Here is a 57,671-nt window from a genome sequence, read left to right as displayed (position 1 = left end):
GACGAATGATTTTGCGCGTGCGCTCGGTATCCCCAAGAACTTGGAGTATGCCTGCGACCTCATCATTCAGCAGTATTCAACCTCGATCGATGTAGGCAAAATCAACAACCGCTACTTCATCAATATCGCTGGGGGCGGCTCGATGACCGAGCTGACGTATGAAGTCCCGAGCAAGCTCAAAACCATGATCGGCCAGTTGGCCTATTATATGAAGGGACTCGAGAAGCTGCCTAGGCTGAAGCCAATTGAGCTCTATATCAAAGCCGGCGATCGCGAGATGCATGAAGAAGTCATGCTCTTCCTCGTGGGCAACACCAACTCCGTTGGGGGCTTCGAGAAGTTAGCACCGGAAGCCAACATTAATGATGGCATGTTCGACGTCATTATTTTGAAGAAATGCAACCTGGCAGAATTCATCCGTATCGTATCCTTGGCGCTGCGCGGCGAGCATTTGAGTGATCCGAATTTGATTTATTTTCAGACGAATCATATTGAAATTAATTCCCCGGACTACGTTCAGTTGAATCTCGATGGAGAGTTCGGCGGGACATTGCCTTGCGTGATGACGAATTTGCAGAGCCATTTGCAGGTGATCGTGGATGAGTCGGGTCAGTCGATTTATAAAAAGAAATTTCTTGAGGCTTTGACCACGCCGTTTCATTTGAAGGGGCATGGAAATGGGCATGATGAGGGTGAGTAGGGAAAAAGGCGAGTGCAAAGTGCCCAACCCTCCCACTTGGAAGGTTAAAAGATGAAGTGAGGTTATTATGAAAACAAAAGGTACATCTGGCTCCGCGCCAGGTAAACATAGAGGTAGTGGCAGGTCGGAAGGAAACAGAGKGAATAGTAACAGCAAAGGGAAGACAGAAGTGCCAGCTTGGATGGCAGGCTTGCCTGTGCAAATCGGGCAGCAATACGAGGCTGAGATCATCGGGATCAGCCATGATGGCGAAGGGGTGGGCCGTGTGAACGGCTTTACCCTTTTTGTCGCGGGGGCGCTGCCGGGTGAGCGGGCGCTTGTGCGTGTGGAACATTTGAAGAAACAGTATGGGTATGCTGGTTTAGTCGAACTGTTGGCAGTGAGTCCAGATCGCGTGGTTCCCGACTGTGTGATTTATGATGAGTGCGGCGGCTGTCAGCTGCAGCATTTGAGTTATGAGGCGCAGCTGCGCGTGAAGCGGCAGCAGGTAGTTGATAATTTGGTGCGGATTGGGAAGTTGGCGGTGGCGGGTGAGCCTGGTGATAATCAAGGTCAAGGAATCATCGTTCATCCTACGTTGGGGATGGGCGATCCGTGGAGATATCGGAACAAGGCTCAGGTTCCTTTTGGGGAAGAGCGGGGCGGCCTCATCGGCGGATTCTATGCACAGGGCAGTCATCGCATCATTGATATGGAAGAGTGCTTGATTCAACATGAGGCGAACGACGAGGTCGTTGCACGTGTGAAAGAGATCGGTTCGCGCTTAGGAATTCGCGCTTATAGTGAAGAGACGGGATCTGGGCTGCTGCGCCATGTCGTCGTCAAAGTCGGCTTCCGCACGGGCGAGGTCATGGTTGTTCTGGTCACCAATGGCTCTGAAATTCCGCGTGCGGATGAGTGGATTGCTGGCATTCGCGAGGCTCTGCCTGCGGTGAAGAGCATTTGTCATAACATTAATGTGAGACAGACCAATGTTATTTTTGGGGATGAAACTCGCGTCCTGTGGGGCAGCGAGGTCATCTATGACTATATCGGCGAAGTGAAATTTGCCATTTCCGCACGATCCTTCTTTCAAGTGAACCCCGTCCAGACGGAAGTCTTGTACGGGAAGGCACTGGAGTACGCCGCTTTGACAGGCGGCGAAACGGTTGTCGATGCCTATTGCGGCATCGGCACGATCTCCCTGTTCCTGGCGCAGCGCGCGGGACAGGTGTACGGCGTCGAGATCGTCGAAGAGGCGATCTCGGATGCACGTAAGAATGCCGAGTTAAACGGCATGACGAACGTGCACTTCGAGGCAGGACCCGCCGAGGTCGTCCTGCCGGAGTGGACACGTCAGGGCGTTCGGCCTGACGTGATCGTGGTCGACCCGCCGCGCAAGGGCTGCGACCCAGCGCTGCTGGCGACCATCCTCGAGCTGCGGCCGCAGCGCGTGGTGTACGTGTCGTGCAGCGCATCGACACTCGCGCGCGACCTGCGCGTGCTGGTCGATGGCGGGTACGGCGTCGCGGAGGTGACGCCGGTGGATATGTTCCCGCATACGGTGCATGTGGAGGCGGTAGTGTCAATACATCGTGTTGACAAATAATCGGGAACGCCTAAACCAAATGTTTTAAATTTCTATATGGAAAGATTACGTAAGCTTTATTTGTCTCGACACTTGTGAAGAATTCATTAATAGTGGACTAAAGGGAGTTCAAATCTCCTCGCCTCTACTAGGAAAACCCCGATCTGACACGGTCGGGGTTTGTTTCGTCTGTAAATTGCAGACATCTAGTAGTCATCGGAATATAAGTGGTATAATTACTAGTATTTCTTGATGAGATGTCTATCGACAACAATGTTGCGAGACTTAGTAATGATTGATTGTTTAATATTGAGATTTCTAGTTGAGAGATGTATCAAGAGCACTCTTTTTTAATTTTAACCCAAGCAGGGAACGAATATGATTCGTTAAGCTAGAAGTGGTAAGCATCAAAATAGAACGCAAAAGGTCTTAATTTTGATTTAACAGGGAAAAAGTCGAGGATGTCGAATTATAATATATATTCTGTATGACATGAAATTAGTCATGAAAGGAACTACTTATGAATCGCTCCCACTATTTTAATTTTATAGAAGAAAAATTAAATGTTCTCGCATATAGAATTACTGCTAAAGGAAAATTAAACTTACTAGACTTGCATGTACACTCAGAAGATTTTTATCTAAGTCTACTAAATTTATTATTTGGATGGCAGCTTGAGAACTTAAATGCATTTAAACAAAATGTAGAAGGAATAGACTTAATAGATAATTTGAACAAGGTAATAGTTCAAGTTTCCGCGACTTCAACCAAACAGAAGATTGAAGGCTCTTTGAGTAAAAAGATTTTTGGGAAGTATTCTACATATACTTTTAAATTCATATCTATTGCAAAAGATGCTTCCGACTTAAGAGTTAAAATATTTAAGAATCCTTATGGGATTCAGTTTACTCCTAATGATGATATTTTGGACATAAATGTAATTTTGAGGAGAGTATCATCATTAGTGATAGATGATCAAAAGAAATTATATGAATTCATTAAAAAAGAATTAGGTAGAGAATTAGATATAGTTAAATTAGATTCCAATTTGGCTAGTATAATAAATATATTATCTAAAGAGAATCTTGTTAATATTGATAATGATAATCAAGCAAACAGCTTTGAAATTGAAAATAAGATAATATTTAATGAGCTTAATGCTTCGAGAATGGTTATTGAGGATTATAAAATTCATTATGGTAAGCTAGATAAAAAGTATAGCGAATTTGATAAATTAGGTGCGAATAAAAGTTATGCTGTTTTACAAGCTATTCGTAAACAATATATAAAAATATGTAGTGAACCGACTGTTGGTAGCTCGGACAGAATTTTTTTTATGATTATTGAAGAGGTTAAAGACTTGATCAATAACAGTAAGAATTATGTTGAAATACCAATTGAAGAATTAGATGTTTGCGTAAATATTATTGTTGTGGATGCATTTATTCGTTGTAAAATATTTAAAAATCCGGAGGGCTATGAATATGCTATTACCAGATAATATACATCCAGAGCATAGTATATTTTATAATGGCTCATTAGTTTTAATAGAATTACAAAAGAAGCCTGTGCAAGTGATAATGGATTTATTTCAAAATGTAAAGGCAGAGCATAGCATGTCATTTTCAATTTTCATTTTGTGTCTAGACTGGCTTTATTTAATTGATGTAGCAGAGTTAAATGACGTAGGGGAGGTTAAATTATGTTCTTAAAATCCTTGAAGATAAGTAGTGGGGACGAAATCATTCGAGAAATTATTTTTCGAAAAGGAATTAATTTAATTGTTGATGAAACCCCTACTGCGGATGACCAAAGTACAGGGAATAATGTTGGTAAAACGACAGTGTTAAAATTAATAGATTTTTGTTTAGGAGGCACGCCTTCAAATATTTATTCTGATACTGAGTCGAAACGTGAAATATATACTTTGGTTAAAAATTTTTTAGTTAGTAATGAAGTGCTAGTTACACTGGTGCTTAAACGCAATTTAGATGATGAAAGTTCTCCCGAAATAACGATCGAAAGAAATTTTTTAAGTAGAAAAAAGATAATTCGTAGAATTAATGGAACGAGTTTTACTGAGGAAGAGTTTGAGCCTAAACTATGGGAATTAATCCTTCCAGATTATTCTTTAGGGAAACCTTCATTTAGACAAGTTATTTCACACAATATGCGTTATAAAGACCAAAATATAAACAATACATTAAAAACTTTAGATAGATTTACAACTGATGCAGAATATGAAACACTTTATTTATTTTTGCTTGGTTGCTCTTTTAAAGAGGGCGAAACCAAACAAGAAATACTTTCTAAACTTAAACAAGAGAATTCTTATAGGACAAGGTTAGAAAAAAATCAAACTAAAACAGCGTATGAAGTTGCACTATCGTTGATAGAGGACGAAATAGACGAACTCAATAAGCGCAAATCCAACTTCAATATAAATGAAAATTTCGAGAGAGATTTAGATAGACTTAATGATATAAAATATCAAATAAATAAATCAAGTTCAGTTGTAAGTAACTTAAGTCTTCGTAAGGATTTAATTATTGAAACAGAAGAAGATCTCAACTCAAATTTTTCAACTATTGATTTACCTCAGCTTAGATTAATTTATTCACAGGCAACTAAACATATAAGTGGAATTCAAAAATCTTTTGAAGATCTTGTTGAATATCACAATAAAATGATTACCGAAAAGAAACGGTTTATCTCCAGTGAGCTACCAACTTTGAAAGCAAAGATTTCAAGTGAGAGTGATAAATTAAGGAAATTATTAGATGACGAGAAGACTATATCGGAGATCGTTTCTAAAAGTGATTCATTCGCAGACTTAGAAATATTAATCCTAGAACTTAACGAGAAATTCAGAAAAAAAGGGGAATATGAAAATATCATTTCTCAATTGAATGAAGTTGAGTCTAATATAGATTTTTATGATACTCAATTAAAGGAAATTGATGATGTGCTGTTTTCAGATGAATTTGAGCAAACAGTAAAAAATCAGATGTTCAAGTTTAATAAGTACTTTGCAGCGGTATCCAATAAACTGTATGGTGAGAGTTATGTTTTAAAATATGACAAGGTAATAAATAAGAATAAACAACTCTTATATAAATTTAGTTCATTTAATGCAAACTTAAGTTCTGGAAAAAAACAGGGAGAAATACTATGTTTTGATATTGCCTATACACTTTTTGCTGATGCAGAAAATATTCCATGCCTACATTTTCTTCTAAATGATAAAAAAGAGCTAATGCATGATAATCAACTTGTAAGATTAGCAGAGTTTTTAAGTGATAAGAATGTTCAGTTCGTAGCTTCAATACTAAAAGATAAACTTCCAGATGAATTAAAAAACGAAGATTATTATGTCATCAAACTCTCACAAGAGGAAAAACTCTTTAAAATTGAAGGTAACCATTCTAGATGATATTGCGAGAATTTACATTCTCTAGGATACGTAAATGTTTGTTGTCATTACATATTCGTCACACGTTGAGTGCTGTGTGTCGGTAGTGAGAATGCATTGATTTAACGCCACATTTACCTAATACGAGAGGTTCAAGCAGACAGCGTGCTTGGACTTTTCTTTTGTCCATTAGAATTTATTTTATGGTAGATATTTGAAACGATTGGTGCGATAGTATCGTAATATCATTAAAGGGGGAGGTTTAATGTTTGACTGGATTCAAAAATTTGTTAGTAGGCTTATGTTCTTTGGTTTTACTTTTTTCTTGCTGTATATACTTAGTTTTTGGATAGGAATGAAGTTAGTAGAGCCCTTTTTTAGTGGGAACTTGCAGCATCCTATCAGAAATTTATTTTATGGTTGTATAGTCGGTTCATGTTTGTCGTTTGTGATAACGGCGGTAATACATCTAGTTTATAAAAAACTCTTTAAAAGTGTAGATTTTAGTAGTTGGTTCAGAGGGATTAACTTAATTTTCTTATACCTATCAGGTTTGGCTACTGCTATTGTATCGATGAAAGCACTACTTATGAATCAGAGTCTTGTAACGGGGCAAGAGGTTATTTTCAACGATCAGTTTAGTTTATTAGGTATGGTCTTCTTTATTGCATTGTTCAATTATAATATGTATAACTCATTTGTGCTTTCTAAAGAGATAAGCACTATAGATTGGATTCGCAATCGCTTCAGGGGCATTAGAGATATGTAAGACTTAAAGAAATATATTCTTTTTTAGAAATATACTGAGTACGGTAGGTGAAACTAATATGTCAAAGACGCTAGCACTAGTTGTAGGGGTTAGTAATTATTATGACTCACAAACACCCAATCTTCCTTTTTGTATGAATGATGTTGTTGAAGTAAGGGAATCATTGGTCAATGGTTTGAATATAGCAAATGAAGACATTATCTCGCTTGGTGAATCAGCTGATGTAACGACTATGGACTTTATAGAAGCCTTAAAAAAAATGTCGAACTTAACAAGTAAAGAGGACAATCTAATTTTCTATTTTTCTGGGCATGGTGGCGGAAAAAGTGGCAATCAACATTGTCTCGCATTTACTGATGGAGCAATAAGTACACAGGCAATTATTCAGTTCCTCGAGAATGTTTCAGCTAAGGGAAAGGCGATTTTTTTAGACTGTTGCTTTTCAGGAAACTACTCTGTGGATGGTGCGTCATCTCATAATATTAATAATACTATAGATGATTTTGCAGGCAAGGGGTATGCGGTTCTCTCTTCTAGTAACTCAATTCAATCATCCTACAAACATCCTGATAAATCTACAAGCGTTTTTACGAGTTTTCTTTGTGATGCGTTTCGAGATAAACTGATAGTTAAGCAAGGGACGGTTTCATTGAACGACATACAGAAACTAGTTTGCCTATATTCACAAGTCTGGAGCTATAGAAATCCAGTTAAACAACAGCAACCTATTTTTAGAGCAAATATGGGTGGGACAATACGTTTTAAAGTACATGACTATGTGCCGTATCAACCAAACAAAATTTATGAAGAATGTGACGATTATATTATCTATGATGTCAAGCCTAGTCATAGTGGAGTTACAAAGCGATATTCAGTTGAAGTTATCTTGAAATCTCCTATATCCCTTGATGAGATAAGTAAAGTGTCGTTAGAAGTAACCAAAAAAATCAGAAGAGCAGAAGTCTATAATAATGCCGATACGCAACTATTATTATCAGAAAAAATGGCTAATATTATCTGGATTTATTTTGGACGCGATGATAGTGACATGATTAGAAAGACATATCTATGTATTACAACATGGGTTGATGATACTCAAAATAAGGATTGGTGGTATAGGGTAAATAGCGAGGATACCTTTATTATTAAAAACGTCCATTTTAAACTACTCCCATATTACGAGTCTCTAAGGAGCTTAAACCAAGAAAATATGGGTAGCCGAGAAAGAGTAATACTCGAGACAAGGGAAATGTTGGCGATTCTAATAACTCTCGCTGAGAGAATAATCTATCAGTTCAATGAGTATAAGAATGAGATTCTGTCAGAACAAGAACTAGTAGACGCTTTAGAGAGCTTTATATCAGAAGTAGATCGATATTATTTCAAAAGCACAGATTTCGCTATCCCACCAGAAGATATTAAAAATTGGAGTGAAGCTTGTTCATTATTATTTGGAACAATACACGACCTATCCTTATATTATAATAAGAAATATTTATCCCAGAGAACCACTGCTAATAGAAAAGCATGCATGGAAATGACTATTAGTCAATACTTTTCTGATGTAGAAAGTGTTCGTAAACTAGAAATAGATTTATAATGAGAAATCGTGAAAACTAATGTAATATGCTCCAAACTTGTTTCTTGGGAGTTTTATTATATGACCGTTGTTCCTCACATCTCTAATGGGAACGCGAATCTTATCGCAATTCGCTGGTCGCTCTTGAGTGGACGATACGCAATTGGTGATGCTTCCGTTCATCTCCAGACAGCATTGCGATCTTGCTCTCGAATATAGCAGTGCGGCAACGTCAACTGAGTGGCAGCAGGAATTCATCGAAGAAATTCAGAACTTACGGTCGGTAAGGCATGTTCTTATCGAATAATTGAGAGCATCGCAAAATTTTGAGCTTGTATCATGAGAATGTAACTGCACCGAAAACAGCTATTGAATAAGCTTTCCTTCTACGGTAAGATCAACGAACTTTACCTTGGGAGGGGATATTATTGAGACAACTTCAACTGCCTGTATGGGCTAAGCCATCGTTTGATGAACGTTTCAATGAGTTAGCTAAAATGGCTGGTAGATTGCCAGCAGTCGAACCATTGCGACAGAAGCAGGTTGAACTAGAGGGACAGTTAAAGCAGGAATTGGCTCCACGACTTTACCAGCATCTTCTTAACTGGGAGGAAACGTTGAATTATCGTAATGCCCTTGAAAAAGAATGGATGTATTTAGCAGGAATAAAAGATGGAATGAAATGTCTTAAGGGGATTCAGGATTTTACATCAGATTGAAAATAAATAAAGAGCGGAGATTAAGCATGGTGCTTAATCTCCGCTCTCTATTTATTTTCAGGATCTAAGTTTATCATATTCGATTTCAATTAATTGAAAGAAAGAAGATGGCTTAATATTTAGCCCATCACATAGTTCAAATATCTTGCTGACAGAAGGCTCGTTTCTGCCGACTTCAATCATGGATATGTAGGAGCGATCTACCTCGCATTTTCCAGCTAAGTCCTCTTGACTTAAGCCCTGTTTTATTCGTATAGCTTTTAAGGTTTTACCGATAACTTGTTTGATAGTTTGCTCATTATGGTTCAAAGGAAAAGACTCCTTTTAATAACCATTATGCGTATGTTATAATAACAACCAACAGATAAAGTATTCAACAAAAAGGCAATAATTAACATTATCTGTTTTATTTTTTTGATGAGTTCACTCTATTTTAGAGGGATTCAAACTGCTATTGAAAATGGCAGTTTGTCACAAACTTATTGTCTACTGTTATATGTGGTGGTGAAATTATACAAAGAAATAATTGAAAAAAAAGATCATGTGTTCCTGTAATCTAAAAGCTTATTAGGGTATTGAGATTAGTTTTATATCTCGTCTACTAGATTTTATTTTTAAGACCTTAAATCCCACCTTAGATTAGGTTTAAGAGGGAGAACTAAAAAGCCCTGAAATAATAGGAACGAGAATCATGTTGAACAAAAAGCTAACTTTTGCCAGTGCAGTCACCTAGATAAATTCACCTCCAAGCAGAAGGAAGCTCAATTTAATCATACATATGGAGGTTTACGTTCATGAAGGCAATCAGAATGCGTGTATTAGCCCTAGCAGGCGCAGTAGTATTAAGTAATTCTTTGTTATCAGGTGGGGTAGTCGAGGCGAAGTCGAGCGATGTGAGTATTCTGGCAGCCAATTCAGCCAAAGCCGCGTACCAGAAGGTCAAAGTAACTATTAATGGGGTAGACATGATTTTCAAGCAACAAGATGCCTTACTAATCAACGGAGCCACAATGGTTCCCATGCGAGAAATCTTTGAGAAACTCGGAGCTGAAATAGGTTGGAATCCGCAGACTCAAACAGTTACCGCAACCAAGGATTCGACTGTAATCGTCTTGCAGATTGGTGCTAAGACAGCAACAGTCAACGGTAAGACGGTTCAACTAGCCAAGGAAGCCACAGTCATTAATAACGCAACTCTCGTCCCTCTCCGCTTCGTCTCCGAAGCTCTTGGAGCAACAATTAAATGGGATGCTGCAACAGGAACCGCTCTTATCGAGAGTCGATCTCAAGCTGCACTACTTCAAATACTCAAAGATCGAAATGAGTATTTTAAAGGAAAGTATTCTAAACTAAGTATTGACGACCATACAATGAAAGTTGATTACTATGGGGTATTTGGTGATGGTTATTATGGACTTTATGTTCAATTGACTGAAGCTCAAGACCTCGGTGCTTTAATGGAATTACTAAAATCAGATGATTCAACTGTGCATCGCTTAACTAAACAAATTGCATATGATATTCATGATAAATTTGGAGAAGACTTATTTCTCATTTTTATACAAACAAAAGTAAACGTTGTTCCTCAACTTGCTGGAAGTCCTGTAGCTCCATTCAACCCCCAAGATTACGATATTGTGAGGGTGTTGCCGGATGGCTCATCTGATTTGATAAATAATCTTTTTGTAAATCGTTATGATTTTATTAATCGAAGGGTTGATAGTATCTTGGTGCATGCCCCTGATGGTGCTGATCCGGGTATTTTTTTTCGTGAGTCATTAGACGAAGATATCAATATGAGAAAATAATAGAATAAATAAAAAGCTATAAGTATATCCACTTCTTCGGCGAGCATTGCCAATATGATTATGGTGTAGCTTCCAGACAGATATATGAACCAAAATCTGGAAGCTACACCATGGTATTCGTCAATTGTAAAGAGGTATCATTTGAAGCCTACAAGATTAATTGTAATAACTTCTTTAAGCTTCGTGACATTGCGTCGGTTGTGAATGGAACGAGAAACAGTTTTAAGTGAAGTGTGCAATTGGGGGTACAGTTCTTTGGGATCAAGCTTCTTCAACGGTAACTATCGTAGCCGAGTTCAATAAATAACATCAACTGAACGGATAGAGCTAGAGATATATATTCTTCTAGCTCTATTTTTTTCTCTATCCGCTTCTATCGTCCATTGCTTTTAAACACTCACCTAGGGGGCTATCGACTACGCAGATATGAATAAGTGTCGCAAAGTGTTGAGTTGATTATGATGTGGTGGTAATCTTATACAAGATAATAATAACTATTTAGTAAGAACGTATGTTCCCATTGGGGGATTTTTTTTTGAAATTATCGAGTTTGGGCTTATATATCATCTGTTAGATTTAATCTTCAAGACATAAAATGACAACTACTATTGATTTCTTAATCAGGATGGTATTTCGATCAGAAGACGCATATGGAGTCTTGTGATTATTATTTTGGACAATCTAGTAAGCTAGTAGTACAACATGAAATTAACAAAAGGGGATGTTGAACTTGAAAAGCAAACTATTAAAAGTCACAACGGCTATCGCTTTATCTCTAACCCTTCTGTCTTCAGGGGTAGTACCTTCTCTAGTCAGTAAAGTATCCGCAGCATCGGTCAAGATTGATGGTTACACCTATCAGCAAGAAGCGGTAGATATTATGAATGAGCTTAACACTATCAGGAAGGCTTCTGGATTAACAGCCGATATCAAGCTAGATCCAGTTTTAACTCAAGCGGCTCAAGGACATGCTACTTATTTAAGTTCTAATAACTTAAATTCGCATGTTCAGGATAAAACAAAACCCAACTTCACTGGTGTAGAGATGGAAGATAGGCTCGATGCTATAGGAGGTAAGAACTTCATTAATACTTTTGGAGCTAATTACTATGCCGAAGGTGTCACAAGTCAAGGGGCAAATTTAGCAGCAGAAAGTCTTCTAAGCGCACCATATCATAGATTTCCAATGGTAGATCCTAACCTATACACAGTTGGAGTAGGGGTATCAGGTAAGAAAGTAGTTTTTATGTATGCCCTTAAACGTGGTGTTAACCCTGTATCGGAGGGTAAAGATATTTTATATCCTTTCGATGGTCAAAAGGATATAAATATCTCCATGTTAGCGGAAGAGAGTCCAGATCCTCTAAAGKGTACTGGTTTGACCTTTCTAACTGCAGGTTATCTAGTAACAGCAACATTAGCAAATACATCGAGTCTTTCAACAGTTCCTGCAAGTATGACCGATAGTAAGGGTAACAAAGTAGATGTAATTGTGAAGAAAGAGCTTGATGAGGGAACTGAACTGAGAACAGGGTATTCTTCTTGGATTATTATCCCTAAGAAACCTTTAGCTTACAACACAAATTATAATATGAATGTCAACGGTGTAAAATGGTCTTTCACAACAAAAGCTAGTGCTACTGATACTGGTAATACAGGTGGAGGCACTAACAATGGCGGAAGCACTGGTGGTGGAACAACTACCACCCCACCAACTTCAGATGGTACTGACAAAATCTATATCAGCAAGACCACTCAAGCCAGTAAGAGTGAGTTACTTGCTAAGCCACTTGATCCTTCGAAGAAGTTCACTACTTCTAGTGTAGGTATCCGAATTAACGGTGATTATGTAACACTGAACCCTACAGCTAAGGTAATCGACGGATCAACTTACATCCCTCTCAGAGGGGTATTCGAGAAGTTAGGCTCAAAGGTTGGTTGGTTCCAACCACTTCAAGAAATTACAATCGAGCATAATGGTAAAGTTGTAGAGTTACGTGTAGGTTCGACAACTGCTTATGTCGATCATGTTAAGATTACATTAGCTAAAGCTCCATTTATCGAGAACGGTTCAACCTTCATCCCATTGCGTTTCGTGAGCGAGGCTATTGGGGGTACAGTTCTTTGGGATCAAGCTTCCTCAACAGTAACTATCGTAGCCGAGTTTAACAAATAATAATATTAACTGTGGTTTACAATATTGAGAGCTAGGGGATAATCTCCTAGCACTTGTATTTTTTAAGACCTACATAACGCTGTGCCTATATTCTGGTCTTGTACATGACAAGTATATAAATATATAGTTCGGTATATCAGGAGTTCGGCTCCCGAGCTGGGCTAAGACCATATGAGACGCTTATCCTAATACGGATAGGCGTCTTTTTACTGTTGCAAGGGTATTGATAGGACGCTCTCCGTTTATCTTCGTTGTTACAGAACAGTAGAGTTCAGTAACAATCTCCGCTGCAGTAATTATTTATCGAGAATTTTACAGAGCTAATAGATAAGGAAGTGCAGAGAAGAAAATGTCAATGCAGCAGATGAAGGCACATGGAGTTGTAGGAGCCCAGAGTATTCACATCCAAAGAAGACTTGACCTTAAAATTCATCCAGTTGGACTGCGATTCTTTCCACATCGGTAGGAATTTATGATATCCAACAACTTTATTGGTGAGTTAGTTGCCGCCCACAGACATAAGTTTTATACTCCTGTTATTCCTTCCGCTAGGCGCTAATAACGCACTGTTGTATACGAGTGGATGGTATGCATGAGGGGTTTAATGGTTAGTATAAACTAAATTTAGAGAGGTTGATTAACGTGGAGAATTACACTCAAAGCGAGAAATTGGCTATAGACATGTTGAGTGCTATAGGCGTTGGCGGTGCTAGTATTGCGACACTTTGGAATGGACCATTATTTAAAACCGAAGCTTCTTCTCAACAACATTATTTTGTCGATCTAGATTTCGACGATCAAGATGTTGTTGATGTTTTATTTCAACAGGGGATGCTTGTTTATTATGTACTCCCATATGTATCAACTTTGGATGGGTCAGAGACAACTAGTTTCCTTGTTGTACCGAAAGACATTGGACAGGCAATTATAGGGAATGATACTAGTTTTACTCCTCGACAGCGTGCTAAGGCAGTTAGGGACTATTACAAATATCAGTGCAGACTTGCTGGTGAGGGTATCCTCTATGCGTATGTTGTTAATCATACGAGGGATTTTAGTGAATACGGTACAATCGCAGTAAGGTCTAAAGGTGATGGTCTCATTCGAGTAGGTTAATTGTCGATATTCGTGAACAAGCATCGTTTGTCCGGCTAAAGCCAGATGCTTGTCCACGGTATGGCTATAATAAGCATATTTTCAACACCTTATTTTCCTTGCGCCAATAATTCGTGTTCTGCCTATACATTGAGCAGGAAATTCGCATTTGTTTAGGGTATACGGGATTTTCGGCTTATCACCATCTGCTGTAGTCGATTTCTGAAACCTGATCTAGCAGTGTTGTAGGAATAACAAAGTTGATCCAGAGGTATTCGTCCTGAAACCGTCCGATAGCGGCGGATGAAACATGCACACGTTTTAGATAAATCTTTGTCCATCCCTTATCAACGAGCCTGCTGTAAACATCATTATCGTATCCGCTGAGAGCGATTGTCCCTTGATGGGTAAGAAGGACATTCACAAGTCGTTCGTGATCATCCCTTGTCCAGTTGACGTTGTAATGATCATCAAGATGCATTTGGTCAGGCACGTAAGGAGGATCGAGATAGATGAAACTCTTGCTCCAGTCTCGTCGCTCCTGAAGCCAGCTAAAGACGTCCCTATTAGTAACCTCTACTCCTAGCATCGTCGTTAAGAACTTGTCTAGCTCTCGGACTCTTCTAAAGTAGGATCGCATTCGGTTAGGGGTGAGGCTTGAACGATCATAGCTTCCCTGTGTCGCCGCTCTACTCTGTTGATTGATAACGTAGGCGCAAGCAGCCGCCGTAATCACATCATACCCTTCATCCCCAATACGACTGCTTTCACGTAGTTGCTTCACCCACTGATATCGTTCCTCACTCACTCCCCATTCGTCGAGTGTCGTCATGAGATTGTAGAGCAGCGTCGGTTGGGTTAGACAGGTAAACAGTGCGGCAAGTCCCTCGTCGATATCGTTGTAAACTCGTTTTTGAAGATTTGAATGGGGTAGATTGATCAGCATACGAGCTCCGCCACCGCAGAGCTCGTAATACGCATTGAGGTGGTAGCCGTGAATGGCGTAATCAATAATAGGAACGATATTATCTACTAGCTGTGCCTTACCGCCTATATATGATATAATGCTCCGTCTATGCCMACTGTTGGGGTATACATTATGCTTCTTTGAACGAGAACTAGACTGCATCGCTCATTTGCACCTCTAGGCCGTCCACTTTCAAGAGGTAGAACCTTTTTACTTCTTTGGAATTGATATTTGGACGGATCGCTTCTTGTAGGCGGTTCTGACTGCTTTTCTTTATGAGTTTCCCCATCTTAGCCCAAGTACGCACGATCTCTTGGAGACGCTTTGCGTTCTGATGGTTGTTTTCAAGACCTAGTATTTCGTATAACGTTTCAGTGGTAACGCCTGCAACGTATGCGCCATATTTATTTCGGTAAGAGTCAGTATCGAGAATGATCCCTGGACTGCTGTTTTTATATTCATCACTTGTCACTGTGGGGTACGATTCAATTTCATTTAGGATACTTTCTGCTACAAGCTCAAAGAGTTCGAGGCTCTCAGAGCTGTCGGCTCCCTCACCGTTAATGGCTTGCAGGAGATCTGGAACCTCACGGAATATCCCCTTTATCTTCAACATTTTGATGTAATCCACGACCTTCATAAAGTCTGCTCTCTCCATAACGCCAAAAACGTTAAGATCATGTAGGAACTCTTCAAAACGATCCCTGAGTTCGATAACGAGAAAACAGCATGAAGCACCGCCTGCAAGCCTAGTTGTGAAGCTGGCGGCATAAGTAGCGTGAGAATACGCTGGGTGCTTACCATATAGCAACTCGATATTCCAAAGTTCAGCGACAGGATTCTTTGGTGCTTCAGGACTTTCTATTACCTCAAGGTATGACTTCTTCATTGGTAGGGTCATTATCATAGGCTTAGACATTTTTGTATTCCCCGCTTTCAATAATCTTGTAGGTGCATCTGTTCCTTGCTGGGACAGAGCTTATGTACTGATTGTAACAGATACTATTTGCCTTGAACAGCCTTTAGTGTCGAGAAGGGGTACTACTGGTTAGAGGTGGTTATAAAATGCTGGATATGCCTGTGGACTGGCGTCGATAACCTCTGAAACCAGTGAGAACCAGTAAATACCCCTGAGTTTTATAGTTCCCGACCACAGCTTAAAATAGTGCTTTCAAACCTTCTCCACTGGTCTTAGCTGATTCCCCCAGCGTGGGGAAAAATCTGTTGGGTAGCATCCAGCACCAGCTAACTATTATGATTTCTCGCTGAGATGACTCGTTTTGGTTAGTTGTTCTTAAAATACTTTTAAATTCTTCTCTTTCTATCTCGACATGCTCTCCACTTTACCATTCAAATCTTGATACTCCTAATACCAGTAGCGTTACATTCTTATAACTGGAGGGGTATCAATGTATGATATCGAGAAGGAGTTAAAAATCTTCCCTTGGCTTGTGCCAACAGAGAAAATGTCAGTATTGCAGGAACTGCTCGGTAAGGCGATAACAGTTGATGAGTGGACGAAAGTAACGGAGGTTAGAGGCAGGCGTTACATTTTTCTTGCTTGCAATTCCACTACGATTGTCTCTTTTCCATCGGACTATCCTTATGAAATTGGTTCGGGGTACGTGAAGGTGCGAAAGGCTCAGGACGATGAGTGGATCTCGGTTTATGAGGATCAATATTTTTATCTGTTGACTGTCCCTGAGGGTGTTGATATCCGTACGGAGGATCGCCGTTATAAAAGCGGTTATGGATATATTCGTCTTAAAGGAGATCGTCTTAACGACATCAAGCCCATCGTTCTAACACACAGGCTAATTATGCTATGTTTATTTGTAGAAGGTGCGAACGTATTGCTAACACTGGGCAAGGGTCGCAAGCATTTCATTCGCAGTTTGCAAGGGAATAAACGTTGTAGTTCTCCCAATTGTCTCAGTATTAAAGCTCAACGCAACTTTGAAAATTGGTATATTAGGCGGTATTGCAATAACAGTCGTAAGAATGGGCAACTGGATGTGTTTAACGTTATGTTGGAATCTAATCGATTACTGAATTGGGAAGAGGCGTTGGACTTTTGCATGGATTGTCAGTGACTATAACCTCTTTGTGATTGGGGTTTTTGAATAATCGTCTTTAGCAGGAATGCGCCTTTCCCACCGTTGGAGTGGGGGCGCATTTTCTATTTAATCGTAAGGGGATTGTTCGATATGCGGGTAAAAGTCTAACTTACCATTTCGATCCTTGTAAGTAGGCCGATTGTTTGGAATATTATCCGCTTTTTCCGGTCTTATTCAAAGGGGTACTACTCGGCTGTATGAGACGTTGTCGTCGTTATCAGACATTTCAAGGTTGGTACTGTCCGATTATGCAGCTTACTGTGCCAGATGAACATCAGTTTGTTTAAGGCTAGACGTAGTCAGTTATTGCCGACTCTCTCTGTTCAACGAAGCTTTGCTTCTTGTGTGATTGGGTAGTATTTTTTGCTCGACAATTTGAAGCCTCTTATGGTTGATTATGCATCAAAGTACTGCTGAGTTGCTTATGTAGTGATGATAGTTCGTTACGGTTCCTCGGAGCAGTCTCCGCTCAGGTCACTCATATTCTAGCTTATTAAACGGGACTACGCGCCGTTTATCCTGAGAATAGGGTTATTTATATGTATTGTGCGGCTGTAACGCGCTGGGCTCCCGTTGTGGGTGTTTCCAGTTGGTTAGGTGGATTATCTCTGATTAAGTAGAAATCCTATGGAGCCTAGTGAAGGGTTTGATTGGAGAACACAGTCTCGTCTTGAATCATCATCTTAAGACGATGATTGCATTTTCTTTTGTCGACAAGTACGGAAGTTGATGAGTTCCTGATCGTGATGCGTGAGATGAAACTAGTATCAGTATGAATAACTCCGGCAATGTCCTCTGCGAAAAACCGGTAATTATTTGTTTTCAGTTAGCCTGGACGATCAAATCGCTTGTGGCTCTAGGGTTACGACAAAAACTAAAAGATCTTAATAGAAGTGGAGGGTGATTTCTTTAAGTATTGGGTCAGTATTTCTTTAAGTGGTTCGCTTTAGTGGCTTCAGTTTGTTTCCAGCCGGTTATTCGGATGTTATGGCGGACTTGTCGCTTTAGTTGTTGAGGGGGGGGATGACTATGCTCTTGTTTAAAGATTTAGAGTTGGAGGTTCAGGTTGTGAAAGATCGACTAGGTACGCTAGGTGAGGCTGGTGATCGGCAGCTCGATAAGCAAAGGCTTGATCTGCTTCTTCTGGTCGTAACCTTCGTGAACGGTATGACGTGGCTTTCGCATGAAAAGACGATTGTGAAGGTGCAGTTCTTTCTCAAAAATGGTTATGACTATCGGCTTGCTGCTAGACATTTTGGCGTAACGGTAAAGTCACTTCATGTCACGATCAGTTACGCCGCTACTCGGCTAAGGGGTTATATAGGTGCGAACACGCTTGAATGGATTAGGGACGGTCGAATTGAAGAGGCAGGGAGGGCATTCTCGATAGCTTCTGGTCAGGTTCAACTTAGCGATCTTCTCGTCCAGAGTGTTGTTGAAAGGATCAAGCCTAAGCAGGATGCGAGTGTTGATCTCTCCCATTGTGAATTCGAGCTAAAGTTTCTTCTCCAGTATAGCTCTCGTCTGCTGGAGCGGCGTTTAGAGGTAGCTGATCTGTCTTGTCTACAACATCTGATGTACATTTTGCTCTCAAATGACTCCAGCTTTGATTTTGAGAGGGGTATTCTACAGCGATTGCTAATGGGTGAGCTTAATCCTGAAGGAGCAATACGAGCAATAAAACGCGACTCTATATACTCGGGATAGATTTCTGGCTGCATCTGTATTAATGGCTTTCGTTTTTCGGGGCTATTTTGCGATCTAACAATGATTGTGTTGGTATTGAAAGATTTTGCTCGACTAAAAATTTTCATAGATTCACAGAGGAGGATTCTTCGATGGGTATAGAATCGTATATACGAAGCGAGATTTATAGGGTACAAGAGGAGTTGGCGAAGTACTCAGATGATGGCGTGCCTGAAAAGCTTCTAAGGCGATTGAACTTGTTGGTCGAAATCAGTTCGTTTATTCATGGGTTGGACTGGCTCACTCCAACATATCTGCGTCAGAGATACGCCACTCTTATAAACGGTATGGAGCTGGGAGATGTAGCTAGACTCCATGGGGTATCAGTTGATAGTCTTGCATCTTCTGTTAGTCTGTTAGAACACAGACTACAGTTGCTTCTCGGCGGTGTTGTGGGGTTCCTGATGTCGGGAGAGATTGAACGAGCTGGGGATGAGTTTGAACTCCGCACAGGTCGAGGTAGCCATCCGATATTTCCATCGTTTGTTCATTCGATGATCAGACCTGTGGAGCATCGTGGGGTAGATGTGGAATCTTGTGAGCTTGAAATCGAGCTCTTATCGTCTCTTGTGTTGTCCCAAGTGGAGGTGAGGATACTTTCATTGGATCGCCAGAAGCTTGAGCATCTGTTGTACATCGTAAACAACGATATACAGTATCGTACCATTCATAGTTTGCTCATGCGTTGTCTTGAAGGTGGGATCGAACCTGCTGAGACTACTGCGTTAATTGCGTATTACAACGATTCATTGCGACCTACTTTTGGGTCGAAATTCGACTAGGGGGAATATAGATGACAGATTTCAGATCTATTCTATCGGCTCTAGATTATCGGGATAAACGGGTGAATCTTGATGTACTGTGTCATGAGAATGGCTGTCATGACCTTCTTCATTGCAAAGGGTTGCAGAACAATCCGGCACTGAACTTGATCACATTTAACAATCCAAGACCAACGGTAGGCAAGATGGATGCAGGCGGTATATCTATTGACGGGTATCCGCTGGATATATTAATAGCGAAGGCACAGGCGGCATTATTGGGTAAACGTGGAGTTTTTATACCTGAAGGGTCTATTAATAAGTATCGTGAGCCGCTAATCAGTTCTTATTTGCTCGACAGCAGTGTTAGCGTAGCGTCTACAGTTACCCGTCAGGGTACGGCTTATATTTTGGTGACAAAGAGTTCTGATATTATATCGGCTGTGCATGATCGGTTGTCTACTGCGGATAAAAAGCGGGGTATGGAGCATTTTAGCACACAGTTCGCAACGACAAATGCGGAACTGCAGGCTGGCGCATTCAATGTTACTAAATTGTTTGTAGAGCAAGATGGCATTCATCTAAGCAAGCAGAAGCTTGCTGCTCGTAGTGCGAGGTATCTAATCCCTTATTATTCAGTACAAAATTATGCGAGTCGGCTTATTTCTATATTGAGCCGTTGCAAAGTATCGCTTGTTTATCGGGATGATGAGGGCGTTCACACGATTGATACTTCCCTTATTAACGAGGTAGTTGCGGCTTGGCGTGGTACTACGCCTCTTGGCGCTGAGGTTGCAAAGTGGGAAGACTGGTGTCAGCCTGCGAGCTTCGGATATCTGTCATTGCCGCGGCTCTCTAACCGTGGTGAGTTCGCATCTGTTCCTGTGGTTGGTATTGAAAAGATCATAGTTCTTAAATAATTGATAATCGGCACCCCTTTATGGTTAGTCTCCTAAAGGGGTTTTCCTTTGTTTTGGCTGTCCCTATACCTATAGGTATTGGTTGAGGGCGTATCGTCATCACTTTTCGCTATTTATAGGGGTATATCACTGCCAGAACTTATGTCAAAAAGAAATGCCCACAAACGAGGTTAAAGACAAACCTCCTAATCGATTTTATAAAGGGGTAGGTGGTTCATATGGCTTCAAAAACTTTTGGATATGCTAGGGTATCAACAGTTGAGCAAAATCTAGACAGACAATGTGACTTACTAAGGGACTATGGGGTAGCTGAGGAAGATATTTATTTGGACAAGATCTCAGGATCACAATTATCCAGACCGTCATTTAATGCTCTACAAGCGGTGCTTAGGTCTGAAGATGTTGTTATTGTAGAGAGTTTCTCAAGAATTTCGTGAAGCACTAAAGACCTTCTTGGTATTTTGTACTCTTGGAGGGATCAAGGAGTTATCTTGAGATCGATTAAGGAAGATTTTGACCTATCGAGCCCGATCGGAGAAATGGTAATAACAATTATGGCTGGGCTCTCACAATTGGAGCGAAGTATGATCCAGCTGAGAGTGAAGGAGGGCGTGGCAGCAGCACGGGCAAGAGGAAGAGTGGGTGGTCGTCCACGCACAGACCAGAAGAAACTCGACTCTGCGCTTAAGTTGTATGATGCACAGACTCACAGCATAAGTGAGATATGTTCCTTGACTTCTGTCTCATCTTCAGTGCTTTACAGGGCAATACGAGCCCGAAAAAAGGATCAGCAGTAAGCATCGTGACTTGAGTTGAGTGCCAGCTCAGAAATTAGATAATTTCGTCTTAATTGGGATCTCCGCTAAAAATAGCGAAGATCCCTTTTATATAGGCTGATTCCTGCTCGTGTTGTCAGATCTGCTTTTCTCTGATGAAGCAATAAGTGGCATAACATTGGTAGTTGGCACATGGAGTTGTGGGAATATGGCTGTTTTAGGTCTGAAAATGAAGAATTAAGGTTTTGGGTCAGGACTTCTTTATCGCTTCCGATTAGGAAGAATTGATTTTTTGTGGCTCTAAGAGCGACATTCTTGTAATCCCTTCATGGTATACCCTTCTGCTGGGGTATACAAATGCCTTTCGTCCATACTATGGTTTTTCAACAGAGATGCATTGCTTCTCTTGTCAGATAGCGTTTCAACTGCACAAAAGTCGTTTATTTGTTATGACTTAAAAAATTTAGTGAGTTGCGGAAAGACCTGCTTTATATAGGTAGCTTCTAAATTTAATTGATTGGTGGTGATACATAAGTCGGTTGGTTGTAACTTGGCTGCAGTATACAAGCACGGTGATTTCAAGTTTGGTAACGAGGTGCTTTGCCATCTTGGAGCTGATGTTAATTTGTTTCTATACCCGATTTTCTTGTGCGTTCGTTGCACTATTTCGTTTTACAACTAATATTTATGGAGGTAATAACATGCTAACAACAAATAACTTTCAATTTGATAATGTAGCTTTATATGCTCGAGCTAATAATGAGGGGGCTTTGTCCCGACAAGTGAGTCATTTAGAGGAACTTGCCGCTAGCTACGGCATGAAAGTATCGGCTGTTTACACAGATGTTGCGAGTGGCAAGATTCGTAATCGTCCTGGTCTGAGACGGTTGCTGGATAATGCTCGGAATGGTCAGCTTGATGCGATTCTAACTTTGGATATCTCTCGTTTGTTCAGGGGAAAAGAGTTTCTGCCTGATATCTACGACAAGCTCATGTCTGGCAAAATTGGGATGGTTACAGCGTCAGGTTACTTAAATCCTCCTAAGGACACTAGTTATTTAGCGTTATCGGTCATGTTTTATGAGCTCTATGTAACTGACCATGCTCGCCGAATAGCATTTAACAAAAGCCATATGATGAATCGGGGTAAGTAAGGAGTGCTGATAGCGTCAGGGAGGTCAACATCCCCCTTGGCGCTATTTTTTTCTTAGCCTGACATTTTCTTAATTATCTTGACCTAATGCTCTTTTTAGGACTGTGTCATCGTCCTTTTCCCATGTACTCAGGTGAGCGGTTAGCTCTCCAATACAATATTGGAGTGAGTATATATGGAAAATAATGTAAAAAATGTTGTTAATGGAACATACGTTTGTATTTGTGGAGGTGAACTCTATGTGGGGAAATCAGTTGAAGAGGTGACAGTCGAAGGATTGTTTGAGGGTGAATTAACTCTACAAGCGATTCTCGGCACTTGGCTAAAAAACCACTTCAAAGGAGATCAAAAATGAGCTATAATGCGACAGTCAACGATGGTTTAGGTATTCCCTCCATTGGGGGAAATGAAGTGAAAGTAGCCACTTATGTTCGTGTATCAACAGTATTTGAAGAGCAGGATTCCTCTGTTATTAATCAGGCGGAAGGTTTACTGGACTACATTCATAAAATGAATGGTTGGGTATTATATGAGCCCTATAGCGAGAGACAGTCTAGCTTCAAAAAGAGGAAAGAGTTTAAACGTTTAATCGATGATGCAATGGCAAAAAAGTTTGATGTTATCTTAGTCAAATCTTTAAGTAGGTTCGGGCGGAGTGTAGGTGAGCTCAATACGGTTGTACCCCAACTGGTTGAGAAAGGTGTTCGCTTTATTGCTCTATCTGAAGCGATTGATACGGATAATCGCGATTGGCAAAGTAAGGTAGCCATGTATTCTATGGTTTATCAAATGCAAAGCCAAACGACTTCGGAGTGGATTAGCCTAGCGGAGAAGGCTAGAGCGAATCGTGGAGAGTTTACGGGTTCATTTGCACCATATGGTTATCAGAAGGATGAAAAAAAACTTGCTATTGCTGACAATAATACGCCTGATATCGTACAACGTATCTTTGATCTATATCAGGAAGGGATACTCGGTATGCAAGCGATTGCCAATCTCCTTAATGATGAAGTGATACCTACTCCTGGTCAAATCCAGCTGCGTAAGAATGGCAGCCAATATTGGTGTCAAAGCACGGTTGAATATATTTTGACTAATGCTGTTTATGTTGGTGATCTGGTGGCACAAAAGGAGCAAACAGCTGCTTTAGGTAGCACTAAGCGGAAGAAAAAAGTTGAACAAGAGCAAGTTATCAAAGTGAATAATCACCCTCCAATTATTTCAAGAGAGCAGTATCGAGTGGTACAAGAACTGATTCATCGAAGAGGGCGCACTAAGTCCTGCGGTATGCCGAATCTCTTTACACAAGTGCTATACTGTGCAGATTGTGGTGGTGGGATGCATTGCGTTAAACGTGCTTATGGTAAAACACATTACATGTGTGGTAATTACAAATTAAGAGGGAAAGCTTTCTGTTCACGCCATTCTGTATATGAGCAAGGTCTTATCGATCTCATCTTTTGTAACCTAAGGAAGTTGATGAACGATCATGTAGATAATGATTCGTTAATCAAAGACTTGCAGAAGGAATCTGAAGGTGAAAAGAAAGCTACTTTAAGGGAAATTGGATTATTAAAGAGAGATGTTGAAAAATTTGAGAAGCGAAAGCAAGCGGCTGAAGACAAATGGCTTGATGGTGAGAGCACTAAGGAAAACTATCATCAAATGCTTGAACGTATCAGTGGCGAATTGTCTAATGCTCAACAGAAGTTAGCTGATCTGCTCAAAGAACAGGAGAGCCATAAGTCGACTTTACCTGATATCGCTAAACTTACCTCATTTGATAAGATAGATCGTGAGTTGCTTCTCATGTTGGTTAAGCGCATTGAAGTAAAGGAAGACGGAAATATTAAAATCATGTATAATTTCAAGGTCTAGCCTACCATATCGTAACGGGTGAGCGATGGTGATGAGTTTCCCATCGTTCCCCATTTTTTTTATATGTTGACTCTACTTACTCAACTCATGTGGAGTGCTGTGTGTCGCTTATCGAGAAATAGGCTATTGGAGCCACATTTACCTATCAGACGAAGCTCAGGCGTAGTTAGCGCTTGAGTTTTTTGCACACTTTATGCGTCATTACCTGCTCTACAATTAAAGGATATGAATAGTTCACAGGGGGAATTAGCACAGCTAAGAGAGCGCATCGCTAACGGAGATGAAGTCAGGCCGGAATATTCACCATTTCTTACCAAAAAAGCAGAGATACAGGTTTCTTAATACAGTTAATATTTATATGTGGTGTACTGATGTCGTTGTAAGGGAGCAGATTTGCTAGGCCACATTTATCTGTTTATTAAAACCCGATGGTTTTGAGTGTTCGGAAAACCAGCCTAGACTAGAGTGAATTTATCGGTAATGAAAATCCCCCAATTCTCAGCGGGATAACCAAGGTTACTGTAAAACTGCTGCAAAATTTGTGATGAGAAACTCAACATATAGAACAGGCAGCAATTGTTAAAGTTGTAATTCTATGCGATATAAGGTGACTGTATCAGATGCCACAAAAAAGGGGGCTTTTTTATGAAGAAACTACTTGAGATTTTTTTTGATAGTCAATTTATATTTCCATACATGCATTTGGAAGATGTTCGTGAACAGCATTCACACTACAGAAATTCAAACATTTATATGGTTATGTTAGCAAGAAAGTATCAAATATCAGATGCGCAGTGTATCAATCAACAATTAGTTGTCAACTATAAATGCTTAGAGATAAACGAGAGTTATAGAATATCGAATATTATACTATTGCCTTTCGATGTTCCAAATGGTTCCATTGAGATTAATATTAGTGATTATGGAACTGCAATTGAAATAGGGCTTACTAATTATGGGATCGAATTTATAAAGGAAAATCATGTTGATTTCTTTAACGGGTCGAACATAAATGCCAAAAAGAAGATATCAATATATGATCTAATAAGTTTGTCGAATCAAAATGAGGAAACAAGTGAGGAGTACGAAATTTTGTATATTGGGCAATCTCTCGATACTGGTGAGGGTAGAAATATCTTTGATAGATTGAGCAGTCACGAGAAGATTTTAAAGATATATAGAGATTATAATATGAAGTACAGAGATAAAGAATTGGTAATTTTTTTGCTTCATGCAAAGTCTAAGTTACATACAATTATGACCCCAGATTCAATGACCACCATTTCTTTGGGAAACTCCTACTGGCAAACTACTGATGAATTGGGAGAGAAAATAACAGATGCTACTGTTGTTAATGTGATTGAAGCCATGTTAATTTATTATTTTAAACCCCAATATAATATTAAATTAAAAAATTCTATACCTAATCTTGATTTAAAAACATACTCCGAATTAAAAAATGCAGGTGTTCATCAGATAGACGTGGGATTGAATCTTTATTTCGAAAGATCAAAAACATGTATACATTTACTTACTGATATAATTAGCGTGTATTCCAAATTAAGAATTCTACATTGCTATCTTGAAAATTTATATGATAAAAAAGATGCATCCGAGATTGAAGTGGAGGATATTGATGATGAATTATATCGGATAATTAATTTGTAATTGAATGGAGGCTAATTATATTCAAGGATAATATGAATGTTAAATCAGGCACAGGAATGCTCTTATAATTTCTATTTACTTTAAGCAAATGTCATTCCTAAGTTTTGCTCTACTCCCTGTCACCTCGTCACATGTGGAGTATAAATCTGTTAAAATGTCACAAAGTTCACTATGTAACACTTAAAACTTACAACCAAGCCGAGCGAATTTCAGGTATTTGAGCTGATATTCGCTCGGCTTTTTCTTTTTACCAAGTATGCCCCACTCAGAATCAACAGTCAGTGAACTCCTTGCCACATCTATACTTTTTTCTACTACTCTATCTAATTTTTCTTTTCGCAAATCACTTTATTTCATTATTCTTTCTGGATCTCCTACAGCGTGTCCTCTTGTTGTAGTTCAAACTTTAAGTACATTTATGATCTTGCTTTAAGAGGCGGTTTCCAGTGATCTCGATATCTGCACGTTAAACTTCTAGAGGCCACGAAGAGTTTGGCAAAGCCTAACAGAGCATATTCTAGGGGAGAAAGGGGGAATTGGAGTCACAGTTTATTTTCTATAGGGACACATATGATGAAAATGTATGGCTGTGAGAAATCCAGATTAAGATCGGGAATTGTATGAAGAGATTATTTTGTGAAATATTCCAAACTTACTAACCCCTTGAATGCAAGTTTTCTTTTTCCTTGCTAGAAATCATAAATACAAATTTTGGAAGGTGCTTTATTGGGAATGTCGAATAGTGTAGATATAAATTGTCGGATTTATTCAATGAGGGTAATTGGAGCGTGAATGGTTAGGTTGAAAGGAGATGGAAATACTGCGGCATGTAGATTATTTAGGTGATGATAGATTGCGACATAAAGTTGTCTACGATAAAGAATCGTATTCTGAATGCATTTACTGCGGTAAACAAGCGAAAACCAGAGAACATATACCGTCAAAGGTACTTCTCTCAAAATCATATCCAGACAACCTTGGAATTGTGCCATCCTGCAAAGAGTGCAACAAATCATTTTCTGGCGACGAACTCTGTTTATCACTATTGATCGAGATAAAAAAAAGAAAACATTACGGAGCAAAGTACATTTTTTCAGAGGAAGTCGAAAGTAGAATAAGATATAACAAAACGCTAGTAAAAGATATTGAAGAGGTAATCGAGAATGGAAACTTAAAAAAATTTGATGAGAAGATTTCAGCGATCGTATTTAAACTAGCTGTAGGGCACTCTGTCTATGAGCTTTCTGAAGGATATTGTATTAATAAGGGATCAATAAATTATTCTTTTGCAGACAGTTTGTCTATTGAAGAAATAGAGGAATTCTCTCTTCCGTTCGATATTAGTGGAGAGCTATTTCCAGAGATAGGCAGTAGGGTATATGACAGGGTAATAGTTCTGGATCTCGACTTGGTAGCCGTTAATAATGAAGAGCAAAAATTAAGTACCCACTTAGTATTATTAGATTGGGTTAATGTTCAAGATTCTATGTATTCCTATACAAGCTATAGATTCGGTGATGAGATCATAATTAAGATGATAATTAGTGATTTTTTTTATACCATGGTTACTTTTACGGTTTAGTAACTTGTTACTGGGAGTCTGCCATTCCTGAGCTAGTTTAGATGAGTAAAGGGAAAATGGAGAGGTGGGAATTATGAGTATAATGGCTTTTGGGGCTGATTCTCCTGCGGAGGATTGCATACTGACTCTAGATAGATTGTTTGTGTTACTAGAAGATATTGATATTAAAGTAAGCCCTTCATGCCGCTTTGCAGTTTTTCGTAGAAATTTCGAAAAATATTACAATCATGTTATGGTTGCTGGTAAGAATCCGTATGATTTTAACTTGACTGAGTTGTTGGAGGGTTTCAGAGACTATAGTGAGTTAAAGATGATATGCTCATCCGATAAATTATTAACTGAAGCAAGAATGGATATTCGATTAATACTTTCTGGCAATATACTTGATTCAATGGATAAGAATAGAACTGCAAGAGATGTTCAGTTCCAACTTTCTTTCGCGGCACATCTTGAATTAGCCGGATATAACATTAGTGTACGAGAGCCTGATTTTTTAGTGGAAAAGGATGGATTGACTTACTCGGCAGCAGCCAAACGACTTTCGGGTAAAGGGTCGATCTACAGTAATATTATTAAAGCAGAAAAACAAATAAAGCAATTTCTATACCCAGGATTGATAGTTCTCTCGATTGAAAGACTAATGGATGAAAAGGATTTTGTGTTGTATATAGAAGATAATGATTTGTCTGCAGAGATATGGGGTGTATCTCTCCTAACTATGAGCCAGGGTATTCATCTGCTTTCACATATTTTCCAATAAAAGAGTTGAGTAGCGATTCTGGGCAAGAAGTAGTAACATTTTTTAATAATTATAGTATCAAGAGCCCTAACTTTTTTTCAATTTCACAATAATTAATCATTACTTTAAGTGAGACACACTAGGAACTAAGTCGTATCTTAATTGAGCAACTACAACAAGGAGACTTCTGATAGAGATCAGGCAGTCAAAAAAGGAGATGGAAATATGTGGCCTCTAGGAGAATATGATAGATTAGTTCATGAGGTTAAAAGAAGAGAAGATGCTGATATACCAATAACATTTGGCTTACTTATTGCTGATTACCGGCAACAATTAAGTAGGGAGTATATTCTCAATTACATCGATAGGTTTAACTATAAATCTGACAGATATATCAATTTTTATTTACCAGGATACTTTGAAGAAAATTTGTATGGCTCAGCACAAGTTATTAAAATATCAGGTAAGCAGTACTATTTTAACGATGAGAAGTATATGGAGTTTTTGCTAAAACTAGAAATGGATTTTGAAATAGAATACATATATAACCCAACGTTAATATTGATGGAATATGATCGCGGAAGATTCAATAAGGCCAAAATAATCTTAATTGAATTAGATCATAACGGAGCGGATATTAAAAAAACAGGAGAATTATTCGAAAATATTTTCAAGTTAGCCAAGCAGCATGTAGACATTAATGAGCTCTCAAACGAAATGATGAGAAAAGAATTCAAGCGAGGGCTTTTTGATAGAGTCTTGAGAGTGTTGGACAATAAGCTTGTTACAGAAATTTATGATGCTTGCGGTAGAGTGAAAAATTTTAAATTATCTTAGATATATAAACATTGCTTTCAATACGGGGATTTGGTTCTTTGACTAGACAAGATGTTGTAGTTTACTGGCTTCCAGAAAGGGGAATTTGAATAGAGTACTAGATCCCCTATTTTCTGAATCAGAAAGGGAATTGCTGTCGTAGATTTGTCGAGAGGCTTAAGAATGTTTGAAAGCAGGAACATCTTGCGATTTCATACAGCACGTTTTTTCGCAGATGCAAAAGCATTTTCGTCTATTTTTCTAAGAGAGAAGTGGCTCGTCCGTGAAAAATTGGCATCGGTGAGAGATTAAATTTCGATCGCTTAGTAGGGAAACAGCTGAAGTGATATAAGAACAGGCTGACGAGGGCTTTTATGCTCTCGTTTTTATTTTGCCTAATTGCTCAGCTTCGTCGGTCGCATCATCCTGAATTGAATACGACTGTGCCACAATTGGTGGAGTAGGGGCTGTGTTTTATTGCGCTATCGTAAAGCATCAACACGGACAACAAGCCAGATTGGCACTGCAAGCTTGAGATGTATTTGATGGTGTATCAAATGTCGAGCAAAACGACGTTCGACTGGGTTCGGATGGCCGAATGCGAAAGAGCGAAGCACAGCGAATACACTGGTTCTTACGCACCATACGGGTACAAAGAGGTGAACAAGTAGTTACCCCGCCGAAGACAATACGGCGAACGTGGTCAAGCGGATCTTCAGCCTGTACCTCGAAAGGAAAATGGACCTGCAAGCGATCGTCAATGCGCTGACGGATGATGGCATCCCGCCATTGCTCAAACGCAGGAAAGGAAGAACTCCTCCCCCCACCAGCGTAGGACTTCCGCGAAGATTATTCTCACCAAATTTATTAGCTACATGATAAATGCAATATTACTTAAATTTGGAAGGATGGGTTCTTTATTTGTCGAATATCTTAATAGGCTCTAAGAACTACTTCATTAATAAAAGGGACTAATTCACAATAGGCAATTCACTTCTCACATTTAACTTAGTATTAACAAGAATATATGAATCGATTATTTAATATATTGGTAGGTAGTGAAGTTCATAGTATTGATTTTTTACTTATSGGAGTGGAAGTAGATGGGTTTAAATATAACAGAAGCAATAATGCAAGCTTACACACAATCTATATTCAAATTAATTGAAAAACCGTTAGGGAAGTTCGATTTATATAATAAAAATACTAGAATAATCTTAGATATATTAAATGGAGCAAACAATGGTAGGGGAATCATTCTCCATCAAGGTACTAATACAGCGTTATATTTAGCAATTGCACTATCGACATATAATGTGTTCCTAAAAGACGTAAATGATAGCTATTCATTTTTGAATGAGCTTAAAAAAAATGATTTGGTCATTTATGGTGATCGGAGATCGAAGTTTATTGAAATAGATACTGAAGGAAGAGTAGTAATTGAAACAATTGATAGGGGGAATTCCTGCACTACTCGTATTCCCCAGACGTTAGTCTATAAGCTGAAACGATACCACGGAAATGCGAAAACCTTAGATGGGAGAGGCATGAAAAGAGGTTCTTTATTTAGGTATAATTTTTTGGCAAGTTTGTTTAGTCTTTCACTTGATGAGTTGAAAAATACATATAAAAAATCTATTCTCGTAGTTTGTGAAAAATCTGATGCAGACAATTTTATGGAAAATTTCAAAATTAGCATTGAAAATCAGAAAACATTTAACTTCGGTGATCTATTTCCGACTGCCTATTATCCATCTTCAGGGGAACCAATATATTACTCTGGTAATTCTTCAAAACAAGATCCTGTAGTTAAATTTGTTGGTAAATTATCAACAGCCAGAGAATTAATTATAGATGATAAGAATATAACAACACTATTAGTTAACGGATTAAAATACTTTGGGAATGATTCATCAGAGTTAAGTAGCATATATAACAGAAAATCACTTCAAAACATATTAATGATGGGGGACTTATCGAAAGGAATAAACTCAATAAACTATGAAAGATATGAAAATGTTGGTGTTTACGGCTGGACAAAGAACGCAATCCTTGAAGAAATATCGGATATTAATGAGTCCGTGAGGGACTATTTCTCAGACGATAGCAAACGATTATATGCATTTGCAAACAATTTTGTTAACAACAACTTAGAAGTTTCAGAAATTGAAGATAATTTGGAAGACGGAATCTTCTTAGAATGTAAAAAGGCTTTATTTAGAATATCTAAATCTAATGCTATTAATGAAATTGAAAACTTTATTGCTAAGGGGTTTTCTTTGTTGAATCTGTTCCAAAGATCCATTTTCTCAATAGAGATTATGAACAGCCTTATTACAAAAGGGAAAATTAATGCCTTATCGCCCACTGTAATACTATCTGAACTTCATGAGGAAATACTCAAACAAGCTAATTCTCAGGTCGCTAATGATATGTCTTATGTTGTAGCTAGCCTATCGAATATGATGAATGCATTCTATTTAACTAATCCCAAGTTGGACTTCTTAAAACAAGTGTTGTCAAAGAATTCAGATTATCAGAAGCCAGTAGCAATAGTAGTCCCTAAAAATTATTACGCCCAAGTGTTTCGTGAATCATTACCTGAGTCATTGAAGGTGCTTTTTGGAAAAGTAGATTTTCTTACACCACATAAATACAATTCCGAAAAGCTTTATGATCAAGTTTATTTTGTGGGTGTCTTTGATTGGAAGACATTAGAGCCTTCTGCATTAAGTAATGCTCGAATTGTCACCATGATTATTTATAAGAATGAGATTAATCTATTCAGACAATTTAAGGCACTAAGCGAAAGTAATTTGAAAAAATTAGAAGCTATCAGTTTAATCACCCCTAAGAGTAATAATATTACGTCATTAACTAATGGGCCTATCATTTATGAAAATGATGAGTTAAATGTAGGAATTGAACTTGAAGCTTTAATGAGGAATAGCGTGGGTTCTATATCAACACTGAGGACAATTGAATCAAGTGGAAATCAAACAGCTGAAATCGTCAGAGTAGCCGCGCTTGAATCAGGCGAACGTGTCTATTTTACTAGACATTATACACCTTATGTTTTTGAGAGCGAAAAACAGATTGTTATTGAATCAGATGTCTCATCACTAAATCCTGGAGATATGATTATTTTCACTCATTACGATTCAGGTACACGAGATATTGTGGAACGGATTATCGAGAAGATGATAGAAGAAAATAAATGTGACGAGAAATTTAAAGAATGCTATCGAAGGTCTATTTACTGGAAACAGATTCTTGGGGATTATATGCATGTTCATGGACTATCCTTTAAAGATCTATCAAATAAAATGCATGAACTTGGAACTGCAAAACATGAAGTGACTCTGCGGACATGGTTAGATAAGGATAGTCCTATAGTTGGCCCGCGCGATAATGAGTCATATTATGCAGTAGCTCGCCTCACTGGTGATCAAATAATGTTGGAAGATCCAGATTCATATCATAATGCTTCTAAGGAAGTTCGATCAATGCGAATTAGAATTCTCAGATTAATAGCAGCTAGCATCATTAGGTCATATGGGAGAAATGATGCGTTATCCGATGAACTTTTTTTAAGTTTATCAGAGGATATTTCAAAGATGTCCATTCTCGTGCAAATAGAGAATATTTTAGACACAACTGATATGTCAGTCCCATCCCATTTTGCAAACAGACCCATTAATATCTAAACATGATTGGAGTATGTCAAATGGAAAATAAATCTCAACTTTTGAATGTCCGTACGGAATTAATTGAAGAATTAAAAAAAGAACTATTAGGTCCAGGGTCGGAGTATTCTATCCCGGATATGGAACATGAAATTATTACTGATTTACCTGAAATCCGATACAGTACAGGAGTGCTTTTTCCTCAAAAAAATCTTATTAATTCAGATAACAACGAACTACCCACAAAAATGAATAGATCCTCTGAGGACTTAGAAGACGAAGAGATACTTATTGATAAAGAAATTAAGAACGAAAGTTTAGAGAAAAAGAGATACTCAGGTAATGTAACCGAGGATACCGATGTAGGGACTTTAGACGAGGATATTGGTCTATCCATGCAAAACATGCCATCATCAATGGGGTTCACTTTTTTTGTAAAAGGAAATGTTGATAAATTACGTTTTAATGTTTCATTCGGAACATATAGAAACGCTAAACTTGAAGATTGTATGTTGCCTTTTAATCCTGAAGATCCTGATAATTATACAATCCCGTACAAAGTTGCGGAAATAATTAAATATTCCAAGGATAAGGGTCTATTGACTCTTAAGAGTAGGCTGACACGCAAAGACGTCAGTCAAATCAGTAAAGATGAAGGAATGGAGGATCCTTATCTTATTGACTGTTTATATCGATTAAGCAATCAATTTGAAAAAGGTTTTGTTCGAGAACCACATAATTTAATAGTCAATTTAGATCTTAATGATAAAGATGTTTATGAAAAGAGTGGTATCAATGATAAAGAAATTAAGCTGGTTATACTTAGAAAAAAACAAGTAGGCGAAATACAATCTATTACAGCCTTGTTGGTAAATACACATCAAGGAGGATATAACGGCAGAAACTCAATCATGCAGCCAATAATAGAAATATCTACCTTTGAAAACCCAGAAATGCATTTTGAAGTATATTCAAATCGAGAATATGCCAGTAATAATGATTCTGAGGAAAAGTCTCTCGAATTATTGTATAGGGATAAAAAGATCTTTGCCACGGGGCACGGTGTCTCTGTAAATTGGAATATAGACAATTTGGGACATGGAAGTATTACGACAGAGTATATGCCGACTTATGATGTCCCTCAAATGGATTTTGATATTAGTCGCAAGAAAGTTGATAGTAAAGCCTTTTCAATGAAATTTTTATCTGATTTGGACAAGTCTAATAAGAAGGACAAAATAAAGAGCATGCGCACATTAGTAGATGCGTATTCCTCATGGATATCTGATATTCAGGAAGAAAGTAAGAGACTTGACGACCGATACAAGGGTACCGCAGAGGGTCATGTTTTAGATTGTTTAGATTCCTGTAGTAGGATGTACTTTGGTTTAGACCTTCTTGAAAAGAATGAGGATGCTTATGCTTCATTCCAACTGGCTAATCGAGCTATGTTTATGCAACGAATTCATGCGACGATACAAAAAACTGACTACTACCCTGACGATATAGAATTGCAGAATACTATATCATCAATTAATTATTATGACTTTGACGATAAAGATCGGCAGTGGAGGCCATTTCAGTTAGCATTTTTGCTTATGAGTCTTCGGTCTATTGTGGAGCCAGAGTGTCCTGAGAGAGACTTGGTCGATTTAATTTGGTTTCCCACTGGTGGAGGTAAAACTGAAGCTTATCTAGGTTTGACAGCATTCACAATATTTTATCGTCGACTTACTGATCTTGAAAACGCAGGCGGAACGACAGTTATTATGCGATATACGTTAAGATTATTGGCGTCACAGCAATTTTTAAGAGCAGGCACACTAATATGTGCCTGTGAATCCATCCGTAAAGATTGTGAAAAGAGAAGAAAGTATCCATCGTACCAGTTAGGAAAGGAAAAGATAACAATTGGTTTATGGATTGGTGGCACTCATACTCCTAATAAAAATGACGATGCTAAAGTCAATTTAAATAAATTACAAGCAGCTTCTAGAAATGATTTGAGAGAATTAAAAGATAGACATAATAAATTTCAAATTTTAAAGTGTCCATGGTGCGGCACTAAACTTGTTAAAGACATAGATCCTACCACCAATAATTTAATTGGCAAGTGGGGGTACTTAATGCATAACGATAAGCGCTTTCGGATGTTCTGCTGTCAAGAGGGTTGTGAATTCGAATCTATATTACCAATTCAAGTTGTTGATGAAGAACTTTATGATACTCCACCTACATTATTGTTCGGAACGGTTGATAAATTTGCCATGTTACCGTGGAAGAACGACTCAGGAAGTTTTTTTGCGACTTCATCACTTAATAGAACACCCGAGCTGATTATCCAAGATGAACTTCATCTTATATCAGGCCCTTTAGGAACAATGATAGGCTTATACGAAACTGCCATTGATGCTCTCTGTAGTTCAAAGGGATTAAAGCCTAAAATAATAGCTTCAACTGCGACAATTAGAAGGGCAAAGGATCAAGTTTCAAGTCTCTATAATAGGGAGGTCAAGCAATTCCCTTCCCCTGGTATTGATGCGAAGGATTCGTTTTTCGCATATGAAGCAGATAAAAAGGAAAAGCCAGGCAGAATGTATGTTGGAATTATGCCTTCAGGAAAAACCAAAGCAATGATGGAAGTTCGTACTATTGCAGCGATATTGCAACGAGTACACATGATGGATCTACCGTTTGAGGTTAAGGATAAGTTCTGGACTTTATCCGTATATTTCAACAGTTTACGTGATTTAAGTAAGTGTATGACGCTGGTTGATGATGACGTGAAAGATTTCATTAGAAGGACAGCACAAAGATTCGGTAGGCGAAATACGGCGAGACCAATTGGTTCTGCAGATGAGCTTACCAGTAGAATATCAACAACCCAGCTGAATGAGACATTGGAAAAGTTAGAGCAACTTCAATATAGTAAATCTAATCAAGAAGAGAAGAAATATCCGATTAATGTCTTGCTAGCAACAAATATGATATCTGTTGGTGTAGATGTGGCTCGTCTTAATGTTATGTTGCTTGTTGGTCAACCTAAGTTGACTAGCGAATATATTCAAGCATCAAGTAGGATTGGAAGAACATATCCTGGTGTCGCATTTACATTATATGATGGAGCAAAAAGTCGTGATCGATCACACTATGAACAATTTATGGCCTATCATGAATCTTTTTATAAATATGTAGAGCCGACTGGTGTAACACCATTTTCCAAGCCAGCAAGAGATAGAGCCCTACATGCAATTATGGTGTCCTTGATGCGACATAAGTACGGATTCTCGAAAGATACTGATGCAGCTATGTTCGTAAAGGAAATGGATGGTATTAAAGAGATCGAGAATTATATATTAGATAGAATAAGAGAAATTAGCGATAGATCAGAATTTAATCTTACGAATGAAACTGACGAGATATGGAAAGAAATGAATGAGTTTTGGGATGAATGGCAACTAAAGGTTGAAGTTACCGAGGGCAAGAATTTTTACTATGGCGATAGGTATATTGTAACTGAACCGCCATCCGACTCTAAGAGATTAATGAAGGTCTTTGGACAAGAGACTTCGGATGCTGCCAAAGAAACATTGACCTCAATGAGGAATGTTGACAGAAGTGTGAGGGCAGGATTAATAATATGGGAGTGATTTAATTGGCAGATATAAAACTACAACGTGATATACTAAATTTAAACAAGATTACTCATAGTGTTCGTAGTGCCCAAGCAATTTTACAGTATGGTGTAGGGGCAATGGTTGATTTTCCAGATCAAACGCTTATGACAGCTGCACCAGAATATTGGGGTGCTAGGGTTATTCAAATTCATGATGAACGACTTGAAAAGGGACTGAAAGTGGATTACTTCGGTTTGCCAGGAGGTGATGAGTACAATTGGGGGATTGCGTATACCAGATTTCCCCAATGGTATTTTTGCCCTAAGTGCCGGAGATTTGAACCATTAAAACACTGGGTGAAAGAATATAGAAGTAAAGCTTCACAAAAACAGAAAGAAAAAGATCCATATATGAAAAGGCCAAGATGCTTGGAATGCAAGCAAAGTCTTGTGCCTACACGTATTGTGGTCGCCTGTGAAAAGGGTCATATAGATGACTTTCCATGGGTTAACTGGGCTCATCACAATAGTCTGGGTGGAGCCAAGCCTATATGTTCAAATCCCAGCATGATGTTTAAAACAGGGGCAACGGCTTCAGCTGGTCTAGAGGGTCTCGTAATTGAATGTAGTAACTGTAAAGCTAAAGCAACACTTTCAAATGCATTTAATAAAGATGCGATGGAAAAGATGGAGAAGAATCATAAGGGTTGCTACGAATGTACAGGAAATATGCCGTGGAAGAACAAACAAGTAGATTGTGCGACCTTCCCTAGGGCAATGCAGAGAGGCGCTTCATCTATTTATTTTCCTAAAGTAGTTAGTTCACTTGTCATCCCGCCTTATTCAGATAAAATTAATGTACGAGTCGAACAATCTAAGGTGTATAAAGATTGTCTGTTTTTTATTGCTCAATTCGAGGGAGAGAATATTGATCATATTATTGTAGCTCGACTGGACAAATGGACTAAAGATATGGCAATAGAAATTTCTGCTGAAGTCAATGTTGTCAGACATATTCTTAATAGACGGTTATTAAATAGGGAGAATGAAGAAACCAACATTGAGCCAAACAGTATGGAATATAGGATTGAAGAATATGAGGCATTAACTGGTAGAATTACAAATAACGATCTTGACGGCAATGATTTTTTGAGAGAAGAAACGGATATCCATAAATATGATATTCCATATCTTAAAAGTGTTTCTCTAATTCACAAGATTCGAGAGGTCCGGGCGCTTACTGGTTTTACACGAATTAACCCTCCAGATTCCCAACAATCTGGAGAGCTTATACCTGGATTTATTGCTATTAAAGAGCAGGAAACAAGATGGTATCCTGCCTATGAGGTAAGAGGAGAAGGGATATTTTTTGAATTTGAAAACGAACAAATTAGTAAATGGATCAATGACTTTCCCAAAGTTAATCATAGGGCCGACATACTAAATCACAATTTTATGCGGTCATACCAAGGAAGTGTTACCACTCGGAATATAACTCCGAAGTATATATTACTTCATACTATTGCTCATTTATTAATAAGGCAACTAAGTTTTGAATGTGGTTATACGGCCGCGTCTCTACGTGAACGAATCTATTGTAATACGGACAATAATGAGTACGAGATGTCAGGGATTCTAATATATACTGCAAGTGGTGACTCGGAAGGAACTCTTGGGGGGCTAGTTCGCCAAGGTTACTGGGATTGTTTGCCGCGAACATTTAAAAAGGCTATGCAGTATGCAGAGCTATGTTCAAATGATCCAGTCTGTATTTCCAGCGTAGGTCAAGGGCGAGAGGCGTTAAATTTAGCTGCTTGTCATACTTGCGGATTGCTTCCTGAAACAAGCTGTGAGGACTTCAATGTATTTCTTGATAGAGCACTTGTTATTGGTACTTTTGAGAATAAGGAAATAGGATTCTATAATGATTGGTTGGTTAATTAATTGTCTTAGTAGGGACTGGCTATTTTGAAGTGATAGCTGTTGCTGCTGAATCATTATACCTAAATCCTGACAGAATTTCCTGTCCAGAGCTTGACGAAAATAATGACCCTATCACATTAATGTAAAAGAATACCCCATAAGACGTGTACCTGATGGCGGAGGTTCACCAGTGATATCCTCTTATAAAATTAACATGCATTATTTCAAGTGAAGACCATGTGGATATGCCAAGTTCGCAGGCCTTCACTCCCAGAGAGATGGTAAGCTGAATTTTGCCCATATCTTCTACAAGGCCGTAGAGTACGAGAAAGCGAAATGTCCGCCTTAGCCCAGGGTAAACAAGTGAAATCACTCTATCTTTATTAATCATGATGCTATCTTCGCTAGGGTGCATTCCATTTCAATATAATAATATCGAGACCTAAGTCACTGTCTTAGGTCTCGATATTATGCTTTGGTAGCAGCAACTAGATGCTCTGAGAATAGTTCTTGTTGAAATTCATTCTGTAACTTACTGTAGATGAGATCAACGAATGTCTGAGCTAGTTTAACTGGAACAGCATTTCCTATTTGAGTGGCAATGTTCTCGCTAGAACCTTCATACGCATTTCCATCAAGTTTACCAGTGAATTTATAACTAATAGGAAAGGTTTGTATTAATGCTGCCTCTCTCATGCTAATTGCTCTATCTTCCTCAGGATGACCGAATCTCCCTTTTGAATAGGAAAGACAACCACATGTTATGGTTGGTGCATAGCTAGCGAAATTCATTCTACCGTAAACATCACTAAAACTCACATTCTTTTTTTTGTGACATTCTAGAACTAGGTTTCCATCTTTCCAATCGGTACGGCTTCCTCCATTCCATGGAGTGCTTTTAATTCTATCTAGATTATCTGGGAATAATCTCCTGCACCTGTGTAGTTTGTCGTTTGCATCAGAATCGCCAGCTTCCAGTCTAGATAACTTAAATGGCAATAAATACTCCCCTAACGTGATGGCTGTTTTCATTTCAGGCCATATAGAAAGCGGTTTAGTAACATACGGTAAACCCTTGGCTGATTCTTGAATAATCGCGTCCGTATTTGGAAATGAATTTATTTTCTTTCCAAGAAGGATCAGTCTTTTTCTATGTTGAGGAACACCATAGTTAACGGCATTGACTACTTCGAAATGTAAGTGATATGAAGGCCGATTCAAATCATTTTTGTAACCTTCCGAATTCAAATTAGTAAGGAGGGATAGGAAGATATGAAAAATTTTGAAGTTAACTATATTATCGACGTTCTCAAATAGGATATAATTAGGTTGGAATATATTTGAAACTCTTATAACTTCCATTATGAGTTTATTACGATCGTCGACATTAACGACACTCTTTTTGCGACTGTGTCTTGAAAACCCCTGACAAGGCGGTGTTGCAACGAGAAGATCCAGGTTTTTCTCATTGAGTTGTTTTTTGATCTTGTTCMATTTTTTTTTCTTGATTCTTCTTATATCTTGGACTAGCAGGTGGTTGGTGCCGTGATTTAATGCATATGTACTTGCGATAATTTTATCGAATTCTACAGCACATTTAATATCAAAGTGTTTTTTTAATGCTTCGGATACCCCACCCGCTCCAGAAAATAGATCTATAGCTGAAAATTTCACATGGTACCCCCCATAATAATACAACTTATAAAATATTATTGTATAACAATGTGCCGGTTATTGAAAAGTATCTTTATTTGATAATAAAGTAACAGACACATTTAAGGGAAAAATGATTACAGGAGTTGTGGAGATGGCAAAATTTAAAACAAGAGCTAGGGCTGTAGATCTCCTTGGTAAACAGCAGATTAGGGATGAAGTAACCGCTATATCCGAGTTATTAAGAAATGCATATGATGCAGATGCTTCGGAGGGACTTATAGACATAAATACTGATAAACAATGCATCTTAGTTTGCGATGACGGGGATGGAATGAGTGCGGATGACTTAGAACAAAATTGGCTTACAATTGGGACTTATTCGAAAAAAACAAAGGATATTAAACGCACAAAAAAAAATAGAGTTAAAATCGGTGAGAAAGGAATAGGTAGATTAGCTGTGTCTTTATTAGGAGATCAGTTATTAATAATCTCTAAAAAGAAGTTAGATGGCAAATGGTGTGTCCTATATCTTCATTGGGAACTTTTCAGAAACGAGAAAATGTTTCTTGATGATATAGAAATTCCGTTAAAAACTTTTAATACACGGGACGAAGTTTCTATTTATTTGAAAGATAACAAAAAAGATCTGAAAAATATGTTGTCGAATAATTTATATGACAATGCTAGATGGGACAGTGAAGTCAGAAATCTTGTAACTGAACAAATCGATTCTTTCGAAATAGAAAAAAAAGTGTTTGATTGGATGAATATAATTGAAAGCCGTAAAGGGGGAACCATCTTTTACCTTACAGATATTGATTCTGGTTGGGATTGGAGGGTGTATGAAAATATTAAAAATCTTCAAGTTAAGGATGAAACACTAGAAATTCGATATCGAAGGTTAAAAGATCTGTTGTACTCTTTTCAAAACTATATTGATATTTATGATGAAGAAGTAGAACAGGAAAAATTACTTATAGCAACGAAAAATACCTCTTCCTCAAAAAAAGAAATAAATGAAGACGATAGCTTCAACCCTAAAATTCACATAAATGGACACCAATTAGAGGATGAACAGTGGTTTAACAAGGACGACATTAAACTATATGATTATGCATTAAAGGGTGAAATAATTGATGGGACTTTCAACGGCAAAGCATCTATGCGCGGACAGGGCAAAGTAGAGGATGTTTCCGTACCTGCAAGTGAATTATCTAAAGGGCTTAGTAATAAAAATTATAAAGACTTCGGCCCCATCTATCTCAAATGGTATTTTGTAGAGGGAAATGCAGGTGTCTCCTCATTAAATAAAGATCAACATCGTGATATGAGAGATAAGCTTGAAGAAATCGGAGGAATTTATGTTTACAGGGATGGTTTGAGAATTCTTCCTTATGGTGAAAAAGGAAACGATTTTTTGCATATGGAGGAGAGAAGATCCAGACGTGCTGCTACATATTTATTTAGCCATCGAAGAATGTTTGGTTTCATGGAGATTAGTAAAATTTCAAATCCAAATTTGGTGGATAAATCAAGTAGGGAAGGATTCGTGGAAAATTCCAGCTACAATTACTTTCGAAATGTGGCTATCAATTTATTGAAGTGGTGGGCGCTTGATTATTTAGGTACGACTCAAGATGAGGGTAAGAGAAATAACTATTTAAACGCATTAAAAGAAGAATACGAAAGGCAAGAGAATGCTAGACAGCAACAATTAGAAGAGGAACAAAAAGAAAAACAATACTTTAAAGACCTATATAAAGCAATAGATAATTTTAGAGAACATTTGGAGGTCCAATCATCCAATATATTTATTAATATCAATGAAGAATATGAGAACTATAAAAATAAAATAGAATTGTGTAGGAGTAAACTGGAAAAGTATGATCTTATCTACTCTTTTAAGAGAGAGTGTATTGAAAAAATAGATATGCTTAAGCGCACTAAGCTTGAAATAAATCCAAGATACAATCATTCAATCGATTTTATTGAATTGGTTGAAGAATTGAATAACGAACACGCTGGTGAGAAGGTAAAATGCAACAAAAATCTTGATTTTTTGGTGAGCCAACTTGAACTTGTAGTAGTATTAAAAGAAAATGAGGACTTAGTCAGCATTTATACTAATTTAGATGAGGCACTAGTATGGATTGATGGATTCATTAGGAAGATAAATGAATTAAACAACGGTTATTTCAAAGATCATTATGAATTATTGGATGAAATTCGAGCAGAAACAATGAATTTATTAAAAAATTCAACTGAAGAAAGTAGAAAAACAATAAATAAAGAAATAGAGAAGCTTATCGAGTATCAGAAGAAATTTAATCAATATAAAAACAACAACAAATCTATATTATTGAAAGACAATACTCTACAAAAAGCTGTTCAAGAAATATTAAAGGATTTCAATTCTGATATTAACAGAATACAAGATAAGATGATAAGTTTTGAAAATGAAATAAAGCAAAGTACAATCATAAGAAATACAGAATTATTGTTAAGTAAAGTTATCGATAATTTAAACAATATCAATTTTATTAACAATGATGAATTTTTGATAGGGCTGCTGAAAAAGGAAGTTGATATGTATCGTGATCTATCTGCAGTAGGACTTGCAGCTGAGATGACGAGTCATGAATTTAACTCATTAAACAAAGTGATTAGAGATAATGTTGATGCATTATCTAAAGCACTTACACCAACTCCTTTAGCGCCTGTCATTCAGAGAGTTAGTCAATCTTTTTCTTCATTAGAACGGCTTCAAGCCAGAATGAGTCCCTTATATAGACAGTCGAGAAAAAGAGCAAAAGATATTAATTTAAGACTGTTTATCGATGATGTACTGGAGTATTTTTCAACTGATATAAGAAAATATGTAATTAATATAGTTAATGAAGTGCCTGAAGATATAATAGTAAGAGAAATTGAATCAGTATTATTTACGCCTATTGCAAATGTAATATCGAATGCAATTTATTGGATGCTCAATCAAAATAAACGGGAAATTCATTTTTATTACTCTGGAACAAATCAAACATTGTTTATTCACGATACAGGCCAGGGGGTAAAAGAATCAGATGTGGTAAGGATTTTTGAACCATACTTTACCAAGAAAATGCAAGGTAGGGGTTTAGGGTTATTTCTTTCAAGAGATACCTTAGAATCAAGGGGGCACTTTTTGTTTCTAGAAGATAACATTCACACCCTGAGAAATATTGGTGGAGCTTGTTTTGGAATTCAGTTTAATAAAGATTCGATACTACGAGAGGTGCAAAAATGAGTTCGACTGCAGAATTAACCTACATAAATCATATAGTTAAGGATTACTTTAATTCAATATTAATAATAGATGATGAATTAGATCTAAATGTAAGGATTGTTGTAGAAGAGACTATCGACGCGGTCATAAGCAATATTGATCTTGGAGCTGTAGATCCAGCACTTTTAGTTGTATCGGAAGAAGAGAAGGAATATTTTAAGGCAAGTATGGATGAGTCTGCTGCGGCAGCGGCCCCAGCAGTGCACGAAAAAAAATATTCCTTACAGCCTGAGGCAGCAATACATGTACAATTAATGGAAGAGGGGTTTGTTACTACCCCATTTAAGTATGATTCGACAATTGATGTTGCACAAGTTGAAGTAGTATTGGCAACCTTACTTTCCACAATCAAGCTATTAATCGTTGACTGGGATTTAGAAAATTCCCAAATTAATGCAGTAGAGCCGGGAACGGCAGCTTCAGCAATATTACATAAGTATGCGAGTTTTGGTAAAGGTTTAAAGTGCGCTGTTATTTATACAGCATCCGATGATTTTGATGGCATCATGGATTATTTATCTGAAAATAACCTGATAACAAAACGGAACGGTTATTTTTTTGAAAATATTAGTGATTCTGGACATAAGTTATTTGGGTTTATTATTTCCAAAAACCAATTTAAGCCAAGGGAAATCATCCCGATAATCTCACAAAAGCTTTTGGCTGATAAAAGCTTGGTTCTTCATTTTATGGATACAGCTTCTAGAATCAATAATAACATAAGTAGGGCAATGCTAGAGTTTAGCTCACCCTTTGAAAAGGTGATTTTTTCTCAAATACTTACTGCTAAGATTCAGGAAAATGAAATTGCTAGATTTTTAACGGATAAGTTTTTAGGGCTTGTAATGGAAGGTGATCACGAAGACTATAAGTATAATTTTGTTATTGAAAATAAAATTAACCGATTAAAGAATGTCACTAAGATACAAATAGATGGATTTTCTTTTGATAAAATGGTGAAACTGATTCTTGAAATCGGATCAGATAAAACAAAGAAGCCTCTGATAAATTTATTTAGAAATTCAGTTTTTGTTTCACAATTAGCTAAAACAGTCCAAGATCATCAACAGGGCTTACAAGAGCTTKAAGAAAAAATAATTGCTTTGGTCGATAACTCGGAACTACATAAAGATGTATTTCTTATAGTAATGCTTTGGGATGAGTTCTTGAATGAAAAGAGTGATAATTCCTTACAAACGGATATAACAACTTCACTAACACTGTGCCCTCTCAATGAAGTAAATCTTAATGACATAAGCAACTTCTTTAGTCTTAAGTTAAGTGGCCAGTTTAAAAAGTTTATTTTGGAAAATAATCTAACCCCAATAATAGAGGAGTTACTTTTAAGTGGTGAAGGTAAGTCTTATGATAATTTTAAAAATGAATTTCTTAATAAAATCAATGGATCTGATATCGAAAAGGAAAAATTATTAGAGTTGCTTGTATTATGGCCAGCATATTTCGGAGACGAGTCGGAATTTAGTATTTCGTACAAGAAGCAAATTTATAGTTTCACTAAATTGATGAAGTTCAACGAAAGCAAGAATGACCAAATTGAAACTGGTTCAATTTATCGTAAAGTAGAAAATGATACATATCTTTTATGTATTACTCCTTACTGTGATACTTTTAATACTTCAAAGGTTGAGAGAAATTTAAAATTTTTAGTGGGAAGAATAGAACCAAATTCAGGGGAGAGTAATCTTAAAAATTCTGACAGTCCTAACTGTTTTTATATGGCAGTTCCTTTTCCTGAAGAAAAAAAAGTCAAAATTATTAAATGGAATTTTTATGAAGTTATAACACTGCATGAAGATGATGTGAAATTAGATAATATGAAAAAAATGCTTTATTTACGTAAAGAGTACATTCAAAATGTAATGAATCGATATATTGCATATCAGTCTAGAGCAGGGGTAGATGAACTATTTTTTAAAGAATCCAGCTATATAAATAATTTTAAAAACTTTTTATAATTACTGTGGTAGGGCAGCAATTCAAGCTGTAAGTCCATGTGTATGCACCTCGTGAATGGTTATTATGGTTGTAGTGGTACTTCCATTTTACCATTTTTCGCACAGGTGCATTTTTGGTTTCATCCAATTTTATGAGCTTTGTGAACAGGTTCTAATAACAACAAATTTATTGAACATTATAATAATCGGTTTTTTTAATGGATAATTTAAAGACTATAATAGGAGTATATTGATTATTATTGGCCGTAACTTCGCTCATTTCTCAGGAAGTGATTTTTCAGATGGGAGGTCTGCGTGGGGAATCTGGCTGCAATTGTTAAGATTAAAACATGAAATTATATGTACTGAAGCGAATCCTCTATATTGGTTGTATTACTTATTAAAATAGGATACTCCTTATCAAAAAAGTAATAGAATCAAAAGAAACTTAAAAGACCATAAAATAGAGATGAAAGATTATCAGGTAAGTATTAAACTCGATGTATAAGTAGTTGATTGGGAACCCTGCGTGAGATCAAAAAGCCAGTTAAACTATTTGGATTTATTTCTTGAGATTACGGAAAGAAGAGTACTTTGGTCTAGAAAAATGGGGGATTTAATTGAGTTTTAACGAGTTAATTACAAGCGATTTCTTTCATACTTATCAGGAAATTACTAGTGCAATAAATGAGATTCAAAGAAGCGAGGTCTCTCTTGAAGTAAAGAGGGAGCAAATGAAAGTGTTGCGTCACAAGTACGAGAATGAATTAATTGAATTCAACAAGCTAGCTTTAGAGTTTGGTGAATCATTTTTGGAGAAATATAGATTGGATGATTGTTTAATTAATGCGAGAATTGGCAGTCCTACTCCTTATGGAAACCAGCCTAAAGATTACCTTTGGTCAGGTATTTCTATAGATAAAGATAAGTCTTATAGTTTTCAATATTCTTGGGTGTTTCAAAAAGGAACCTTTGAAATTACATTCTGCTTCGGATCGGGTGGTTCTTCATCAGGTAAAGTTGAAGCTTGGAAAAAAGAAGAGAAAGAAAACAGAATGCGGTTGTCGGAAAGTAGATTCATAGAGTTACTTTCTCAATCCTCTAATCGTCATTTAGTAGAAAAGTTAATGATAGAGGAGAAATTTGTTTTAACTGCTGAGTGGTTAAATACTAGTGGTAAAGACATTTCAACTATTGATGAGTTTCTAATGCGAATTAGAAACAAAACTGGTGCGAAGTGCGGCATTACACGTTATTTTAAGAAAGAAGAGCTACTATCTAGTGGATTTGATCTTGAAAAAAAGATATTTCATTACTTTGAGATTTTCCAACCAATTTGGCAACAGATGCACGATGTTACTACAGCTACAGAACTCTTTGATGTTGAAGGGTTTGAATATGATGAAGAAGAAGCACTGGAGACACCTCTGGTGGATTCACTAACGGTAATCGAGCGAGTATCCACAATCAAGAATTTCATTGCAAATAAAGGCTTCATGTATCCTGACCATTGGATCGAGAACTTCTTCCTATCCCTAAAAACAAAACCATTCGTCATCCTTGCAGGGGTGTCAGGTACTGGGAAAACAAAGCTTGTGAAGCTGTTCGCTGAGGCTGTAGGAGCAACGGCGAGTAATGGCCAGTTCTCATTAGTGCCAGTACGTCCGGATTGGAGTGATCCTTCGGATCTGTTGGGGTACAAGGATTTATCGGGGACTTTTCGCCCTGGGAAGTTAACGGAAATATTGGTTGAAGCTTCAAAGCCTGGTAACCAGCATAAGCCTTATTTTATCTGCTTGGATGAGATGAATTTGGCTAGGGTTGAGCATTATTTTAGTGATCTATTGAGTGTACTAGAGACACAGGAGTGGCATAACCAAAGGATTGTAACAACGCCGCTTATACATAGAGACTCCTTACAAAAGGAGTCAGATAAACAGATGTACGGCAATCTCTATTTGCCAGACAATGTGTACATCGTAGGAACGGTAAATATGGATGAGACGACGCATCCTTTTAGCAAAAAGGTATTAGACCGGGCGAACACAATCGAGTTCAATTACATTGAGCTTGGTCAATATCCGTCATTGGAGGATCTCACAGATCGTACGGATGCCCCCGTGCCTCCTAATTCGTTATTACGGAGCGAGTATTTGCAGCTTGTAGATGTGTATAGGGACTATAAGCAGCTAACGGAGAATACGACGGAGTTATTGGTTAAAATCAATGGAATTTTAGAGCAGATCCATTCACATGTAGGGTTTCGTATTCGGGATGCGGTATGTTTCTATATGATCTATAACGAACGCTTTGGATTGTTAAGTAAGGAAGCTGCATTTGATATGCAGTTGCTTCAGAAGATTTTGCCTCGTATACAAGGTAGTAATGCTTCTGTAAAAAATGCTTTGCTGCAATTAATGCAAGTGGCTCAGGATCGCACCCTGCCTCTTTCGGAATACAGAGAAGATGCCTCGAAGCTTTATCTATCTATGGAAACACTGGCAGCGTCCAAATATCCACATAGTGCACGGAAAATTGCCTTCATGCTACGGAGGTTAGAAGAAGATGGATTTACCTCATACTGGATCTCTTAATCAGAGTAGGGAATTGCTGTGGATTGAGACGAATCTGTTTAATCTCTATATTCAGGGCAAGCCGTTCCATCCTACAGTTGAGACTTTGAATCTTCATCGTAATGTGGATCAGGAGTGGGTGGATGCGCATTTTCATGTTGCTCCGCTTACAGATACACTTTCAATAGAGACGATTGCTGTTTTCAACCATGAGGATGGGGGTGTAAGGAGTTGGAGTTCGGGCGATGTGTGTACGCCAACTTTTTATGAGACGCAGGCCTATGAGCTGGTGATCGAAAAGAAGGGGGATATTTCTTTATCCTTTTTCCATGATAATGTTAATTTGAGGCAGGCTGTTAAACCGTTAGGGAAGATGATTTTGTCGGGGGTTCTTAATTTTCAAAATGAAGTCGGTCAGTCCGAACTTGAGCTTCGTTTGAATGGGGAGGCTATATTTCGTCTTCAACTAGAGATTTTTCCGGCCAAAATTGATTACAAGAACGACTATCAAATGATACTTAATGACGTTAATGCACAGATTTATAATCTATCTTTTGATTTTCTGCGCAAAACATTTAACATGACCGGTTTGAAAGAGACGAATCATCAGAGTTTGACGGAGTATTTTACGATCCTTCAGCATATATTTACGCAGCTTGTTCAAGCTGTTGAACGCATTAAGCTCTCACCCCATTCCAAGCTGCAGAGCGAGAATCGACTGGTAGACGCTGCCCGTGTCAAAAGAGCTGGTAAAGGAAACATCAACTTTCTAGCTAAGCGTCCTCAACTATTAGTGAAAGACTCGGTGAACGGTGTTATTACGGTAAGAGGAGAGCGATATACCCCAACTCACATGCTAGAAAACAGGCGTCATGTTAATTATGATACGGCGGAGAATCGTTTTGTGAAATGGGTGCTTGTACGTATTGAGCAAAAGCTTAAGGACATTAAAACGCGTTTGGCACAGAAAAGCCGCGTGGAAGATCCTGAACTTACGAAGAAATTGAATCTAATGATGAGTCATGTACAACGACTGTTGCAGCATGATTTTCTAGTTGTAGGTGAGATGAGACAACTGTCGATATCTTTGGTCTTACAGTTGGCATCAGGGTACCGGGAGGTATATAGGTATTATTTAATGCTGTTAAAAGGTCTATCGATTCAGAATGACCTATTCCGACTATCGATGAAAGATTTGGCCCAACTCTATGAATATTGGTGCTTCTTGAAGATTCACCACCTTTTAAGCAAAAAATATGAACTATTGAAACAAGATATTATAAAACTCAATCGGAGTGGGCTATTCGTCACACTGGATAAGTCGCAGCAGGCTAAGATGGAGTATAGGAATCCTGTGAATGGTGAGATTTTCACGCTGTTTTATAATGCGCTGCCGAAGGGAGATAAGAGTCCAACTCTTTCTCAGCGGCCAGATAATGTCCTGACTTTGAAGAAAAACGACGCCGCGGCGGAGTATAAGTATATTTTTGATGCGAAGTACCGGATTAATCCGGCTTATGAGGGGACGCCTTATTTTGAGCGATACCGGATGCCGGGGCCGGAAGAAGATGATATTAACACGATGCACCGCTATCGAGATGCGATTGTGTATTCGGAGGGGCAAGGCCAAGAGTACGAGCGGAGCATGTTTGGGGCTTATGTGTTGTTTCCCTATCATGATGAGGAGCGGTTTCAGGAGCATAAGTTTTATAAAAGTGTGGAGCTTATCAACATTGGGGCTTTTCCTTTTTTGCCGAATTCAACGAGCTTGATGGAGAAGTTCTTGGACGAGATCATTATGGATAGCCCAGAGAAAGCTTACGAACGGACGACTAGGCCGAGAGGTACGAAGGAGTATTACAAGGATAAAATGTCGGGTAAAAATGTTTTGGTTGGTGCATTGAGTAAAAAGTCTCAGCTGGAGGCTGCTTTGGAGCATGGATTTTATCATACGCCTTTGCGTAATATAACGGATCATAAGGTGTTGACCCGTATAGAGTACGTGGCATTGTATCAGTCGATTCGTTTGTTCGGCACAGAGGAAGCGGGTATTTCCTGGTATGGAAGAGTGAAGGACTGGAAGGTTGTTCCACGCTCTGCCATAGCAGCGATTCCCTCAAGTCGGGGTGCGACAGATGAGCTTTATGTTGTATTTGAAGTGGACAAGTGGATCCGAAGAGAGACGGCTATTATTCCCGCGGGGCATGGGATTTATCGGATTTTATATACAACGGATTACATTTTTAATAGAGCTAAGGAAGTTTCTGAGCTTCGTTTAGAAACGGAAGAAGAGCTTCGCGACTGGCGAGAGAAGCGGCGTGTGGGTAAGGTTCGCGTGAAGCTTGATCGGGAGCATGTGGATCAGGGGAGTTTGGTTGTGGGGATTGAAGTCGAGTAGGATTAAAAGGCATAAGTTACATGTTCATTTGTGCTTTTTTTAAAATAAAACAAATGTTGATAATTAGTTACTGGGATGGTGAGACTCATGAATCAAATCAAAGATCTCCAAAAGCTTATCAAGCTCACTGGTGATCGTGCTAAGCTAGATGCTAAAGCGAACGAAACTTACATTGTATATAAGACTGCGGAGGGTCAAATTATTAAGGAATTCAATAACGGTGATGTTATTCCTGTTACCGAACAGGATCCCCCTCATGCATGAACTGTCACCTATTATGTACATTTTTGCTGGGAACAATGGAAGTGGGAAAAGCACCATAAGAAACTTCATTGTTGACCGGCTTGGAATAAGTGTTAATTGACCCAGACGCTCTGGCAATGAGTATCGATTCGGTCCATCCTGAGAGTAGAAAAGTGTCTGCAGGAAAAGAAGTCATAAAATTAGCCAAGGAATGTATTCAAAAAAGACGTGATTTTTCGGTAGAATCAAAGACCTCCCTCACACAAACGGTGGAGGTTTTTTTTAAGTTATTGGGATATCTACAGAAACATATTTTACAATAACTCAGTATATATAAATAGTTAAAACAAGAAAATGAAAGAGGTGAGTAAATGAAGAAATTGGACGGCCTCTAACTTCCCCCAAGGAGGTTAGACCAATGAGCAGAAGTTACAAAAAATGCCCAGTATGTACCGATCTCACTTCTCCAAGAAGTAAGTGGGCCAAACGTCAAGCAGCTAAAGCTGTAAGACGACATGACGGGATTATCGAAAATGGAAGATCTTACAGAAAAATATTTTGTTCCTGGAATATTTGCGATTATCGGTTTTATCAGACAAAAGAAAAGGCCATTCTCGAGTGGGAAATGAATGCAAGACTTCATTCAAGATTATCAAAAGAAAGAATACTTAGAAATTGGGAGAAATTCTACAGGAGAAAATAAGTAAGAAGCGTTGGCCAGGGAAGTGCCAGCGCTTTTTGCATTTAATAAGCATTTTTGGCTTAGTGGACAAAAGTACGGAAATAATGGTGATTACCTATATCAGTCCTTTCAAAGGTTGGCGGAGGAACTTCAAACTTATGTCCAAATTTAGTGATGCTAATTTTAGAAAACAACTTTCAACGATATTTATCAGACTTGCTGAGAAAATTGAACAAGATGAACAATTCGCGCAATGGATATTTGAAGGTATCAACTTTTCTAAAGGAAAAAACTCTCAAGGGAAACGCGCGGTACAAATGGAAGTTAAGTCGGTTGTTTCGGAAGCAATTCCTTTGCCTGATATCTTTACAATTATCTCGACAGAAGGCCCTGAGGGTTTAAAAGAACATTTAAATACATATGAAGTTGAGATTCTTATAGATATTGTTTTGAATAACGGCCTGGATCCAGTAAGGAAGGTACGAAAACGGAAAACTAAAAAGAAAATTATAACTTATATTGTCGACGTTATCTCTAAGCAAATGTCCAAAGGGAATACCTTTCTTGATAAGGGGTAAATGAGAGTCGCAGGAGAAAGCACCCGACTACAGGGTGTTTTTTTTATATTACAAAATGGAAGGAATTATGTAACATAATGTCGAATTTATCCAGAAATCTACTCCCACTTAAGATTGGAAAGGAATCCACATCTATGAATAGCGATCTATCTCAATTAGCAATTCAAAGTTTTGTTGCCCCATTTTATTTCATTGCCATGTGCATTGCGCTGTTTACATTTATAGGAGCATTGCTTTATTACAGTTTTCTAAGTAATTGGTTGCACGAGAAGCTTGCGACACTAGTCTGGTTCATTGGAGCCGTTTTTATTTTATTTACAAGCTCTGAGAGGTTTGATGAAATAAAAGATTTCGTTAAAGACTGGACAGTTACAGGGATGATTATAGGAATGTTAATCTCCGCCGTCGCTCTTGGTGTTGTATTTGGTTTACTTTCTAGAAAGAAACAAGGCAGAGCCAAGAAAACGAAATTAAAATCTAGTAGTGTTAAAGTTCAAAGGCCTCGAATGGTACAAAATAGATCAGATGAAGAAATATTAAGTAGTTCGCTCGATCGCTTATCTGGAGCAGAGTTCGAACGATTGCTTGCGCTTTATTTTCGAGATAAAGGCTACGAGGTTAAGGAAGTTGGTGTAGGTGGTAAGGATGGGGGAGTAGATCTAGTCATTATTGACCAACGTGGTGAGAAGACAGCCGTACAAGCCAAATGCTACGCAAACCATAACACTGTTGGTGTACAAATTGTTCGGGAACTGGTCGGAGCTAAAAGAAACCATGATTGCATCTTATCGTTACTAATCACTACTTCGGATTTAAYGGAACCTGCCAAAAAAGAAGCTGAACAGTTCAAAGTTGATTATTGGCATGGGGTGGTTGTAGAGCAGAAATTGAAATCATGGGGAAAATGGCAACCAACGAATAAGAAGATAAAGGTACAACCTGTCAAAGATACAGTTCAAAAAGAAGTACAAAGATCCCAAGCTCAAGTCGCAGTTACTAATGAAACAATATGTACATGTGGTGCTCCTATGGTTACGAGGAAAGGGAGAGAAGGCAAGGCGTTCTTGGGCTGTTCCACATTCCCTAAGTGTAGGCAGACGAGGTCGGTTTAAAAATGAAGGTATCGGATTACCGATACATCCCATATCAAGTTAAAGAGACCTTAGACGCCGTAGCTTCTAGGGTCTCTTTCTTTCCTTCAAGATTAGCTCGCCATCCCCATTATCAACCTCGACAAGATCAATGATCTCCCTAATATCCACAATATTCAAAGCCTCTGCGATTCTAACAATATGAGAGAAATTCACATTCTCCCTCTTCCCATTGGATAATTCACTTAATGCTGCATGTCTTACATCAGATAACCGAGATAATTCCCGTAAGGAAATCTTATGTTGTTTGGTAAGATCGGAGATTTTAACGACTATTTTTTTCACCATGGAGAGCCACCTTTAAGGAATCATAGTTAAATGTTGACTATACGCAATAACGTACCATATAATGTTTTTAAGATTGGTACGCATACAAGTAACATCGTGGAGGTGATTGATATTCAGGAGATACAAATCAAATTCAATGAGTTTGTTGCAGAGGAGAATATGCTCAACCATAGAATTGGAGTATGCAAAGAGTTCATTGAAGTTATGTTAAAGTATGTATCTGACAAGGCGGATTCTATTCATATTCTCACAGCAGAAGACATTGTTACCGCGGTTCATAGGATAGGTCAGGATTTAGACACCGAACTGCTTCATATCAGATTAGAGAAAAGTTTATTGGAAAATAAGTTAAAATAGCGCTAGATGTGACTACATCCGTAACGCTAACAATCCAATCCCCATTCTGGGGATTTTTTGCTTTGTATAGCTTTAAAGCAATAACGAAATTTTTGTCATAATAAAGGGAATTAAGTTGAATTGTGGAATATGTTAATAGGTCTAAGTGACTATGAATGTGCAGGACTATAAAACTACATAAGAACTTAACACGTGCGAGAAGTTTGTAACAAACATATAAACATTTTTTCATTTTAAACAGTAGATTTAGAGGAGGAAGTAGGGTGCGCCAGATAGGGAGAAGTGGATTAACCACGATCTTAGCGATGTTGTTAGTTTTAGGTAGTGTGTTGGCACTGCTGACACCAAGCAATACTGCAAAAGTTGCAGCACAGGATGAAGAATGGGTGTACTGTGCGGATGAGGGGGGATTTTGTGCTTTTTCGGGGACGAAAGAAGTGCTTTACGGGAATGGAGGCTATGGTGTAACTAAGTTTTTTACAGATGGTGTTTCATGCGATACGAGTTCAATCGCCAATTATGACCCCATGCCTGGTGTGTATAAGCATTGTTACATTCGGGATATAGATTTCGCTGGAGGAATGGGTAGTGGGGATAGTCCGTTTCTAATCGCAACTGGGAAACAGCTTGATGCTGTAAGAAAATATACGAACAACTACAGTGTCTATTTTAAACTGATTGCTGACATTGATTTAGGTGGTAGTTCCTACAATGACGGTTCTGGCTGGGAGCCGATCGGGGGAAATTGGGAAGATAGATTTCAGGGTCATATAGACGGTAACGGATTCACAATTTCAAATGTAACGATTAATTGGTCTATTTATGATTTTCGAGGGCTATTTGGATATATTGGTGATCACGGTTCAGTAGCGAACATGAGATTAGAAAATGTAAATGTCACTGGTTACCGATATGTAGCTGGGCTAGCTGGTATGAATGAGGGGACGATCTACAATAGCTACGCTACAGGCAGTGTTAGTGGAGATATACGCGATGGAGAAGATAGTGCTTATATAGGTGGCTTGGTTGGCCGTAATAGCGGGACGATCAGTAGCAGTTATGCTTCGACAAGTGTAAGTGGAACAGTTTCAGCTGCACTTGGTGGTCTGGTTGGTGAGAATTACGATTATGGTCAAATAATAGAGAGCTACGCCACAGGGAGCGTGAGCGGGAATGGCAGAGATGATGCGGGCGGATTAGTAGGCACTAATTTTAGTGGAATCACCAATAGTTATGCTTCGGGACTCGTAAACGGAGTTAATATGGCGCATACGGGTGGCTTGGTCGGGAGTAATAATAATGGCGCTATCTCCAACAGCTTCTATGACAGTGGAACATCCACGCCAGCGGACGAAGGGAAAGGTATCGGCAAAACAACGACTGATATGAAGTCGCATGGTACGTATCAGAGCTGGGAGGGCTTTGACTGGTATCAGCTTCCCAATCAATATCCACGACTTTGGGCGTTTACGTCTTTGACTCAAGGTTCAACTCCAGGAACAACGAAATTAAACCATGTAGCAGAAGGCATGGAGTATTCGGTAGACGGGGAGATTTTCACTCCGATCACAGGCACTTCTCTTGACAATATCATGGTCAATGCAGGAAATACCATGATCATCCGTCTAACAGGAGATAATCCGGGTGAAAAGATATTTACGATTGAGCCAAAGGACATCCAATCGATAACATTCGCTGGAGGAGACGGTACGGCTAACAATCCCTATTTGATTACAACCGATGACCAGTTGAGCGAGGTCAGGAAGCATTTAAACGCTTTTTATAAGCTGACAGCAAATATTGATTTAGGAAGCTATGCGAACTGGATTCCAATCGGTGAGTATGGAGCTAGATTTCAAGGCTATTTGGACGGCAATGGGTACACAATTAAGAATCTAACAATAGATAAGATGGATGATTATAGCGGATTGTTTGCTTTTATAGGTAAACATGGTGGCGTTACTAATGTAGGACTAGAAGAAGTAAACATTGGTGGTCGATCCTATGTTGGTAGTCTAGCAGGTCAGAGTGAGGGTCTAATCAGCAACAGCTACGCTTCCGGCGAAGTGTATGCAGAGGAAGAAATGGCAGGTGGATTGATCGGCTTCAACTTCGATGGAAATATTACTAACAGCTACGCCATAACCGATGTAAGTGGGAGAACGCGAGTAGGTGGATTGGTTGGGAGGAATCATGATTCCGGTTCGATCAGCAATAGTTACGCTGCAGGACGCGTTCTTGCGGATGATTATGAGGCGACAAGCGGTGGTTTAGTAGGGAGTTATTCTAATACGCCTATTAACAACAGCTTTTATGACATGGAGACAACGGACCAAGATGACGAAGGAAGAGGTGTTGGCAAAACAACTGAGGAAATGAAGGACTCGAGCACCTACTCGAATTCAGGTTGGGATTTTGCAAATACCTGGACTTTGAATTCATCGCGAAATAATGGTTACCCCACTTTACGATCTTTCTTCGTTAGTCTGACGTATGATGTGAATGGGGGGATAGGGGGAACTATACCGACTACTAGTACTCTTTTTACACGTGGAGGAACTGTTGGTGTGTATGATGGAGAAGTAGTTAGAAATGGTTATGTTTTTGCTGGATGGAATACATCGGCTGATGGAAAAGGAACGAATTATGCAGCAGCAGAGACCTTTACGATAACGATGGATACAACGCTGTATGCGAAATGGACGCCGGTAACATATACCGTGAACTTCGATTCCAATGGAGGCAGTGGAGTAGCCAGTGTGTACGTGGACTATGATACGATAATCACAGTATCGGTCGAGTCGCCAACGAAAGAGAATTACACGTTTGCTGGCTGGCATACAGAAGATGAGGAGTATGCGACGCAGTGGAATCTTCAAAATGATAAAGTATTAAGCGATATGACGCTGTATGCGAAGTGGACACCGGTACAATATAACGTGAGTTTTGACTCCAATGAAGGTAGTGGAGTAGTTGGTGTGACGGTGGACTATGATACAGCAATCACAGCATCGATCGAACCGCCAACGAAACCGAATTACACATTTGCTGGCTGGTATACAGAAGATGAGGAGTATGCGACGCAGTGGAATCTTCAAAATGATAAAGTATTAGGCGATATGACGTTGTATGCAAAATGGACACCGGTTACATACAATGTGAGCTTCGATTCCAATGGAGGCAGTGGAGTAGCTAGTGTGTTCGTTGACTATGATACGATAATCACAGTATCGATCGAGTCGCCAATGAAAGAGAATTACACATTTGCGGGCTGGTATAAAGATGCTCAGTTAACGGATCCGTGGTTTTTTGGATCGGATAAAGTAGTAGGCAATACAACACTCTACGCGAAGTGGAATCCGATCAACTACACAGTAAACTTCGTGGTGAATAATGACACTGAAATAGCGGGTAAACAAGCAGACTATGATACAGTCATCACCGCACCGACTGTTCCAACGAAAGAGAATTACACATTTGCAGGCTGGTATAAAGAAGCACAGTTAACGAATCCTTGGGTTTTTGGAACGGAAAAGGTGTTAGGCGATACAACACTCTACGCGAAGTGGAATCCGATTAACTACACAGTAAGCTTCGTGGTGAATAATGGCACTGAAATAGCGGGTAAAGAAGCAGACTATGATTCAGTAATCACTGCGCCGACTGTGCCAACTAAAGAGAAATACACATTTGAAGGCTGGTATAAAGAAGCACAGTTAACGAATCCTTGGGTTTTTGGGACAGATAAAGTATTAGGCAATACAACACTCTACGCGAAGTGGACGCCGATTAATTACACAGTAAGCTTCGTGGTGAATAATGGCATTGAAATAGAAGGTAAACAAGCAGACTATGATACAGTCATCACCGCACCGACTGTGCCAACGAAAGAGAATTACACGTTTGCAGGCTGGTACAAAGAAGCAGAGTTAACGAATCCGTGGGTTTTTGGATCGGATAAAGTATTAGGCAATACAACACTCTACGCGATGTGGGATCCGATAATCTACACAGTAAACTTCGTGGTGAATAATGGCACTGAAATAGAAGGTAAACATGCAGGCTTCGATACAGTCATCACCGCGCCAACTGTGCCAACGAAAGAGAATTACACTTTTGCAGGCTGGTATAAAGAAGCACAGTTAGCGAATCCTTGGGTTTTTGGGACAGATAAAGTATTAGGCAATACAACACTCTACGCGAAGTGGACGCCGATTAATTACACAGTAAGCTTCGTGGTGAATAATGGCATTGAAATAGAAGGCAAACAAGCAGACTACGATACAGTCATCACC

42 protein-coding genes and 1 pseudogene (1 of these 43 running past the window's edge) are annotated in these 57,671 nt (G+C 38.5%); 38 read left to right on the top strand and 5 right to left on the bottom strand.

The window, feature by feature from the left end; genetic code table 11:
- From AB4114_RS22305 to AB4114_RS22270, 8 genes are all read left to right on the top strand, one after another.
- A protein-coding gene (locus AB4114_RS22305; protein WP_441990493.1) for a diacylglycerol kinase crosses the window boundary here: on the top strand, window positions 1-700 show its 3' portion. Its footprint begins 230 nt before the window's first position; the window shows 700 of its 930 coding nt (coding positions 231-930); its start codon lies beyond the left edge, outside the window; its stop codon occupies window positions 698-700.
- Between the two features lie 181 nt (window positions 701-881).
- On the top strand, window positions 882-2,288 hold the full coding sequence (rlmD, locus tag AB4114_RS22300) for a 23S rRNA (uracil(1939)-C(5))-methyltransferase RlmD (protein ID WP_441990430.1): 1,407 nt from the start codon (window positions 882-884) through the stop codon (window positions 2,286-2,288).
- A gap of 499 nt (window positions 2,289-2,787) precedes the next feature.
- Window positions 2,788-3,768 (top strand): ABC-three component system protein, encoded by a 981-nt coding sequence (locus AB4114_RS22295; protein WP_441990429.1) that lies wholly within the window; start codon window positions 2,788-2,790, stop codon window positions 3,766-3,768.
- Window positions 3,752-3,979, top strand: a complete 228-nt coding sequence (locus tag AB4114_RS22290) for an ABC-three component system middle component 6 (protein WP_441990428.1) — start codon at window positions 3,752-3,754, stop codon at window positions 3,977-3,979. Before AB4114_RS22295 ends, AB4114_RS22290 begins: the two co-directional genes overlap by 17 nt.
- Window positions 3,970-5,700: a DUF2326 domain-containing protein gene (locus tag AB4114_RS22285; RefSeq protein WP_441990427.1), complete on the top strand. Its 1,731-nt coding sequence runs from the start codon at window positions 3,970-3,972 to the stop codon at window positions 5,698-5,700. The genes AB4114_RS22290 and AB4114_RS22285 overlap by 10 nt, the downstream gene beginning before the upstream one ends.
- A gap of 244 nt (window positions 5,701-5,944) precedes the next feature.
- Window positions 5,945-6,448 carry a hypothetical protein gene (locus tag AB4114_RS22280; RefSeq protein ID WP_441990426.1) on the top strand — a complete coding sequence of 168 codons (504 nt, stop codon included), beginning with the start codon at window positions 5,945-5,947 and terminating at the stop codon, window positions 6,446-6,448.
- 58 nt (window positions 6,449-6,506) lie between these two features.
- Window positions 6,507-8,048 (top strand): caspase family protein, encoded by a 1,542-nt coding sequence (locus AB4114_RS22275; RefSeq protein ID WP_441990425.1) that lies wholly within the window; start codon window positions 6,507-6,509, stop codon window positions 8,046-8,048.
- A gap of 407 nt (window positions 8,049-8,455) precedes the next feature.
- Entirely contained in the window at window positions 8,456-8,746 is a 291-nt protein-coding gene (locus AB4114_RS22270; protein WP_441990424.1) for a hypothetical protein, read from the top strand.
- A gap of 57 nt (window positions 8,747-8,803) precedes the next feature.
- Here AB4114_RS22270 and AB4114_RS22265 read toward each other — a convergent pair whose 3' ends face one another.
- Window positions 8,804-9,055, bottom strand: a complete 252-nt coding sequence (locus AB4114_RS22265) for a helix-turn-helix domain-containing protein (protein WP_441990423.1) — start codon at window positions 9,053-9,055, stop codon at window positions 8,804-8,806.
- Window positions 9,056-9,540: 485 nt separating this feature from the next.
- On the opposite strand from AB4114_RS22265, the gene AB4114_RS22260 reads away from it, so the two are divergent.
- From AB4114_RS22260 to AB4114_RS22250, 3 genes are all read left to right on the top strand, one after another.
- Window positions 9,541-10,554, top strand: coding sequence for a stalk domain-containing protein (locus AB4114_RS22260; RefSeq protein ID WP_441990422.1), 1,014 nt, complete (start codon window positions 9,541-9,543; stop codon window positions 10,552-10,554).
- A 730-nt stretch (window positions 10,555-11,284) separates the two neighbouring features.
- A complete protein-coding gene (locus AB4114_RS22255) occupies window positions 11,285-12,730 on the top strand; it encodes a stalk domain-containing protein (protein ID WP_441990421.1) in 1,446 nt (481 codons plus the stop codon).
- Window positions 12,731-13,372: 642 nt separating this feature from the next.
- Window positions 13,373-13,846 (top strand): hypothetical protein, encoded by a 474-nt coding sequence (locus tag AB4114_RS22250; protein WP_441990420.1) that lies wholly within the window; start codon window positions 13,373-13,375, stop codon window positions 13,844-13,846.
- Window positions 13,847-14,024: 178 nt separating this feature from the next.
- On the opposite strand, the gene AB4114_RS22245 is transcribed toward AB4114_RS22250, so the two are convergent.
- Both AB4114_RS22245 and AB4114_RS22240 read right to left on the bottom strand, forming a co-directional pair.
- Complete coding sequence (locus tag AB4114_RS22245; protein WP_441990419.1) at window positions 14,025-14,954, bottom strand: DNA adenine methylase; 930 nt, start codon at window positions 14,952-14,954, stop codon at window positions 14,025-14,027.
- Window positions 14,944-15,711 (bottom strand): hypothetical protein, encoded by a 768-nt coding sequence (locus tag AB4114_RS22240; RefSeq protein WP_441990418.1) that lies wholly within the window; start codon window positions 15,709-15,711, stop codon window positions 14,944-14,946. The genes AB4114_RS22245 and AB4114_RS22240 overlap by 11 nt, the downstream gene beginning before the upstream one ends.
- Window positions 15,712-16,201: 490 nt before the next feature.
- Between AB4114_RS22240 and AB4114_RS22235 the strand changes: the two genes are divergently transcribed.
- The 17 genes and pseudogenes from AB4114_RS22235 (at window position 16,202) to drmB (ending at window position 38,194) form a co-directional block, all read left to right on the top strand.
- Window positions 16,202-16,885, top strand: coding sequence for a hypothetical protein (locus AB4114_RS22235; RefSeq protein ID WP_441990417.1), 684 nt, complete (start codon window positions 16,202-16,204; stop codon window positions 16,883-16,885).
- Window positions 16,886-17,938: 1,053 nt separating this feature from the next.
- On the top strand, window positions 17,939-18,616 hold the full coding sequence (locus tag AB4114_RS22230; RefSeq protein WP_441990416.1) for a hypothetical protein: 678 nt from the start codon (window positions 17,939-17,941) through the stop codon (window positions 18,614-18,616).
- Between the two features lie 131 nt (window positions 18,617-18,747).
- Window positions 18,748-19,437, top strand: coding sequence for a hypothetical protein (locus AB4114_RS22225; protein ID WP_441990415.1), 690 nt, complete (start codon window positions 18,748-18,750; stop codon window positions 19,435-19,437).
- A gap of 11 nt (window positions 19,438-19,448) precedes the next feature.
- Window positions 19,449-20,336, top strand: a complete 888-nt coding sequence (locus AB4114_RS22220) for a hypothetical protein (RefSeq protein ID WP_441990414.1) — start codon at window positions 19,449-19,451, stop codon at window positions 20,334-20,336.
- A gap of 218 nt (window positions 20,337-20,554) precedes the next feature.
- Window positions 20,555-20,962: pseudogene (locus AB4114_RS22215) on the top strand (recombinase family protein); the annotation flags it as partial.
- Window positions 20,936-21,133: a helix-turn-helix domain-containing protein gene (locus AB4114_RS22210; RefSeq protein ID WP_441990492.1), complete on the top strand. Its 198-nt coding sequence runs from the start codon at window positions 20,936-20,938 to the stop codon at window positions 21,131-21,133. The pseudogene AB4114_RS22215 and the gene AB4114_RS22210, both read left to right, overlap by 27 nt.
- Before the next feature lie 680 nt (window positions 21,134-21,813).
- Complete coding sequence (locus AB4114_RS22205; RefSeq protein WP_441990413.1) at window positions 21,814-22,266, top strand: recombinase family protein; 453 nt, start codon at window positions 21,814-21,816, stop codon at window positions 22,264-22,266.
- 174 nt (window positions 22,267-22,440) lie between these two features.
- Window positions 22,441-22,620 carry a hypothetical protein gene (locus tag AB4114_RS22200; RefSeq protein WP_441990412.1) on the top strand — a complete coding sequence of 60 codons (180 nt, stop codon included), beginning with the start codon at window positions 22,441-22,443 and terminating at the stop codon, window positions 22,618-22,620.
- Window positions 22,617-24,143, top strand: coding sequence for a recombinase family protein (locus AB4114_RS22195; RefSeq protein WP_441990411.1), 1,527 nt, complete (start codon window positions 22,617-22,619; stop codon window positions 24,141-24,143). The genes AB4114_RS22200 and AB4114_RS22195 overlap by 4 nt, the downstream gene beginning before the upstream one ends.
- 645 nt (window positions 24,144-24,788) lie before the next feature.
- Window positions 24,789-25,811 carry a hypothetical protein gene (locus tag AB4114_RS22190; protein WP_441990410.1) on the top strand — a complete coding sequence of 341 codons (1,023 nt, stop codon included), beginning with the start codon at window positions 24,789-24,791 and terminating at the stop codon, window positions 25,809-25,811.
- 811 nt (window positions 25,812-26,622) lie between these two features.
- Window positions 26,623-27,393 (top strand): hypothetical protein, encoded by a 771-nt coding sequence (locus tag AB4114_RS22185; RefSeq protein WP_441990409.1) that lies wholly within the window; start codon window positions 26,623-26,625, stop codon window positions 27,391-27,393.
- Between the two features lie 73 nt (window positions 27,394-27,466).
- Window positions 27,467-28,153 (top strand): hypothetical protein, encoded by a 687-nt coding sequence (locus AB4114_RS22180; protein WP_441990408.1) that lies wholly within the window; start codon window positions 27,467-27,469, stop codon window positions 28,151-28,153.
- A gap of 204 nt (window positions 28,154-28,357) precedes the next feature.
- Complete coding sequence (locus AB4114_RS22175) at window positions 28,358-28,969, top strand: hypothetical protein (RefSeq protein ID WP_441990407.1); 612 nt, start codon at window positions 28,358-28,360, stop codon at window positions 28,967-28,969.
- A 678-nt stretch (window positions 28,970-29,647) separates the two neighbouring features.
- Window positions 29,648-29,827 (top strand): hypothetical protein, encoded by a 180-nt coding sequence (locus AB4114_RS22170; RefSeq protein WP_441990406.1) that lies wholly within the window; start codon window positions 29,648-29,650, stop codon window positions 29,825-29,827.
- Between the two features lie 224 nt (window positions 29,828-30,051).
- A complete protein-coding gene (locus AB4114_RS22165) occupies window positions 30,052-32,655 on the top strand; it encodes a DrmE family protein (protein ID WP_441990405.1) in 2,604 nt (867 codons plus the stop codon).
- Between the two features lie 20 nt (window positions 32,656-32,675).
- Complete coding sequence (locus AB4114_RS22160; protein WP_441990404.1) at window positions 32,676-36,284, top strand: helicase-related protein; 3,609 nt, start codon at window positions 32,676-32,678, stop codon at window positions 36,282-36,284.
- Between the two features lie 5 nt (window positions 36,285-36,289).
- A complete protein-coding gene (gene drmB / locus AB4114_RS22155; protein ID WP_441990403.1) occupies window positions 36,290-38,194 on the top strand; it encodes a DrmB family protein in 1,905 nt (634 codons plus the stop codon).
- A 447-nt stretch (window positions 38,195-38,641) separates the two neighbouring features.
- Here drmB and AB4114_RS22150 read toward each other — a convergent pair whose 3' ends face one another.
- Complete coding sequence (locus AB4114_RS22150) at window positions 38,642-39,847, bottom strand: DNA cytosine methyltransferase (RefSeq protein ID WP_441990402.1); 1,206 nt, start codon at window positions 39,845-39,847, stop codon at window positions 38,642-38,644.
- A 133-nt stretch (window positions 39,848-39,980) separates the two neighbouring features.
- Here AB4114_RS22150 and AB4114_RS22145 point away from each other — a divergent pair, with 133 nt between their 5' ends.
- The 8 genes from AB4114_RS22145 (at window position 39,981) to AB4114_RS22110 (ending at window position 52,692) form a co-directional block, all read left to right on the top strand.
- Window positions 39,981-43,112, top strand: coding sequence for an ATP-binding protein (locus tag AB4114_RS22145; protein ID WP_441990401.1), 3,132 nt, complete (start codon window positions 39,981-39,983; stop codon window positions 43,110-43,112).
- Entirely contained in the window at window positions 43,109-45,127 is a 2,019-nt protein-coding gene (locus AB4114_RS22140; RefSeq protein ID WP_441990400.1) for a response regulator receiver domain, read from the top strand. Before AB4114_RS22145 ends, AB4114_RS22140 begins: the two co-directional genes overlap by 4 nt.
- Before the next feature lie 713 nt (window positions 45,128-45,840).
- Window positions 45,841-47,700 (top strand): McrB family protein, encoded by a 1,860-nt coding sequence (locus AB4114_RS22135; RefSeq protein WP_441990399.1) that lies wholly within the window; start codon window positions 45,841-45,843, stop codon window positions 47,698-47,700.
- A complete protein-coding gene (locus AB4114_RS22130) occupies window positions 47,672-50,077 on the top strand; it encodes a DUF2357 domain-containing protein (protein ID WP_441990398.1) in 2,406 nt (801 codons plus the stop codon). The genes AB4114_RS22135 and AB4114_RS22130 overlap by 29 nt, the downstream gene beginning before the upstream one ends.
- 87 nt (window positions 50,078-50,164) lie before the next feature.
- On the top strand, window positions 50,165-50,341 hold the full coding sequence (locus AB4114_RS22125) for a hypothetical protein (protein ID WP_441990397.1): 177 nt from the start codon (window positions 50,165-50,167) through the stop codon (window positions 50,339-50,341).
- A 397-nt stretch (window positions 50,342-50,738) separates the two neighbouring features.
- Window positions 50,739-51,023: a hypothetical protein gene (locus AB4114_RS22120; RefSeq protein ID WP_441990396.1), complete on the top strand. Its 285-nt coding sequence runs from the start codon at window positions 50,739-50,741 to the stop codon at window positions 51,021-51,023.
- Window positions 51,024-51,160: 137 nt separating this feature from the next.
- Complete coding sequence (locus tag AB4114_RS22115; protein ID WP_441990395.1) at window positions 51,161-51,580, top strand: hypothetical protein; 420 nt, start codon at window positions 51,161-51,163, stop codon at window positions 51,578-51,580.
- Window positions 51,581-51,714: 134 nt separating this feature from the next.
- Window positions 51,715-52,692 (top strand): restriction endonuclease, encoded by a 978-nt coding sequence (locus AB4114_RS22110; protein WP_441990394.1) that lies wholly within the window; start codon window positions 51,715-51,717, stop codon window positions 52,690-52,692.
- Between the two features lie 66 nt (window positions 52,693-52,758).
- Here AB4114_RS22110 and AB4114_RS22105 read toward each other — a convergent pair whose 3' ends face one another.
- Window positions 52,759-53,019, bottom strand: a complete 261-nt coding sequence (locus AB4114_RS22105) for a helix-turn-helix domain-containing protein (protein WP_441990393.1) — start codon at window positions 53,017-53,019, stop codon at window positions 52,759-52,761.
- Between the two features lie 30 nt (window positions 53,020-53,049).
- Between AB4114_RS22105 and AB4114_RS22100 the strand changes: the two genes are divergently transcribed.
- Window positions 53,050-53,376: a hypothetical protein gene (locus AB4114_RS22100; protein ID WP_441990392.1), complete on the top strand. Its 327-nt coding sequence runs from the start codon at window positions 53,050-53,052 to the stop codon at window positions 53,374-53,376.
- Window positions 53,377-53,639: 263 nt separating this feature from the next.
- On the top strand, window positions 53,640-57,671 hold a 4,032-nt coding region (locus AB4114_RS22095; RefSeq protein WP_441990391.1), incomplete at its 3' end, for an InlB B-repeat-containing protein.

The sequence above is a fragment of the Paenibacillus sp. 2RAB27 genome, assembly GCF_052115445.1.
Taxonomy (GTDB): domain Bacteria; phylum Bacillota; class Bacilli; order Paenibacillales; family NBRC-103111; genus Paenibacillus_E.
The sequence above is the reverse complement of the archived record's forward strand: the minus strand, read 5'-3'. Positions and strand labels throughout refer to the sequence as shown.

What these genes read in the sequence shown, in the direction of transcription:
- AB4114_RS22105 (WP_441990393.1), bottom strand. Translation starts at nt 53,019, where the DNA reads ATGGTGAAAAAAATAGTCGTTAAAATCTCCGATCTTACCAAACAACAT.
- AB4114_RS22130 (WP_441990398.1), top strand. Translation starts at nt 47,672, where the DNA reads ATGGATTTACCTCATACTGGATCTCTTAATCAGAGTAGGGAATTGCTG.
- AB4114_RS22225 (WP_441990415.1), top strand. Translation starts at nt 18,748, where the DNA reads ATGGGTATAGAATCGTATATACGAAGCGAGATTTATAGGGTACAAGAG.
- AB4114_RS22190 (WP_441990410.1), top strand. Translation starts at nt 24,789, where the DNA reads ATGAAGAAACTACTTGAGATTTTTTTTGATAGTCAATTTATATTTCCA.
- AB4114_RS22180 (WP_441990408.1), top strand. Translation starts at nt 27,467, where the DNA reads ATGAGTATAATGGCTTTTGGGGCTGATTCTCCTGCGGAGGATTGCATA.
- AB4114_RS22295 (WP_441990429.1), top strand. Translation starts at nt 2,788, where the DNA reads ATGAATCGCTCCCACTATTTTAATTTTATAGAAGAAAAATTAAATGTT.
- AB4114_RS22100 (WP_441990392.1), top strand. Translation starts at nt 53,050, where the DNA reads ATGTTGACTATACGCAATAACGTACCATATAATGTTTTTAAGATTGGT.
- AB4114_RS22230 (WP_441990416.1), top strand. Translation starts at nt 17,939, where the DNA reads ATGCTCTTGTTTAAAGATTTAGAGTTGGAGGTTCAGGTTGTGAAAGAT.
- rlmD (WP_441990430.1), top strand. Translation starts at nt 882, where the DNA reads ATGGCAGGCTTGCCTGTGCAAATCGGGCAGCAATACGAGGCTGAGATC.
- AB4114_RS22285 (WP_441990427.1), top strand. Translation starts at nt 3,970, where the DNA reads ATGTTCTTAAAATCCTTGAAGATAAGTAGTGGGGACGAAATCATTCGA.
- AB4114_RS22185 (WP_441990409.1), top strand. Translation starts at nt 26,623, where the DNA reads ATGGAAATACTGCGGCATGTAGATTATTTAGGTGATGATAGATTGCGA.
- AB4114_RS22205 (WP_441990413.1), top strand. Translation starts at nt 21,814, where the DNA reads ATGCTAACAACAAATAACTTTCAATTTGATAATGTAGCTTTATATGCT.
- AB4114_RS22200 (WP_441990412.1), top strand. Translation starts at nt 22,441, where the DNA reads ATGGAAAATAATGTAAAAAATGTTGTTAATGGAACATACGTTTGTATT.
- AB4114_RS22165 (WP_441990405.1), top strand. Translation starts at nt 30,052, where the DNA reads ATGGGTTTAAATATAACAGAAGCAATAATGCAAGCTTACACACAATCT.
- AB4114_RS22125 (WP_441990397.1), top strand. Translation starts at nt 50,165, where the DNA reads ATGAATCAAATCAAAGATCTCCAAAAGCTTATCAAGCTCACTGGTGAT.
- AB4114_RS22135 (WP_441990399.1), top strand. Translation starts at nt 45,841, where the DNA reads ATGAAAGTGTTGCGTCACAAGTACGAGAATGAATTAATTGAATTCAAC.
- AB4114_RS22280 (WP_441990426.1), top strand. Translation starts at nt 5,945, where the DNA reads ATGTTTGACTGGATTCAAAAATTTGTTAGTAGGCTTATGTTCTTTGGT.
- AB4114_RS22240 (WP_441990418.1), bottom strand. Translation starts at nt 15,711, where the DNA reads ATGTCTAAGCCTATGATAATGACCCTACCAATGAAGAAGTCATACCTT.
- AB4114_RS22160 (WP_441990404.1), top strand. Translation starts at nt 32,676, where the DNA reads ATGGAAAATAAATCTCAACTTTTGAATGTCCGTACGGAATTAATTGAA.
- AB4114_RS22235 (WP_441990417.1), top strand. Translation starts at nt 16,202, where the DNA reads ATGTATGATATCGAGAAGGAGTTAAAAATCTTCCCTTGGCTTGTGCCA.
- AB4114_RS22275 (WP_441990425.1), top strand. Translation starts at nt 6,507, where the DNA reads ATGTCAAAGACGCTAGCACTAGTTGTAGGGGTTAGTAATTATTATGAC.
- AB4114_RS22115 (WP_441990395.1), top strand. Translation starts at nt 51,161, where the DNA reads ATGTCCAAATTTAGTGATGCTAATTTTAGAAAACAACTTTCAACGATA.
- AB4114_RS22175 (WP_441990407.1), top strand. Translation starts at nt 28,358, where the DNA reads ATGTGGCCTCTAGGAGAATATGATAGATTAGTTCATGAGGTTAAAAGA.
- AB4114_RS22145 (WP_441990401.1), top strand. Translation starts at nt 39,981, where the DNA reads ATGGCAAAATTTAAAACAAGAGCTAGGGCTGTAGATCTCCTTGGTAAA.
- AB4114_RS22195 (WP_441990411.1), top strand. Translation starts at nt 22,617, where the DNA reads ATGAGCTATAATGCGACAGTCAACGATGGTTTAGGTATTCCCTCCATT.
- AB4114_RS22220 (WP_441990414.1), top strand. Translation starts at nt 19,449, where the DNA reads ATGACAGATTTCAGATCTATTCTATCGGCTCTAGATTATCGGGATAAA.
- AB4114_RS22120 (WP_441990396.1), top strand. Translation starts at nt 50,739, where the DNA reads ATGAGCAGAAGTTACAAAAAATGCCCAGTATGTACCGATCTCACTTCT.
- AB4114_RS22260 (WP_441990422.1), top strand. Translation starts at nt 9,541, where the DNA reads ATGAAGGCAATCAGAATGCGTGTATTAGCCCTAGCAGGCGCAGTAGTA.
- AB4114_RS22290 (WP_441990428.1), top strand. Translation starts at nt 3,752, where the DNA reads ATGCTATTACCAGATAATATACATCCAGAGCATAGTATATTTTATAAT.